The organism is Pseudoalteromonas apostichopi, from assembly GCF_030297135.1.
Classification (GTDB): Bacteria; Pseudomonadota; Gammaproteobacteria; order Enterobacterales; family Alteromonadaceae; genus Pseudoalteromonas; species Pseudoalteromonas apostichopi.
This window is the reverse complement of sequence record NZ_AP028066.1, coordinates 57,672-115,342: the sequence shown is the minus strand read 5'-3', so window position 1 is coordinate 115,342 and position 57,671 is coordinate 57,672. Positions and strand designations below refer to the sequence as shown.

Sequence of the window (57,671 nt, the reverse complement as noted above, 5' to 3'; positions counted from 1 at the left end):
AACCCAACGCCACTGTTGGCACCTGTAATAAACACTCTTCTTAACATGCATGACCAATAATTAGCGAAACTAGCTAGTCAATATATATAAGTTGTTAACAGAAAACTTAGCTTTAAACGACTTGTTTTTAACTTTTTACGCCATTAACAGGAATGAGACTTACGATAATTTTTTGGTGGAATACCATACCAACGCTTGAAAGCTCGAGTAAATTCGCTGTAATTAGAAAAGCTTAATATATCTGAGATGTTTGATAAGCTGAGGCTAGATTCAGTTAAATACTGATGTGCTAAATTACAACGCACGTCATCGACTAATTCACGAAAGGTTGTTTCATGCTTTGTTAAGTGCCGCTGCAAGCTACGTGCACTCATTGATAGCTTTTCGGCGATCAGATTTACACCAAACTCTTCATGAAGTAGATATTGTTTGATCAGAACTTCAACGTGATCAGAGATGTTTTCTCGTTTCGTGTCTTGAAGGTGTCCGAGCTGTTGGCTAAGTATAGAAAATAACTGTTTATCTGAATTTTTAATAGTGAGCTTGAGATATTTTTTATCAAATACAACTGCGGTGTGTGCGCAGTTGAATGTTGGAATTTGCCCAAGGGCTTGACGATAAACACTAGGATTTTCATCGCAACTGTGGGGAAGCTCCAAACGATGCAGTTTTATTTGATCATCGGTTAATTGCTTTAACAAATTGACCCCAACACTTAAAGCTAAGTCGGCACCATGGTAAACACTCAATTTTAAGCTACTGCGCACTAAAAACGACAGTTTTACATAGTCTTGGTCTACTTCAAGGAGTAAGTCAGCGCTATTTTGATGCACATGATAGTACTTAGTTAAATTTTTTAACGCCATTTCAAGGGTGTCGCAATTCCCCATCAAATAACCCACTGACCCCAAAATGTTCAAGCTTTGCCAACGGCCTAACTCTAACCCGAAATAGGGCAGGTTTAATTCTTTCGCTGTGATTTCTAACAACTGGATGAGTTGCTGATACTGCACAAAGTTATTGGCATCTTGTAATTGCTTTCTGTCTAAACCAACGCGCGATAGTAGTGCGTCAGGATTCACCAATTTACTTTCAATCAGTTCAATATATCCGTGTAGAGCAGATGCTCTAATTAGATCAGGTGCTTGTGTTAATCGGGGCATAGTGTGCTCTTTTCGAATGTGCTGGCGTAAAAAGTAAAAACAATTGCGCGAAAAGTAAAGTAATAGAGGTCATTAAAGTTTAACAATGTATTAACTGATTGGTCTGAGAACGGTGAATAGGGCCGCAATATACTTAAGAGGAACACACAATGCATTACTCAAAAGTTTTTATAAGTGGCGGCAATGGTTTCATTGGTCGAACACTTGCGCGCTACTTTAAAGCGCATGGAATCGATGTATGTGGGGTTGATTTAATTCCCTGTGAAGAGCTCAATATTATTGCAGGTAATTTAAATGAGCCAGCTAGCTGGCGCTCATTAATGAATGACTGCGATTTAGTTATTCATACAGCGGCAATTGTTTCAAACGCGTTTAGTTACAAGCAAACCTGGCAGGCGAATGTCGGTTGGACGAAAAATTTGCTTGATGCAGCTGTGGCAGCAAACACCGTAAAACGTTTTATTCATATTTCGTCGACCGCAGTCTATGGCAGTGATTTGCAAACTGACATTAAAGAAGATGCACCTTTGTTTCCTGATGGTCGAGCCTATAACGACTCGAAAATGATGAGCGAGCATTTATCGCTAAGCTATCACGCCAGTAAAAAACTCAATGTCACGATTATTCGTCCTGGCGATGTATACGGACCAGGATCACGACCTTGGATAGCCTACCCTTTACAAGAAATCGCAAAGGGGACATTTATGGTGCCCGAGGGCATGTTTGGACCTATTTATATTGATGATCTAGTCAAAGGCATTTACTTAAGCGCCATGAGCGATGATGCAAGCGGTGAGATTTTTAATCTATCAGGACCTGAGCAAGTGACTAATCAAACTTATTTTAATTACTTGGCTCAGGCGCAAAAGAAAAAGCAGGTCAAGGTTGTGAACTACGCCTTAGCAATAAAGTTAACAGGGTTTATCGAGTGGTGTTATCACTTGGTCGGTAAAACTACCGATATCAACCCATCAACAATGCGTATGCTAAGCCGTAAAAGTGCGGCATATAGTAATGAAAAAGCACATCGTATTTTGGGTTATAAGCCTGAATTTACCTTACAGCAAGGTATGCAACATGCATTGCAGTGGGCGTATGAGCAAGGGCTTTGCAAAGAAGAACTGCGGATAGATACCGCTCCAGTAAATTAAAGAAATATTAATAGTAAGTGAAAAGAGGGCACACTCATGGCATTACCAGATATTATTAACCATCAAGATTTTTTACTGACAATACATACCAACGATGAAAAGCTAATTAAAAACGCCTTACCTGGCGTACACATTTACCCATTGATGCTAGATTCTGAGAATGGGGTATGGGTACTACGTGTTTTATTTGAACCAGGCACGGTTTTACCAAGACATTTCCATACTGGAGTCGTGCACTTCTATACGCTTGCAGGGAGTTGGCACTACACAGAATATCCAGATGATTTACAAGTGCCGGGTAGCTATTTGTTTGAGCCAGGCGGTTCGATTCATCAATTTCAAGTTCCAAAAGATAATACTGAAATGACCGATACCTTTATGGTGGTTATGGGCTCTAACATTAACTTTGACCCTGATGGTAACTATATGAATATTATGGATGCCGGTTGGATTGAGCAAGTGATGTTAGCTGCCGCAAAAGAGCAAGGAATTGAGCCTAACTATATTAAACCAAAGAGCTTATACGGCTTTAGTAAGTAATTTTATTCCTTTATGTGAAAGCCCTTTATCATGTAACTGGTTGAGGGCTTTATAGTTTTTATTACTTTTAGCTGTTTAATCTAAAAAACAGATCAATTTAATCTAAACAATCAATTTTATTTTAATCGCTCACACCTCTATTGTATTAATCAAGCAGACGCAAGACTGCGTTAATTAAACATTTTTAAAACATCAATGAGGAATACTATGAGCACTTCATTAATTAACACAAAACTACAACCATTCAATGCAACAGCTTACCACAACGGTGACTTTGTAGAGCTAACAGAAAAAGACGTGCTAGGTAAGTGGTCAATCTTCTTCTTTTACCCAGCAGATTTCACTTTTGTATGTCCTACAGAGCTTGGTGATGTTGCAGATTACTATGAGCAACTTCAAGAAATGGGAGTTGAAGTTTACTCAGTATCAACTGACACTCACTTCACTCACAAAGCATGGCACGATACGTCAGACACAATTAGTAAAATCAAATTTCCAATGATTGGTGACCCTACAGGTCGTATCACACGTAACTTCGGTGTGATGATCGAAGACGAAGGTCTTGCTCTTCGCGGTACATTCGTAATGAACCCTGAAGGCGAAATCAAAGTAATCGAAACTCATGACCTAGGCATCGGCCGTAGCGCGAAAGAGTTAGTACGTAAAGTACAAGCTGCTCAGTACATTGCTAACCACGACGGTGAAGTATGTCCTGCATCATGGCAGCCAGGTGAAGAGACACTTGCTCCTTCACTAGACCTAGTTGGCAAAATCTAATTTGCCATAGCATTAAACGATAGCAAAGCCTCGCTTTGCTATCCAAATGTAACTTTAACTGCCCATCACAACTCACATTAAGCACATTAGCGGGTGGTGGGTAGTTTCCTAAAATTTTTCTAGCTTATTTATTCTGAACTCAAGGGCTAAGCCATGTTAGATACGAATATCAAAAACCAATTAACAAGCCACTTTGCTTCTATTACCAGCCCTGTTGAGCTGCTTATCGCCTTGGATGACAGCAATAAATCAACAGAACTTAAAAACTTAGCAAACGATTTAGCATCGTTAAGCGATAAATTCTCGGTGCGAGATAACCCAAACCAAGACGTACGTCGTCCGTCTATGGTGGTATCTTCACCTATTAACAATACGCAAATCACATTTGCGGGTGTGCCTATGGGCCACGAATTCACCAGCTTGATCCTTGCACTCCTTCATACAGGTGGTCATCCAAGTAAGGCATCAGAGAGTGAAATTGAACAAATTAAATCATTACCTGGGCCGCTTAACTTTGAAGTGTATATTTCATTAAGTTGTCAAACATGTCCACAAGTAGTGCAAGCACTAAACTTAATGGCAGCACACAACGAAAACATTACGGCCACTATGATTGATGGTGCTTTGTTCCAAGACGAAGTGAATGAGCGTAATGTTTTAGCAGTACCGGCTGTATATTTAAATGGTGAGCTATTTAGCCAAGGCGCAGTTAACCTTACCGACATACTAAACAAAGTAGATACTAAAGCAGCAGCACGCCAAGCTGAAGCATTAAGTGCTAAAGAGTTGTTTGATGTACTTGTTGTTGGAGGGGGGCCAGCTGGGGCTTCTGCGGCAATCTATTCGGCACGCAAAGGCTTGAACACGGGCGTGGTTGCAGAGCGTTTTGGTGGTCAGGTTTCAGATACTTTAGCAATTGAAAACTTTATCTCAGTTAAAGCGACCGAAGGCCCTAAATTAGTTGCTCAACTAGAAGAGCACGTAAAAGAATACGATGTTGATGTTATGCAAAACCAACGTGCAGCATCACTTACTAAGCAAGGTAATTATCAAATCACACTAGAAAATGGCGCGGTTTTGAATGCTAAATCAGTGGTATTAGCAACCGGTGCACGTTGGCGTGAAATGAACGTACCAGGTGAGAAAGAGTATCGCGGTCATGGCGTTGCTTACTGTCCTCACTGTGATGGTCCGTTATTTAAAGGTAAAGCCGTTGCGGTTATCGGTGGTGGTAATTCAGGTATTGAAGCTGCAATCGACCTTGCTAACATTGTTGAGCACGTCACCGTGCTTGAATTTGCTGATACCCTACGTGCTGACGAAGTCCTTATTCGTAAAGCAAATAGCTTAAACAACATTACGATTATCAAAAACGCGCAAACGACAGAAGTTGTTGGTGATGGTAAGCGAGTAACAGGCTTAAACTATATTGATCGTATCTCTGGCGATGAAAAATCACTTGAGCTTGCAGGTATCTTTGTGCAAATCGGCTTGGTGCCAAACACTGAATGGTTAAAAGATTCTGGGTTATCACTAACTCGCTTTGGTGAAATCGAAATTGATAGCAAAGGTGCAACATCATTACCGGGTGTTTACGCGGCAGGTGATGCAACAACAACGCCGTTCAAGCAAATCATTATTGCAATGGGCAGTGGTGCAACGGCCAGTTTAGGCGCATTTGATTACTTAATTCGCCACAGCGATGAGACTCAAAGCACTGAGGATGCTGCTTAATTAGCGACTCTTGATTAGGCAGCTCACACCCATAGCTGCCGCTTTAAAGCCGCCCTCTCCAAAGGCGGCTTTGTTTTTATTAATCCAGCTATTGATACTGTGCTGCAGTAATAAACTCCTCAAAACTTTCACACCAAATAACCACTGTATTGTAATCGCTGACATCAATACCTTGTGGCACAACTAATTTAAAACCATTGAATGAACGCACCCCTGCAACACGTTGCATTGTGCCTTTTTGTGCTAAAAAATCGGCTTCGTTATCGACAAAGTTGCGTGATAGGTAAAGTTGATAGTCAGGACCAGGAGATAAAGTGCCTTGCATAGAAATAGCATCATTTGTTAGGTACACCATGCCATCACCATAATGCAAGCGGTCTGAACCTTTAAGATTTGGTTTAAACTCAGCACTAAACTGAGCTCGACCTTGATGCTGCTTCAATATGCCAGCCTCAGGAGCAGGTTGCTCAGTTAAAATTGGTAAACTGTAAACCCCAGCCATAAAACCCGCAGCGAAAATTGCTGATGCCACGATAATGATGAGCAGTGCTTTTAGCATGATTACTCCTTATTATTTAGCGTTATTCTATGACGTTGCTTTAAAGAAAAATGTTTTTCAACATCACCAAAGTATTGCAAATAAAGTTGATCAAGCTCACCAGATTGCTGTAGCTTTTGCATGCCTTGTTCTAACATGTCTCTAATGTGTTGATTTTCTCTACTTAAATAAAAGTAATATTCACTGGGGTATTGCAACATGATGTTTGGTGCAATGACAAAATTGAACTGTTTTAGTCTATTTAGTTCACTGTCAATTGCTAGTACTGAGCGTGGAAAGTAATCACCAAGCCCTGTTTTGAGGGCTTTGATCATACCTGGATAATCAAGCTCTCCATTAACGGTTAAACCATTATTTTTCAGCACGGTATAATCAGACCAGCTCTGTTTTTGCAGGCCAACCAAGGGAGCTAATTCTGCAAGGGTTTTAATGGAGCTAAACTTTTCTTGGTCTTCGTCGCGGATAATCAGTAAACGCTGGCCATGTAAGCCTTTGTAGAGTGGAATAGTTGTTTTTACTAGAGAGTCAGTTTGCTGGAGAGGCAAAGATAACCAAGCTAGGGTAATTGTTTTATTCTGACTCAGCTGCTCTACAATACGTTTATTATTCATTGGCTTAACGTTGTAAAGCAACACAACATTCGCATCCATTGCAGCAAAGCTTTTGTTGAGAATATCGTGGATATATTGGTTTTTTACCGCTTCGATATAGTTTGGTTTTGCAAGCTGAATAACAATTTGCTCATGCGCAAAGCTTTGTAGACTCCACAGAACAAATGTTAATAGTAATATAAATGCTGCCCTGTTCATTAATGTAAGTCCCTGTTTTTTGAGCGCAGCTCTGCATTATACTTTGAAAACATGCACCTGCTGTTGTAATTTCGAAGCCAATGAAGCCAATTCTTGGCTGGCTTGCGCATTTTGTTGCGAGCTTTCGCTAACCAGTGAAATGCTACTACTAAATTCATTAATATTACAACTTAGTTCGTTGGCAACAGTGGTCTGCTCATCTGTTGCAGTGGATACTTGGTTGTTCATATCGGCAATAAGAGCTATTTCTTGAGTAATTTCAGAGAGTAATTGTGATGAGCGCTCGGCGTATTCAACACTTTGTTTAGCACTTTCGTCGGCATTGCCCATGGCGGTCACTGCTTGCTGCGCCATTGCTTGTAGTTTACTGATCATTTCGTTAATACTGGCTGTGGCTTTTTGCGTGTTGTGTGCAAGCTGCCTAACTTCATCAGCCACTACTGCGAAACCGCGACCTGACTCACCTGCACGGGCAGCTTCAATGGCGGCATTTAACGCAAGTAAGTTCGTTTGTTCTGCAATACCCTGGATCATCATCACCACTTGATTGATATCAGTTGATTGTGTGTTTAACTCATTGATTAGTTTTGTATTCGCATTAACGACATGTGATAAGCGGTTTATTGCATCAATATTTTCCTGCACAGATTGCTGACCCTGTTTGGCTGTTTTATCTGTGTGAGTTGCTTTTTCTGATGTTGATAATGCATTGGCAGCAACTTGCTCAATGGCACTACTCATTTGCGTAATGGCAGTAGCAATCATCGTCGATTGATGTTCTTGCTCTGTGGCTGTGCTGGCTACTTGGTCGCTAATTGAGTTCATTTGTTCAGCCGCAGATGAAAGTGTGAGTGTAGCGCTCGTTACATCATTTACTAAAGTATGAATGCGTTCCATCATGGCATTAAAGTGATGTGCTGCTTGGGCTATTTCGTCATTACCATGGGTTTTGGCGCGCAGACGTAAGTCGGCATTCTCAGAGATAGAACCTATCGTTTCACTCAGAGATAACAATGGGTTATGAATAGAGCGGTATATAATAAAGGCAATAGCCAGCAACAAAATAATTAAAACTGTGATAGATGCTGTCATAGCGATACTGACCTGAGCAAAATCTTTATCTGCGGCGTTTTTAAACTTGTTAGCCTCATTGATTTGTAAGTTTATAAGTCCTTGATAACTTTCACTGAGTGGGTCAAAAACATCATAAAGACTTTTTACGAACACCTTGTTAGGTACTGCTTTAAGTTGGTCACTTTTAACTTGGGTTAAAAACGTGCTGAGTTCGCTTTCGACCACACTGAGGTTCTTTTCAACTATATTTACTAGGCGCTGCTCTTCTGTGGTGAGCTTGGTTCCTAAGTAGCTTTTCCATTTGTTGTCAGCGACTTTTTTTGCATTTTCAACGGCGGCTAGAAAGTCAGTTTTTGAAATTTGCTCAGCGCGGTATTTATGAAATAAATCAACAATGCTAACCGCGTAATTGTCCGATACTGTTTTTATCTGCTCAAGAGGTATGACTCTATCGTCATACAAACTGTCGATGCCTTTTATCAAGTTCGACATAATAGACATTGTAAAAATAGATGTGATCACAAAAACTGTAACCGGTAACAAAGCCAATACGGCTAATCGCGTACGAACGGTATAGTTATTTAACATGAGCGTGCAAATTTTTGTAAGGACTTAGTATTAAAATTAATAGATAAATGGTTTTAAGCAAATTTTTGCAATTATTTTGAAGCTTTTTATCTAGGAAGGTATTTCATCTTTTAAATAGTTATGAAGCGTGCTTAACGCTAGTCAAGTTAACAAAGCCAGTATTTACACTGGCCTTGTTTTGTACCTACTTTTACATTAATGGCCTCGGTTAGGCAATTGTCTAGGCATTTGTCTTTGTGTATTGCGGCGCATTTGTTGGCGCTGCATACCTTGCTGACGTGCTCTATTTGCTTGATTTAATTGCTGCATACGATTTTGCTGTCTGTTTTGCGTATGCTGGCGTTGCTGCAATGTTTGCCTCGCTTTACTTTTATCTATGCTTTGTAATTTATTTTGCACTTGTTGGCGGTCAATGTTTTGTGACCGATCTTTGATTTGTTGCTGTTTATCTCTGGGTAATGTTTGCCATTTACCCTCTACACGTTGTTGCCATTTATCAGCATCATGTTTGAGCACGTTACCCTTTTGATCAGCGAAAACATTATTTGCCTTATCGCGTTGGCTAATAGCAGTTTTTAAATCGCGTTTAACCTGCTGTTTTGAGGCAAGACGAGATTTACTTTGATCGCGCTTATAAATATTAAGTCTTGGCTGTTTATTAAGATGCCCCGGTTTATGGCCGACATTAATTTTGTTGCCTATATTGATGTTGCCATTATTAATAATAACTGGGCCACGGTAACCACCACCATACCAGCCATTACAACAATGATAAGGTCGATAATGGGTTGGCCAACCTACATTCCAATTCATACCTAGATTTAAAAAACCATTGCTCCAACTTAAGCCAAAAGACCAGCCTGTCCAGTTGTTATAGCCAATATTAAAGCCCCAAGTCGGTGGGCGAGGGTAGTAGTAGCCACCGCCCCAGTATGGCGGGTAATACCAACCTGTTCCATACACTGGCACGCCATAATATGGGTATGACCACATGTAACCTGGGTAATAACCGACGTAAACTACTTCAGGGGTTGACTCGTAAATATCAACATATGTCACGTTGTATACAGGAGAACTTGGAGGAATTTTTGCTATGTCGTCTTTTGGAATGCTATCAGCAACAAGCCAAGGCCCTTGTGCGGAGTCTGCCTTAAACCACACCGCATTATCGACAGCATAATATTTGCCTTTAATTTGCAGCACTTGTGCATCGGTATTAATGGCATAAGAAACCTGCGTGCCTGGGATCCGTTCAAACTTAGGCTTGCCATCATAATACACAGTCAAACTGGTGTCTTTACGGCTGATAGCCGCTGTTTGAGGCACTTTAGCATCTAATACAGCCTCGTCAGCTTCTTCAGTACCAGCAACCGAAACTCTGAGGCCACCTAAATCTGATTCAGGTGGAATATTGGCAAAGCTCTCTGGTAACTCATCACCACGTACAAATGTCCATGGGCCTGTTTGCTGTTTAGAGCGATACCAGCGCCCAGATAACAATACGTACATATTGTTAGTTTGCATATCACGCAGCCATGGGGTTTCTGTATTAAACACATACATGAGCTCGCCACCGGTTAGGCTTTTCCATTTAGCTTCGCCATCTGTTGCAATGAGCTCGGTAGGTTTAGTTGCCACAACAATGGCTGGTGGCGCAATAAGACTTGATGTTTCCGTATCTTTAGGGAGCATTTTTACAAGTTCAGCCGGTGGCGACTGAGTATATTCATAAGGCCCTTTGGCTTGTTTTGCTTGATACCAAAATTGCCCATCGGTGAGATAACAAAGTTTGCTTTTGCTATCTTTAATCACTGTCATGGCGGTGTTTAAAGCGCGCTCATATTGGCTGTTTTCAATTTTACTAAACTTAGGTTCACCATCAAAACTAAGTAAAACTGACAATTGCTCTTTGAAAATAATCGCCGGAGGATCGGTTTTTAATTGCGTTAAACTTTGTTCTGCTGCTTCTGCACTTTCCAGGCTGGCGGTGAGTTGCGAAAGAGAGGTTTCGAATTGACTGGCTTTTATTGCTTCATTAACGACAGCAGTAAACTGTTGTTCTCCAGCATCTTTTGATTCAGGCCAGCGTACATCGGTGACAGTCATATTGCGAACGGTGACGGTATCATTTTCGCGGTCAGTATCTAATTTAGCGGTAAACCAAAATACGCCAAACACAGCGTCATTGCCTGAAACCGAAAATGACATTGCTGCACGGGCTGTTAAAGTATTACCGTTTAGTTTCTCGGGTTGTGGTTGATAAACTATAAGTGTGCCTTGTGATGTTTGCACTTGTTGCGGCCACTCAATAGCTTGGCTATAAAATGAAAATAAGCAGAAAAAAGAGAGTATTAAAACCCTGAGGGCAGTAATAAAAGGCAGGGGGAGTTTCATGGTCAATCCTTGGCTAACATAACTATTTAAAGTATAGCCAATGACATCGAAAACGCTTGAAGATTGTTCCTTTTTTAGTGTATTAGTTCATATAGGGTATTAGGCAATTTGAGTTAAAAAATGTGCACCCGCATTTAAGCCCATTTCATAACCCGCACTGAGTTTTTCAAATGATTTTGTTGTTCGACCAACAGCAAAGTTAGGTGGGGGTGCAATAATATTAATTTTACAATCGCTTGGCGGGTTGGTAATAAAATCAATACTTTGATTGTAATTTTCTGCGCGTCTGAGGGTTGCTTCAGCTAATGCTGGAGTTCTCTTATAAAGACGCTTTACAAGCCAAGGCGCTTTAGCTGGCTTTTTCTTATAGCCAAGAGGTTGAGATAAAATAACGGTGATTTCTTTATTACCCATCTCGTATGCTTTGCGAATTGGAATAGAATCAGCGACGCCGCCATCAGTGAGTTGTAAATTGTCGATAATGGGAAATTCTCGATAAGCAATAGGGAGAGCACATGAGGCTTTTAATTGCTCTTCAAGATGAGCTGCACTAGCTTTTAAGTACTCTGCTTGTCCAGTTTGTATATTGGTTGTAACAATGTAAAACTCACTGGCTTGCTTTTTGAAGGTGTCGAGATCAAGGCGAATATCACGGATGGTTTCTTGCCACAGCCAGTCTAAATCAAACAGGTGGCCACCTTTAATAAAACGAACAAAATCAATAAATTCAGGTCGGCAAGAGTAATCGGTAATCACCGCATGGTTACGTTTGTATTGGGCGCACAAATAGGCGGCAATGTTTGTGGCTCCGGCAGAAACACCATAGCATTGATTAAAAGGTTGGTAATTAGCCTTAATAAAAGCATCCAGAACGCCAGTGGCAAAAATACCACGCATTGCGCCACCTTCTACAACCAGTGCCTTGTTATTGTTCATTTTCGCAACCTTGCTTGTAACCGTGAGTGCTTCTAACCATAGCAAACACGGTTACAAAACTAAATAGAGTTTCAACTCTAATTAACTGTTTTTACGCATTGCTCTTATACCGCTTCTACCCAAAGTACGCCAACTTGTTTGTCGGTCACTTTTACAGTACTACCCGCAGCAATGGGAGACTGACTTTTTAATTGCCATGTAATACCCGAATACTGATGCGTGGTTAACCCTTTATCATCAACATCAGCGTTCACGATAAAGGTAAGCTCAGCAAAATCGCTATGTATTGGCTTAGTATCGGTTTTATCTTGCATGCGTTTGAGTGGTTTCCAAAGCACTACAGCAAAGCCTAGAGTAAACACTATATTGCTCCAAAGCGCGGTGGTGTAACTCGTATCAAGTAAGCCTATATTCATTAATAAGCCACTGGCAAATAAAGATAAGCCTAAAAACAGTAGTACATAGGTACTCATACCCAGTACAGCAACTTCAACAATTAGCGCGATAACACCTATAATCATCAATGCTTCGGCTAAATGGGTATCTAAAAATGCCATCAGTTCACCTAACTTTTTTGCTTTTTATTCAAAGAGTTAATAATAGACATCCCTTGAGCAACCAGTGAGCTTGCATCAGTACCACTTTCAGGAAGTAATACCACAGATGACTCACGAGCAATCGCTTCTTTAGCAGCAATAGCTTTAGTTGCTAAGTCGAGTTGAATTGCTTTTTGACCTTGCTCTGTATCCGCTGCTTCACCTACTTTACGCAGTGCATCTGCTTGCGCTTCAGCAACAGCGATAATCGCTTTTGCTTCACCTTCGGCGCGTAAAATTTGCTCTGCTTTTTCAGCTTCGGCAGCAAGGACTTGCGCTTGCTTTTTACCTTCTGCCACGTTGATGGCAGATTGACGGTCACCTTCAGACTCTAAAATCTGCGCACGTTTTACACGCTCAGCTTTCATTTGTGCTTCCATGGCTTCCATTACAGAGTTTGGTGGCACAATGTCTTTAATTTCGTAACGTAAAACCTGAATTCCCCAAGGCTCAGAAGCTTGGTTAATCGCGGTAACTATGTTGGTGTTTAACATGTCGCGCTCTTCAAAGGTTTTATCGAGTTCCATTTTACCAAGTTCAGAACGCATCGTCGTTTGCGATAGCTGAGTAACCGCAAACACATAGTCATCAACACCATATGTGGCTTTATACGGGTCAAGCACGCGGAAATACAGCACACCGTCGACGATAAGCGAGATATTATCTTTCGTGATAGCAGACTGAGAAGGCACATCTTGCGCTTGTTCTTTTAAGCTGCGATCAGCGGCAATACGGTCGATAAATGGCACAATAAAGTTTAAGCCCGCTTCTTTGGTTGAATGGTATTTACCGAAACGTTCGATTAACCAGGCACGATTTTGCGGCACAAATTTAACGCTACTTTTTAGTAGCACTAAAACAAAAATTAGAAGAAAGACTTCTACATTTAACAAAAGGTCTAAAATGCTAGAAATGGGATCCATGTACTTTCCTTAATACAGTTAATATTATTTTGCCACTCAGATTACCACCACAAAGCAAAGCAGGCTAATGATTTGTAATCGGTACTGGTTTTAGAGTTGCCTCATTTTGTTGAGTACAAACCTACGGCTCGTTTAATCGGTAAGTGTATGTTTTATCATATACATATGCTGATCAGCTTGCGCCACAATTTCATCGGCTGTTTCTTGTGTGCCTAAAAACATGGTGACGCCAACACTGGCAGAGCCTTTGTAGTTAATATCTTGATGAATAAATTTAATTTCGATAGCGGTTTGTAGTTTATCAGCAACGCGATGGGCGTTGTGTTTGGCTGTTTGCTCATCACGACCTAGGCCTTCAAGTAAGACTATAAATTCGTCGCCACCAATGCGGGCTAAACAGTCTTTCTCGCGCACAGTGGCTTTCATTCTATTGGCAATTTCAACAAGATAAGCGTCGCCTGTATTGTGGCCATATTGGTCGTTTAATTTTTTGAATTTATTGAGGTCAATAAATATTACAGCACCATAACTTTGGTCGCGCTTACTCATTTCTAACGCGAGTGATAAGCGAATATAAAAATAGCGGCGATTTAAAAGTTCAGTTAAGGGATCGGTAGAGGCAGCATAGAGGAGTTGTTGTTCATGGTATTTTCGTTCAGTAATGTCAGTTGCAATGCCTAAAATGCCAATTACTTTGTTTGGCTCTGAGTCACAAAAAATAGGGGTTTTTACTTCCCAAAAAATAAACGTGTGCCCACCTGGAAAAGTCAACTCAACTTCTTCTCGTGTTCGCTCTCCGCTGAGTACTCGTTTATCGATTTTGGCGAGTTTTTTGGCATCTGGGCGAGGGAAAAAGTCGGTATCGGTTTTATATTGTAATTCTTGAGCAGAACATGCAAATAAGTCTAGAGTCAGTTTATTTGCATAAACGTAATGTCCGAGTTCATTTTTTATATAAACGTATGCGGGTACGTTATCGAGTGCAAACTTTAACTCAGCAATATGCACAGGTAATTTAGTTGTATTAAATTCGGCCATAATATGTCCCTATATAACAAGCCATAAATTGATAGTGGACGAAAAAATCTTAATAAACAAGACTAACCACAAAGATAAAATTACAACTAATGATTTAGGTATGATTTTGAAAAGTAATTAAAAAAATAATAATGAAGATGGTTGATGAACTTTGTTATTAAGTTTGGTTAGCTATTTTTAAGTATCATTATTTTTTAAACTATTGTAGTGGTCACTTTTGGCTTTTTTACAGATGTTAGTAAGGCTGTTTTTGTATGCTGAGCGCTAAATAAATTACAAACATTGATAAATCGCTCCGGGAATTGCCATGGCAGCATTATTGATTATTGTGCTAGCAATTAAAGTAGCGAGAGTGTCATTATGTAAACCAGCCTCCACTTAAAAGTTCATTTTTTTTTGTCATATAAGCATGATTTTGGCAAAAGCAGCCCTATTATAGCCATGCTATTAATGTGTAGGGTGTTTCCTTACTCATCGTAACCGGGGCTTTTGCTATTTAATAAGCGTAACAAGGCAGGCCAAGCAATTGCTCCACCCAGTCCCTTAGTGGCAATTTCTGTTTGCCCTTTGATACCATCAATAATCGCGCTAGGTACTTGTACGAGTTGCTCGGTATTTTGTGAAGTACGAGTTTGTACAGCGCATGCAGCTTCAAAAACATACATAAACAAAAATGCATCAGCGACCGTTTTACCTACTGTTAATAGGCCATGATTACGTAGCATTAGAAAGTTATTCGTGCCTAGGTCATTCACTAAACGGTCTTGCTCAGCAGGGTTAAGGGCTATGCCTTCGTAGTCGTGATAACCCAAACCTGAGTGCACAACAACAGCTTGCTGAGAGATAGGCAATAAGCCGTCTTTGTTTGCAGACACCGCCGTGCCATTGAGTGAGTGGGTGTGAATAACGCAATGGGCATCATCACGCGCCATATGAATACAGCTATGGATATTAAACCCCGCAGGATTAACAGGGTATTCACTGTCATGCAGCTTATTACATTGCTGATCTACCTTGATGAGACTTGATGCAGTAATTTCGTGAAACATCATGCCATATGGATTTATCAAAAATTCGTTGTCTGTGCCGGGAACACGCATTGAAATATGGGTAAAAATTAAATCATCCCAGCCACATAAAGCAACTAGGCGATACGCGGCAGCTAGCTCAACACGAGCTTTCCATTCTTGCTCTGATACAGTGTGTTTTATAGTCATGGTTTTTTCTAAAATGGTACTTTGCGAACAATAATGTCTTTAAACATTACCCAATCACCAATAAAGCTATAAAAAGGGTGGGTAAACGTTGCTGGACGATTTTTCTCAAAGAAGAAATGACCAACCCAAGCAAAGCCATAGCCCACCACCGGGCATAAAATTATCCAGCTATATTGCTGCTGATAAATAGCGGCAAACAAAATTGCCAAAACAAACCAACTGCCAATGAAATGTAAGCGCCGACAGACTTTATTTTTGTGTTCTTGTAAGTAATAAGGGTAAAACTCTTTAAAACTCGCGAACTCGCGTTTACTTGCTACAGTGCCCATATTGCTGTCTCCGTTGATAATAACATGTTAACAATAGGCTTTTATTATTTTGTTTACTTGATAATATAGGTCATTAAATTGTTTATTTGGGACGCGAATGAGAACCTTATCAAGTTGGTGGCTACGCGCTATGGCTGAATCGTTTAAATGGCAGGGCTTACCAATCAATGAGTTGTTTGCAGGAGCAAATATTCCTTTAGCAGAATTAAGCAGTCAAACAGCCCGATACCCACAAGCCAGTGTTAGTTCGCTTTGGAAGCAGGCGCAAGCGATGTTACCAAACACTCATTTAGGTCTTTATGTTGGCAGTAACATGAATGTGCGCGCTATTCCGGTGGTTGGTATGGCTATTGTTCAAGCAACACAGTTACTGAGTGCTTTTCGGCTTATATTGCGTTATCAAAAATTAATGGGCGACACACATAATGTGTCACTCATTGATCATGGAAGTGAGTATGAACTTCGCTTTAACTTTAGTGATGGTGAGCGCGATATGTCGCTGCTAAGCTACGAAGCACCGATGGCGTTTTGTTTAAAAATAGCGCGTACTGTAAAGGGAAAAGAGTGGCACCCAACGCGAATTTGCCTAAAGCGTAAAGAGCCACACAGTGAAATTAATGAGCACTTTAACTGCAAAGTTGAATACGGCTCGCATACCCATAGCCTATTTTTTAGTGAAGAAACCGATAGTAAACCTGTGTTATCAGGTCAGATGAAACTGGTGACGCAAACCAATGTAACGCAGGTGCTGAGAATTTTAATCGAAGAGCATTTAATTCAAGGGCAAACCAACAGTAAAGCAATGGCAAAAGCACTTAATATGAGTGAAAAAACGTTGCAACGCCGACTTGCAAAAGAGGGCACAAGTTTTAGTAAAGAACTAGCAAGTTTAAGGCAGCAAAAAAGTGTTTCATTATTAAACGAAACTGATCTGTCAGTAACAGAAATTGCCTTTTTATGTGGCTATTCAGAGATTAGTGCATTTCATCATGCCTTTAATCGCTGGTATGGTATGTCGCCAAAAGTGTACAAGCAAAAAATGGCAATAATAGCTGAATCATAGTTAGTGCTACTTTGATCTAGTTGATGCCTGTCAGGTATTACTTTAATTATTAAATCGGTACAAATTGGTGTTTGTTCCGATAATATTTGAGTTTGATAACTATTTACCAAAAAACAATAATAAAAGCTTAACTAGCAATTGCTTAACACGAATTTGTTAACTAAAATTTCAAATAGGACGCAAGGATGATCTGAAACTAAAACCCCCCATTAAGTATGAGGCTGCTGAATGCGAAACTTATCGCTGCGTACTATTTTTATTAGTTTTGTGTTAATTGCATTGTTTGTTGTCACTGTGGTTAGCGCTTTAATCAATACCAGCCAATTTTCTCGGCTTTATTACCAACAAACAGAAAAGCAATTATTGCCTGACGCTGTGGGTAAAGTGGCTGCGGAAGTTGATGCTCAAATGCGTTACCCCATCTCTGTGTCACAGTCGTTAGCCGAAAATCAAATTTTGCATACTTGGATGACCGAAGGCGAAAAAAGCTCGCCTATTCATCAACGTGTAATGGCGTATTTTGCAGACTTACAAAGAAAAAGCGGTGCCTCATCGGTGTTTTGGGTGAGTAAAAACTCAATGAGTTATTACACGCAAGAAGGCTTTTTTAAGTCTATCTCTAAAAATGAACCAAGAGACAGTTGGTTTTTTGACTTTATCAGTTCAGATAAACGCCAAGCGCTCGCATTAGATGTTAGTGAGCAGGGCGGACACCTCACTTTATACGTGAATACTTTAGTTGAAATAGCTGGGCAACGCCTAGGTGTTGCAGGGCTTGGTTATGATATTTCAGATATTTCTAGCATTGTCACGTCGCGTAAAATTGGCGAGCAAGGTTATTTATTTTTAATTGATGATAGCAAGCGAATTATTGCACACGCAAATGATGCTTATATTGGTAAACAAGTTACCAGTGTGGCTTCATTAAGCACATTACAAGATTTTCTGAGTAGTAAACACACTGGCTTTACACTATCGCAAGTCGAGCTCGCAGACGAAGATGTTTACGCTGGTGTTATGCCGATTGAAGGTACTGGTCTTACTCTTGTGGCGATTCAGCCACGCCAAGAGATATCAAGTGCAATTAATACTGTCGTTTGGATGTCGATTATTGTGAGTGTCGTGCTTGCAGGCATCTTCTTAGTGCTGACGCTTTATTTTGCGAATTGGCTCAGTAAGAAAATACGCAGTGTTGGTGACGAGCTACTTGGTATGGCGGGCCACGGTGGTGACTTAACAAAACGCTTAGATGACAGTGTTGATAATGAGTTAGGGCATCTTGCTAAGGGCTTTAATGCAATTATAGGTAAAGTAGCCGAGTTGGTAGATGAAATCAGTGTCACTGAGCAAGCAATGCGAGAGGGTATTGACGACCTTGCGAACTTTGCCAATAAAACGTTTGTTGCCACTGAAGATCAACGCGCGCAAACAGACCAAGTTGCAACTGCTATTACACAGATGGGACAAACAATTAATGAGGTGTCTGATATTGCTCATCGCACAGCAAGCGACACAGAAGAAGCGGTAAGAGAAACCGTACAAACCAATCAGAGTATGGCTGCCACAGCACAAACTATGAATGAACTAAATGATATTTTGAGTACGGTTGATCAAAGTATCGGTGAATTTGCAAATCAAGCTGCAGAGATCAACTCGGTTGTTGAAGTGATCAATGCGATTTCTGAGCAAACTAATTTATTGGCACTCAATGCTGCAATTGAAGCTGCTCGTGCTGGCGAGCAAGGCCGTGGTTTTGCGGTGGTAGCAGATGAAGTGCGCTCACTTGCGCAGCGCACGCAAACATCAACTTCTGAAATTAGAGAGCAAATTTCGCGCTTACAAAGCTCGTCATTGCAATCACAAGAAGCGATTGCCGAAGGTACGCAAAGTAGCCAAAAAGTCACTGAACTTACGCATGTTGCGGTGTCTGCACTTCAGTCTATACAGCAGAAGTTTGAAATTATCAGTCAAGGTAATCATCAGGTTGCTGCAGCCACAGAAGAGCAAGGTACGGTTGTTGAACATATTAATCAGTCAGCACATGATATTTCAGACAGTGCCATGCAAATCCATAATAATGCAGAACAGCAACAACGCGGTACGCAAAGTTTATTGTCCCGTGCCCAGCACCTTAAAGACTTAGTAAGTCAGTTTAAAGTTTAATTGACTGCTCTTTAAATCAGCCTCGATTAAAAGACGTTAACAACATGTGTTGTTAACGTCTTAATGTTTTTTAGCTTACAAGTGAGTTTTTAGTTTACTTGTTAACTGCTAATTCCTTTCTTTTTACTAACAAATTGCGCAAAAAACTTTCATAGAGAGACTATTAACTAAGTTTTTAGTGCGTTTAAGAGCGCTGCGTATTACAATTGAGACTTTATATCATTACCGCATTTCCAGCTAATAGGTATTTCACTTCTTCATGACAGATATTACAACACACCAAGCATCTAGACGCCGCTTGTTGATTGCTTTAGCTATAACGTGTTCGTTTATGGTTATACAGATTATTGGCGCCTATTATTCAAATTCGCTTGCTGTACTTGCTGATGCTGGGCATTTGTTTGTTCATAACAGTTCTTTATTTATTGCACTTATCGCTTCAAGCATGGCGATTTATTTTGCGAAAAACTTTAACGATGGCTACCAGCGGGCTGAACTTACCGGCGGTTTGATCAATGGTATTTTATATTTAAGTATTAGCTTAATTATTTTGTATGAGGGTGGTGAACGTTACCTTCATCATAACGATGGTCACGATTTACAAATTAATAGTTATTTGATGTCGGTAATTTCTGCTATCGGCTTTCTTTTTCATGGTGCTGCTGCATGGGTTTTATATAAGGGACGTAAAGCTAGTATCAATGTATATGCCGTCTTTTTACACTCATTTTTTGATTTAATTTCAACTGTTTCAACCTTCTTTGCTGGTATTTTAATTTATCTTACTGGGTGGGCTGAAGTCGATATTATATCGAGTATGTTGATTGCGACCTTTGTGTTGTTTACAGGGGCTAAAGTAATTATTCGTTGCATTCAAGGTTTACTTGAAAACAGAAGTAAATTACCAGATGTGGCTGATATTGAGCAAAGCATAGCCTCTATTGAGCACGTTCAGAATGTACACAATGTAACTGTAATGCGCCAAGATAAAGACATCGTTGTTGGGGCTCATGTCGTGCTAAAACAGCATTGTACCGTTGAAAAGCACGATGAAGCGTGTCGCTTAAAAGTAGAAAAGCTATTACTTTCACGCTTTAAAATCAAAAAAAGTGTTCTGCAAATAGAAAGTCATGAGTGCCATTATGTTAATTAAAGTGGCAAAAAGTTTAATTTTCTTTTAATTTAAAGGTATCACTATGAAGTTAGGATACCTTTTTTGCTTCAAAATAAGTCTTCATATTTTAACTTTTTAGCTGCACTACTGCTTGGTTGTATTGCTGGAGTTGTTAATTTACTGCCAATTTGGTTTCTAGATAGCTCAGAATTTATTCTTGGCCAGTTTTTTGTGATCTTAAGCTTACTGCTGCTTGGGTGGCGGTTTGCAATAATCACTTTCATTTTAAGTACAGGGTTTATTTTTTACCGTTGGGGGCATGCGTGGCCTTCCATTGTATTTGCCTTAGAACTGATATGTTTGCAGTGGTTTTGCTTATCAAAATCGCGCCCAGTTTTTTTAAGGGGCATGCTGTTTTGGTTTGTGATTGGTCTGCCGCTACTTTGGAGCTTTGGGCATTTCTTTTTAGGTTTACCAATCCTAACTATTGCCATTGCGCTTGCTAAATACTGTTTAAATGCGGCTATCTACTTATCTGTTATTGATTTATTGAGCTTCTTTTTTAGCCGCTATTCATGGCACAAACACTATTCGTCTTTATACAAAATTCTTAACTATGTTGTGACCTTATTGGTAGTGTTGGTGGTTATTTTAACCTCAATAGTACTAACCAATAACCATTATTCACGTATTGAGTACGAGATAAATGAGCAGTTAAAAGAGAAAGCGAAGGAAATTGCACGGATGATTGATGCTCACCTCGATCATCATAAAAAAGGCTTGGTATTAACGGCTCGAAGTATTGCCAATGGTGTTCCTCGGCAGATTGCGCTTGAAAATATGGCTAACTTGTATCCTGACTTTCGAACGCAGATCATTGCTGATGCACTGGCCAATGTTACTCATTTTTACCCACAATCGTTAGCGATTAGTTTGCAGCAATCAAACATACGCCCCAATGTGGCTGATCGTGACTATTTTATAAATGCACCGAATAATAAACTTGGTTATATCTCAACAATTTTTAAAGGCCGTGGCTTTGGCTCTTTACCGATTGTTGCAGTATCAGCTCCGATTTATATTGAAGACACCTTTACAGGGGTTGTTGAAGGCTCACTGATGTTTGATTATTTTGCAGGCCTCAGACCAAGCCTATTTAGTTACCAGGGGGAGCTATTGATTTTAGATCCCACCAATAAAGTAGTATTTAGCACCCTGGATGATTTTAGAGAGTTACAACAATTAACTGACGATGAGATAGACTCGTTTGCTGATGAAGCGCGTTTTAAAATGTTTGATGCGGAAGATGAGCAACAGTATTACGCTAGGGAAGCTCGCTCTACTGAACATAATTGGATTGTGATGACCATGCTTAATCGCAAACACGCAAACAATGTTGCTGTGAGTGCATGGGGTCAGTCTTTAGTAATGGTTTTGTTCATTATTTTATTAACTAGTGTGTTTATCACTCAGTTAAGCCGCTGGTTAATTGCTCCAATTGAAAAGCTGGCTGAACAAATCGATAAATTTGAACCTGAACGTGCAATCACTGATACTGACTTACCAGAAACCTGGCTCGAGGTAAGTCGTTTGCAGTCTCAGTTTTCGAGTTTAGCAAACAAGCTTGTGCTTAATTTTAATCGCTTACATCAAGCGAACCATGAAAACGAATTATTAAATAATAAATTGACAGATTTTAATTCTCAGCTCGAGCAGCAGGTTAATGATAAAACAAACGAATTAGTCGAAGCTGTGCGTTTAGCGAATCAGGCTAACCGCACTAAATCTCAGTTTTTAGCAAATATGAGTCACGAAATTCGTACTCCACTAAATGGTATTTTGGGGATGACTCAACTATTGTTAGAAAATCCTAATCTGCCAGAAAGTGAGCGCGATGAGCTGGCAATGATACACCAAAGTGCAAATAACTTACTGTTGATTTTAAACGATATTTTAGATTTCTCTAAAATTGAAGCTGGTGCACTTAAACTTGAAAATCGCGCTGTTGAGGTTAAATCGTTACTTGCTCAGTTAGCTAAAATCTTTAGCACTACCAGCGTTAAGCCAGGGGTTCAATTTAACCTTAGTATTGCGGATGATATCCCTGATTATATCCGTTTAGATCCACTCAGATTTAGCCAAGTCGTCAACAATATCTTGAGTAACGCTGGCAAATTTACTGAGTTAGGTGAAATAAACATGCACTGCCAAATGGCAAATAATGCACTAGAAATAAAAATTCGCGATACAGGTATAGGTATTTCAGCGGATCAGCAAGTAAAATTATTTACTGAATTTACCCAAGCCGATATATCCACCACCCGTAAATATGGAGGTACTGGGTTAGGACTAACCATTAGTAAGCGCATTATTGAGCTTATGGATGGAGAACTCTCTTTAGTGAGTCATGAAGGTGAGGGAAGTGAATTCACTATTGTCGTGCCTGTGACTGAAAGTGGTGCAGAGGAAAAGGCAGAGCAAAGTATAGACAAGCCAATTCTAAGTGGCATTAACGTATTAATTGTTGAAGATAACCCTGTAAATCAAATTGTGCTGGAAAAGATGATGCAGGACACCCAGTGTACTATTAAAAAGGCCAATGATGGTTTAGAGGCGCTTAAAGAGCTTAAAAGCTTTACAGCAGACATTATTTTGATGGACTGCCAAATGCCGCACATGGATGGCTATCAATGTACACACGAAATCAAACAAAACCCTGCGCTTTATGGCGAAGCAATCATTATCGCTATTACGGCGAACGCCTTTGAAGATGATCAGAAACGTTGCCTTATGGCGGGCATGGATGACTTTATCTCTAAACCAATTAACAAAGATGAGCTATACCGATGCCTAAATAAATGGCTTAAAGCGCGTTTAGTCGATCAATAACTGCCTGAATCGTGCTTTCTGCTATTAGGTCATCGGCCAACATGGGTTTGGCAAAATAATAACCTTGTAAATCTTCGCAGCCCATTTCGGTTAAGAAGCTGATTTGCTCACTGGTCTCAACCCCTTCAGCTATACAATATAAACCTAAATTTGATGACAGCGCATGAATGGTTTTAATAATTGATTCATTACTCTTATCTTGGCCGATATTGCGCACAAAGCTTTGATCAATTTTGATCACATCAATCGGGAATTGGCTAAGGTATGTTAGTGACGAGTAACCTGTACCAAAGTCATCAAGTAAAAGTTTGAAACCAGCATTTTTAAGTTTTTGTAGTTGCTTTGATGCTTTCTCTTTATCTTCTAAAAGCGTGTTTTCTGTAATTTCAAGGCGCAGCTGAACAGGTTTAACCATATGATTATTTAAAATCAGTAGTAAGCGCTCAGTTAAGTTCGATTTTAAAATATGCGTTGGCGACAGGTTTAATGACAAATAAAACTGTGGATTAGCACGAAGCATTGGTAGCAGCTCTGTTAGTGCTCTATCAAGTGCTTGCTCAGTCAGCGCATCAATTAAGCCAATCTCCTCGGCAATAGGGATAAACTCTGCTGGTGATACAAAACCTTGTTCGTTCTTCCAGCGCATTAAAAGCTCTACGCCGTTTATTTTTTTAGTTTTGGCATTAACGATAGGTTGATAATTATTAAATAACTCATCATCTTTAAAGGCATCTTTTAAGGCATTTTCAAGTAATAGCTTTTTGGTTAGCTGGTTATTCATTTGCTCCGTGAAATATTTAAAATTGTTCCGGCCAGATTGCTTTGCGTGCATCATGGCTATATCAGAATTTTTAATTAAATCATCTGCAGTTTTTGCATCAAATGGGTAAAGAGCCACACCAACACTTGCAGAAATATTAATTGAAAAATCGTCGATAATGACTTTGCTTGCTAGCTCGTCAGTTAACTTTTTAACCAGCTCACTGAGAGTTTGTGGCGAATGTAAGTCTTTAATAAGGACTAAGAATTCATCACCACTTTGGCGGCCTATAACCGCGTTTTCGGGTAAGATCAGGCTTACTCTTTGTGTTATATCACACAGTAATTGGTCGCCTACAGCATGACCGAATGAGTCATTAACCGGTTTGAATTTATCTAAATCTATAAACAGCAATGCTGCGAGTTTATTGTGCTTTTTAGCATTACTTATGCATTGACTAATTTTTGAATGCATCAGAGTTCGATTTGGCAGCCCTGTGAGTGGGTCATAATTCGCTAAATAGCGTAAATCGTCTTCAGCGCGTTTTTGCTCTGTTAAGTCAGAAATAACAATCACATAATAGCTAATTGTGTGGTTTTCTTTGGCCACGGCAGTAACACTTATATGAACGGGATGTGCTGGGCTTTTTAGAGTGCGAATAACAGCTTCTGTTTTCCAGTTCTGTTTTGGTTTAAGTGTTTTTAATACATTGATATATTCAATATATTTGCTTCGACCAATTGCAGCAATAAAGTCGCTGCTAGTTAGCTCTGCAATATTGTTTGGCGTAGCGAATGCTTCACCAAAGCTGGCATTAGCAGAAAATGGTTTAAGTTGATTGTCTAAAATTAATAACCAGTCATTTATTTGTCCGAACGCTTCTCCGAGCACACTCGCCTGCTGTGCATTAGCGCGCTGTTCAGTAATATTGGTATAGATACCGGTAATTTTTAGAGGACGATTAGTTTCATCAGTTGCAACAATGCGGCCAATATCTTCGTACCAAAGCCAACCCCCATTTTTATGTTTTAACCGGTAAGTAATGTTCCATTGTTCATTATTAGTTTGTTTACAAAAGATTTGCCACTGGTTAGTAACATAATTGTGATCATGTGGGTGAACTAAGTTTATAAATTCTTTAAGGTTTATACCATCTTTGTACTCATCATAACCAAGTTCAGCAGAAAAACGTGTCGTTCTTAAAAATTGTTCTGCAAGGTTTATTTCCCAAACACCACTTTTGGTGCTACTCAAGGCAAGTTCAGTTTGCTGCTGTGATTTTACTACTTCTGCGTGAGCGCGTCCTATCATTTGTTGACGAGCACGATATTGCCAAAAGATGAAAAATAAAATAACTAAGACGATAATAACATAGCTTGTAACGGCAATAGGAGATGACCAAGGTGCATGTGCAACATTAAACCTTAGTTGTCTAGTTGAAGATATTGCATCGTTTAATTCTGTTGACGATGTTACCGATAAAACATAATCACCTGGTGGCAATTTAGTAAAGAAAACTTCGTTGGTCGTTAGCTTGTTGTATTCAAGTGACGTTGGTCCATCAAGGGTCACTTTATACGATGTTTTATCTTTATTAATAGTATCAAAATTAGAAAAGGTAACAGCCAAGCCCATATCTTCAGAAGTGATCTGAAGAGGCGTGTTTATATATTTGTAGGGGTGGTAGTTGAGCTCACGCGATAGTAACGACACATTGGTGATTTCGGTATTTATATTGCCAGCCTCAACAGGGGATGATAAAAAGTCCTCCGGTGAAAGTAAAAGTACGCCACGTGTTGTGCCAAATGCAAGTTGTCCATTATGTAATGTAGTGTCGGAATCAATGTTAAATTCATTTACGGTTAAACCATCACGAATAAAATAACTGTCAAGTTCTAAAGAGCTTAAATCAAGTCGGTAAAGGCCATTTTGTGTACCCAGCCATAAAAAGCCAAAACGATCTATTTGCAATCCAAAAACAGATTTAGCTTTCAACCCTGATTGCATATTAATGCGATGTTTAACCTCATAAGTTTTAGCATCAATGCCGATAAGCCCTTCATCTGATGAACCAAGCCAAAGAGTGTTATTATAATCTATCACCCAGTCATCAATAGTATAGAACGCTAATGGGTTATAGTTTTCTGTTTGGTATATAAGTGTCAACTTTTCAGTCTGCTCATTGTAGCGATACAACTTGCCCGACATACTGAGTACATACTCGTCGGGGTAATCGGGAAGTGGCTTTAAAAAACCATGAGCATTAACTATGTCGACTTGTTCTTTTAATCCTTTAATTGTGACAAGTTCACCTGTTTTTCCGTTATATTTATAAAAGTTTTGTTCATCCAAAAATGCAAATTGATCATTGCCCATTGCACTAAAGCCCCAGTTAGGGCCGTATTCTATAAGGTGTATGGTTTCTGCATTGCCTTTTAAGGGCGCTAATTTGCCAGTTTGTTTATCAAAAAGTACAAGGCCAATATATTTCATTAGCCATAAATAGCGGTCACTATCGTCAATATTTGCTTCAGCAATACCATAAATACCGTGTTGGCCGTGAAATGCTTTCTCATCGTTGCTCACTAAGAATGGTGTAATCTTTTTAGTTGGCTGGTTGTACTTCATTAGGCCATTATCAGTGCCAATCCAAATCGTATTTTTTTGATCTTGTAATACCGTCCAGATATTATTATTGAAGCTAACTTGGTTGTTTTTTAATTCAATATGCTTGAAACGCCTTGCCAGTGTTGACCATGTAAATACCCCTTGAGAGCGCGATGCAAGCCAAAGCAGCCCAGTTTTATCAACCATCACATCTTGGATTGTATTGTCAGTCATTAAGTACTTACTCTGTTCAAAGTTTAAGATGAACTCAATAGACATAGTTTCGCGATTAAATTCGAACAAGCCTTTTTCAGTGACGATATACTCACCGAACGAGCTAACAGAATAGTCCCAAATATTTAAGTTAGGGATTAATAGTTTTACCTTATCAAACGTCAAACGATTGGCCTTTAGTGGGATATTGAACATTCCCTCTACTGTGCCTACAAGTAAGCCGAGCTCAGTATCGACCTTTAAAAATTTAACGTTTTTATTATCTTCTGTGGTATGTGTTTTATCTGTCAGTGGAATATGCGAGATATGTTCATCAGCAAGATTTTTTGAAAAAAGCCCATCCGAAGTGCCTATATATAAAAAGTTGTCGTGTAAGGTGAGAGCTCGCACGATATGCTCTTCCTTATTGATTGAAAATTCATGCAAAAACTTTTTAGATAGTTTGTTGTATGAATAAACATGCTGAGCAATTGCGAAGTAAAAAAAGTTGTCATCTTCAGTAACAGCTAAAATGGGCGAGAAGAAAACATCTTCTGGATCGAGTTTGCCAGAGTAAATTTTTTCAACTTTCAGGGTTTTAGGATCAATAAAAAAAGCACCTGAGAATTCGGTACTGACAAAAATGTTTCCGTCTTCAGTTTTGTGCATTGCGGTAATTTGCCGCTGATCAAGAATGAACTCTCCAGCAAAAGGCGATACCTGATAACCATCGTATCGATTTAACCCTTGGTAGGTGCCTATCCAAATGAAGCCTAAATCATCTTGTATAATTTTAGTTACACTGCCTTGTGTAAGGCCTTCATCAGTCGAAATTCGCTGCATTTGCAAAGCGTAATTTTGCGCAAACACAGTTGAAGTTAGCGTGAAGAAAAGCAGACTGAGAATCAAAAGAAAAAGTTTAGGCACTGACTGATTAACCCTAAATTATTATTTACGCATAATTTTTAACAAAATATAGCACAATTATGACCGTAAATAACGGTTCTGAAAAGTTAAATTAGTAATAAGGTCTACTTGGTATTGAAATTAAAACCTATGCTATAACTAGTTCAATTGTTATTTATCAGAGAAAGTGATGCGCCATTCATTTATAAGTCAAAAAAATCATGCTTTGTTATTGATTATTGACCTACAAGCAGGGCTTGAGCCGGTTATAAACGATTTTAATCAAGCTGTTAATTACACAGAAAAGTTGATTAAAGCAGCTAAGGCATTAGATATTCCCTATTTATTTACCGAACAAAATCCAACCAAGTTAGGTAAAAGTAGTGAACAGCTTTTACCCTTTATAAATGACAACAATTGCTATCACAAAATACATTTTAGCGCATGCCAAGAAGCGCAATTTAACAATCAATTGGCTGGCTTTGACCGTAAACAAGTGGTGGTAACGGGTACGGAGTCACATGTTTGTGTACTGCAAACTTGTTTAGACTTAATTGCCAATGGTTATCAAGTGTTTGTAGTGGAAGATGCCATCGCATCACGTAATGAAAAACATAAAGAGCTGGCGATTAAGCAACTATTGGCAGCAGGTGCTATTATTACATGTACAGAAAGTGTGATATTTCAATGGCTAGAAAAAGCAGGGACAGATCAATTTAGAGCACTATTGCAATTAATAAAGTGAACCATGATTCGCATCAAACCGTATTGGCTCGATTAATTGTGTTTTTGTAAATTATCTAATAATTAAGGCTTTATCTATGACGAGCGTGCGCCGCCTTTTTACTTATTTGTTCCTTCTCTTATTTATTGAGTCTTTGGTTTTAGGCTTCATCTATTCGACTTTGATAACGGGTGTGGTAACCGGTTTATTACTGCTGTCTTTACCGCTTTGGATGCTCCATAAATACCCAACGAGCAAATTAACAGCTCATGTTGTTGCTGCCGGTTGCATGATGTTTTCGTTTTTACACATCCAACAAAGCTACGGCCTCATTGAAGTTCACTTTGAAATTTTTATTTTAATGGCCGTATTGATCATGTTTGTTGAATGGCGAGTGTTCATTACAGCACTTACTTTTGTGGCCGTTCACCATTTGAGCTTTTACTTTTTACAGATAAACGAAGTCGGTTTATACGTTTTTGACCCAGACAGATTGTATTTTAGCACCGTACTTATTCATGCCGTATATGCCATTGTTGAAGCAATTGTAGCGGGTTACATTGCTAAAACCCTCCATCTTGAACGCAGTTCAGGCTTATCGTTAAGTACAACGACAGAGCAGATAATGGCCGACGAAAACAGCATTAATATTAGTTTAAGAGCGGATGATAGACATAGTGAAGCTGTGGCGGGTTTTAACCGCTTACTGGGTTTTGTATCCACTGTGATAGGTGATGTTCAAAGTCAAAGTAGTGTTTTAAAAAATCAGTCTAAACAATTACTTGAAGTACATGACGAATTACATGAGCAAGCTGTTAAGCGTGAGCAGTTATCGACGGATATAGCGCAGTCGGGTGAACGAGTTTCTGAAGGCTTTGCTCATGTTGAACATGAAAGTAATGAGCTGCAAACACAGTTTGAGCAGCTCCATTTAAGTGCAACAGAAGCACTAAATGAAGTAGCGAATACAGACAGTAAAACAGCTGAACTTGCCAATAACCTTCAAGAAGCAGACCAAAACATTAGCCAACTTGTAAGTGCATGTTCGCATATCTCTGAATTACTTAATGAGATTTCGTCAATTGCTGAGCAAACGAATTTACTTGCGCTAAACGCCGCAATTGAAGCTGCTCGAGCTGGTGAGCAAGGCCGTGGCTTTGCGGTTGTTGCTGATGAAGTAAGAAATTTGGCAACACGAAGTAAAAATACTACAGATAAAATAACCAATACACTCGAAAGCTTGATGCAAAATAGCGCATCATCAACCAAGTCGATGCAAGGTAGTGTCGCACTTATCGAACAGTTATCAGCAATTAGCTCACAGATGAAGCTGCAAATTACAGAGATGACAGAGCAGGTTAATGTTGCCGCAAGTAGTTCACAATCGGTTGCACATGTAGTGCAAAATCAAGCGGGGAATACACGTGCCATTGCCGAGAATTCACAAGCCTTAATTGCTAACCAAGCCAACGACAACCTGATGATTGAAAAACTCACCGATCGCGTCCAGTTAATTGATGTAAGTATCGATGTGCTGGAGCAAGGTATTGCTAAATTCAAATAGTAAATGGGTAATAGTGGCAACCCTGGTTTGGGTTGCCTCTGTGGCATTGGCCTTGGTGTTTGCTTACTCTCAACAAGCTAGCACCTTTGATCCAGATAAAAAGCTAGCCACAGCCAACTGGCTACCTGCTTTTCAACAAAGAATGGGGCTTGGCATCACCAATACAGATACCTTGTACATTATTGATGAAAATACCTGTGTATGCTCAACGCGTTCACAACCGCACATAACAAGCCTTAGCAGCTATGCAGCAGAACAAGGTGTTAAAGTAATAAAACTTAAACCAACATCTGCGGTTGCTGAAATTTTACCCGCTCAACCTGCCGCAGTACTTGTTTCAGAAAATCAACAGCTTGTATATGCAGGGCCATTATCAAAAGGACTCGCGTGTTCAAGTCAGAATGGCTTTGTTGAGTTAGTAATCGCAAACTTACGAGCAGGTTTTAATAGTCGGTTTATTAATTCAGATGCTGAGGGGTGTTATTGTAAAATTAATTGAGCTAGAAAGGTAAGTTAAAGAGGCCAAGTATTTTGGCCTCTGACTCTATAAAATTATTGAATTTGGCCGCGTATCTCACCGTTTGGGTTGGCAGGCGTATGGACATTTACATAATGACCGCCTGAAGCTAAAACTGAGAAAATCTCAGCATTGATCATTAAGCCAGTGCTACTCATCCAGCGATTCATATCATCACTGTCTTGAACAAGAGGAGCTAACACAGGGCCATTTTCACCTGCTACGCCGGTATGAATATGGGCTGCACTTGCATCGCTTACACCCGATGTAAGTACTTGCAGCTCAACGCTATAATCGTTTGTATTAACAAGTGCATAACCATCGCCAGATGCATCCGTTGTAACCGCGGGTACTTCTTGTTCACCACTTAACGGGAAGGTTACAAACACATAGTTATCAGTAAGGATTTGACCGCGTAGTTCACCACTTGGGTTAGCAGGAGTATGCACATTTACGTAGTGGCCACCTGATGCAAGTACTGCAAAAATATCTGCATTAATCATAGTTTTTTCAGGTGTTTGCCATAGATTCATGTTATCGCTTGATTGTTCTAACGCGGCAAGTACGTCGCCATTGGTGCCTATACGACCTGTATGAATGTGCGCTGCAGTTGCATCACTCACACCCTCGGTTAAAGCTCTTAATTCTAGATGGTAATTATCCATATTAACTAATGCATAACCACTTCCTGATGCCATGGTATCGACCGCAGGTACTTCTTGCATACCACTAAGTGGGAAAGTAACAAGCTGATAGTTGTCTGTTAGTATCTGACCTCTAATTTCGCCACCAGTGTTAGCAGGTGTATGCACGTTAACGTAATGACCACCTGATGCAAGTACCTCAAAGATCTCAGCGTTGATCATGGTATTTGCTGGTGTCATCCACATGCCTGCGTTAGTTGTTGACTGCTCAAGTGCAACGAGCACATCGCCATTTGTGCCAATTCGGCCAGTGTGAATGTGCGCTCCTGTCGCGTCATCAACACCCATTGTGTTTACCACAAGTTCTAAAGCATAGTTATCCATGTTAATTAATGCATAACCTTCACCGCTTGCATCAGTTTCGACAGCAGGAACTTCTTGCTCGCCGCTTAGTTTAAAGCTCGTAAAGCCATAGTTACTAGTTAGGATTTGCCCGCGAAGCTCGCCGCCAGCATTATCAGGTGTATGAACATTGACATAGTGACCGCCAGAAGCAAGCACTGCAAAAATATCAGCATTGATTTGTGTATTACTTGGTGTCATCCAGACATTGCTATCATCCATTGATTGTTCAAGCGCCACTAATACATCGCCATTAGTCCCGATACGACCTGTGTGAATATGCGCAGCGCTCGCATCGTCCAAGCCTGACGTTACAACAGTAAGCTCTACGCTGTAGTCAGTAGTATCAACTAGGGCATAACCATCACCATCAGCCATGGTGCTCACCATGGGTACTTCTTGATTACCACTCAAGTCAAAGGTCGCAACTGCGTAGTTGTCTGTTAAGATTTGGCCGCGAATTTCGCCACCGGCAAATTCAGGCGTATGAACATTAACATAATGACCGCCGTCTAAAAGTACTGCCAGAGTGTCGCTGTCAATCATGGTGCCTTCTGGCACTACCCAGTCGGTCATTACTTCATCGTCTTGCTCTAAAGTCACGAATACATCACCATTTGAGCCTAATTTGCCGGTGTGGATGTGAGCAGCTGTTGCGTCATCAACACCCATTGTCACTGCGCGAAGTCGTAATTCTGTTGTGGCACTGTCATAAGATGCGTAGCCATAACCCATAGCATCACTGTCATTCATAGGAACTTGCTGATCGCCGTTTAAAACAAACGTGATGATGCTGGTTGTATCAGGCACAATTTGCGCACGAAGCTCACCGTTTGCATACTGTTCAGTATGAAGGTTAATGTACCAATCACCATCCATTAAATCAGCGATTAAACTTTCATCAAGGTCGGTGATTGCGACTTCATACATACCATCGGTAGTGGCTTCAAATGCAAAAGCAACATCGCCATTAGCGCCTAAATCGCCGTCGTGTATGTGTGCTGCGCTAAAACCTTCGACTGAGCTTGCATCAAGCGTTGCACGAAATTGCATTAAACTTTCGTCAAGCTCTACTGTTGCAGTCGCTGTTTGCATTGAGTCATTCATTGGCACTTCTTGTTTGCCACTTAAAGTTACAGAATAGGTTTTGCTTGGAGTGAATTCTTGAACTGGAGGAGGTGGCGGTGGTGTGATGACTTCTTTGTTATCATCGTCATCGCTACAAGCAGTTACCAGGAGTAGGCTGCTTAATAAGAGTATGTATTTCATCGTTCTTCCTTATATCTTTGTATGTTCGGACGTTACGACGTGTCCATTTCAATAAGGCTTACGGAAGATGTTTAAAATGCGATCAAAAAAGGTTGCATAAAAGTTAATTTTTAATTCTTTAGTATTGGTTTTTGGTGAAATTAAGAATTTAAACTTTTTAGCAATTATTTGAAACTGAATATTTCTAGCAGTTTGAATTAGAGATGTTTGGCTTATTAATGGGTACGAATTATGCATTAGATTTCTTTTCGAAAATTTCTTTGTTAAACGCCAATAAATAAACGATAGGAAAACTATGCAGCTAACTTCGTACACATCCTCATTTCTAAAAGAGCCATTATTAGATCAGCAAAATAAAAATGAGCTAAACCCAGCAAGTGAAAAAGCAACAAACCTTCAAGGCTCAAAACGTCAAGAAACTGATGTCGACTCTGATCCTGAAGTAGAGACTAAATCGAAAACATCACAAACACAACAAGAGCTAGTAGCTAAAATAAAGGAGTTACAAAATAAGATTAATAGTTTAAAAAGTAACGAAGAGCTAGCTCCAGAACAACGAGAAAGTGAGTTACTAGAGCTTAATAAACAACTTGATGAAGAAATAAATACAGTCCAGCTTGCCGTAAAAAGTAATGTTTCTACGATGATAAACTCTTTGTTTGCTCCTACTTCTAGTAATCACTCTGGTATGCTGTTTAACAATAAAGCGTAAGTTCAAGGCAAAGCGCTTGTTCGCAGTGACTTTGCCAATTGCATATTTATAAGTCCGCTAAATTACATATTTTATAAGTGAGTAGATGAAAATACACATAAAAGTAAATAGGAAGAACCATTTTATGTGAACTGTTATTGGTGACCCGCGTTTGGCTGTTCTTATCATAGTGACTGGGTAATCATACTCAACAAGTGTCTTGAAGAGTTCAGGATGTTCTAAGCTCCAGTCATTTAAAGGAATTGAATCACCATAGCGAGTTTTAAAAATCACAGAAAATAGATAGGCACGCCTAGGTTGTGGATCGTTAATATCGTAGCCGCTTTTGGTGCGTGTAAAATTCCATACGGCCTCAACATTTAGTAAATCTTCTCTTTTAATTGTTCGTGGTTTTCTGTCATCGAATAAAAGTGCGGGCAGGTAAACCTGTTCTTGGTTTATTTTTATTTCGCACAAGGGGGATTCACGGATGAAGTAACGCTTATTGGCGATAAACATCTGAATTAAATAGTAACTGAGGTAAGTAATGATCACAGCGGCAATTGCACCTGCACCGGATTGTGTTTTCCAAACAAGGAGGCATGCAATGATGAATATAGCACCAGTGATTAACTTTGCTTTGAATTTCTGCGCTTTAGGTAAAGGGACTGCGCATCTCAAGATAGGTATTTCAGGTTGCACTTTCGTTTTTATGAAAGTCTGAAAAAAGATGGAGTTAAAGTTCTCACGAGTTAATTCAACTGTAGGCGCTTCCATGTGTCCTCGGTTAAAGATTAAGTGTTGGATAAAAATAGTAAAAGCAGTGCTTTATTACCAACTAAAGGGTTCGTTTTGTTGTTTTATTAAAAATGACTTATTTATCAAAACTAATTAGATGAAATCTAGCATGCATTTCAATCTAAAGAATAGCTTATAGCTAGAGCGAAACAATACCTAAAAAGTTAAAAATTTTTTCTTTACTCGCCTTGATCTAACTGCCCAAATCATAAGGGAAAATTTTTAGCTGTGTGCCATTTTGGAAATTTCGGTATAAAAGTTATGCAAATATTGCCTATAACACTATTGCGAACTATTACTGTTTAGATTAATATACTGACCATCAAGAGAAATGAGAGTGGTTTGCATTCATGTATATCTGTTTATGTCATGGTGTGACTGATAAAAAAATCGAACAAACAATTGATGATGGCGCAATGACAATGCGTGAGTTATCAAAAGAACTGCAAGTGGGTAGCCAGTGCGGCAAGTGTTGTGGTTGTTGTAAAAAAATTCTTAATCGCAAACTGATCGAGATTGCAGATATTACTGAGCAAGTAGCGTAATTACTTGCTCTTAAGCTTGCTTGCTTAACTATTTTTCCTTCGTTTAATTCTTCTAATTTATCCGCTTACTTACGAGTTTTTATTTGCTTTTAACCCCTTCATTTATTAGGGTTATAACAAAGCAGATACGTGTATCACACGGTCATTGGTAGGAAGCCATGATAATAGACTCTTCAAAATCACTTTTTTGTGTAGTACTTATTTTAATCACTGCGGGCTGTGCGCAGCTACCTTCACGAGAGTCCATTCAACCTAGCTATGCCATTGCAGCAGATACACCCAGCACCATAGGAGATGCAGTGGGTAATAATCATCCTGGGTTATCAGGGTTTTATCCTTTAGCAGATGGGGTCGATGCCTTTGTAGCTAGGTTAGCACTCATTGATTCTGCCGAGCACACCATTGATGTGCAGTACTATTTATATCACAGGCAGCAAACTACCATTTTATTTACGGCCTTTTTGTTAAAAGCCGCAGATAGAGGGGTAAGAATTCGCTTGCTGCTCGATGACTTGTCACAAGCTGACAGTGAGCTTGATTTAGCTGCACTGGCTGTTCACCCTAATATTGAAGTTCGATTATTTAATCCATTTCCTAACCGTCGTTTTAGAGCGCTTGGTTTTGTTACCAACTTTAGCCAGCTTTCTAGACGTATGCATAACAAGAGTTTTATTGTTGATAATCGAATTTTTATCACCGGTGGGCGCAACATAGGTAATGCGTATTTCTCGGCTGAAGATCACTCTGAATTTATTGATTTAGATGTGATGAGTGTTGGCGAAATAGTGCCTGAGGCATCAAAGGCATTTGATTTATATTGGAATCATCAGCTGTCTTTCCCTGTTGAAGACTTGCACGGTGAGCGTGATGAGCAATCACTTATTGATATCACTAAAACCTTATCGACCTATGTTGAGCAAAATCAGCAGAGTAATTACGTTGAGCAATTACGCGAAAGCGCCTTTGTAAAACGCTTATTGCACGATGAAATAGAATTCGATTGGCAAAAGTCTGTGTTGTTTTATGATCATCCCGATAAGGTGATGAACGACGTCAGTGAAAAATCGGTCAATATGTCGCCAATGTTATTTAAAGAAATGGGCGAGCCAAAACAAAAAGCAATTATTGTGTCGCCGTATTTTATTCCCCGTGAGCAGGGCGTTAAATTGCTAACAAACTGGGCTCAGCAGGGCGTTGATGTCACTGTACTCACTAATTCTTTAGCTGCTACCGATGTATCTGCGGTGCATGCTGGTTACAAAAAGTACCGAGAAGATCTTATAAAGGGTGGGGTTAAGCTGTGGGAGTTAAAACCCAGTGACTTAATGGCCATTAAGCGCAAAGCGGGACGTAAAGTAACCGGGTCATCACAGGCAAGTTTGCACGCAAAAACCATGACCTTTGATGATGAAAAGATTTTTGTGGGTACCATGAACCTCGACCCCCGCTCAATTGATTTAAATACCGAGATGGGTGTATTAATCGAAAGCAAAAAGCTTAGCCGCTTTTTGGCCCATTGGGTTGATAATCAAATGCCCGAATATGCTTGGAAAGTCGAGCTTAAAGAGGATGATTTAGTTTGGCTCGACACAGTGAGTAATGAGCAGTTTGATGAAGAACCACAAACTTCTTCTTGGCGACGTTTTCAAGTGTGGTTTATTTCGTTATTCCCCATCGAAGATGAGCTCTAAGCCATTCCTTCAGCATTTATACCTAAGCCCAACTTTTTAGTTGGGCTTTTTGTTATCAGCCTTTAGTTGTTAACCATTTCGGGATAAAAAAAGTATTTGAGCGTACACGTGTAAACCCAATATATTCAAGTGCTTAGCATGCAAAGAAAAAATAAATATAAAAAAATGTTAAAAAAACTGGTTGGACCAATTGATCTATTGTTCATTTTATGACGTAATGTAGGTATTACTATCTGGTCGGATGAGTTTATTATGAGCTTACGTACAAAATTAAAAAAAGTATTACCTAGTATTTCAATTACAGAACAAGAAGCGTTAGATGCGGGTGATGTTTGGTTAGAAGGTTCAATCTACCAAGGTAAACCTGATTTCGATGCACTTCGTGACGTGCCAGCAGCTAAGCTGAGCGCTGAAGAGCAAGCATTCTTAGATGGCCCAGTGAAAGAATTATTATCAATGATTGATGATTCTGAAATTCAAAATGGTGTTCATCTTCCTGACTACATTCTTGATTTCTTGAAAAAAGAGCGTTTTTTCTCGCTTATCATTCCTAAATCATTCGGCGGTTTAGAATTCAGCCCTTATGCAAACTCTACAATCGTTGCGACTATCGCGACGAAGAGTTCTGCGGTTGCGGTAACCGTGATGGTTCCTAACTCATTAGGCCCAGGTGAGTTATTGCTTCACTTTGGTACAAAAGAGCAACAAGATCACTACTTACCACGTCTTGCAAATGGTCGTGATATTCCTTGTTTCGCACTAACTAGCCCAGAAGCGGGTTCGGATGCGGGTGGCATTCCAGATATTGGTGTTGTTAAACGTGGTCAGTTCAATGGCGAAGAAGTGTTAGGTTTAGAAATTACCTGGGACAAACGTTACATCACACTTGCGCCAATTGCGACAGTGTTAGGTTTAGCATTTAAAGTTGTTGACCCTGATGGTTTACTAGGTGGCAAAGAAAACCTAGGTATTACCTGTGCGCTTATCCCTAAAGATCACCCAGGTGTTGAACTTGGTAATCGTCATGATCCTATGGGTATCCGTTTTTATAATGGTACGACACGCGGCGAAAAAGTATTTGTACCAATGGATTTCATCATTGGTGGTCAAAAGAACATCGGTCGTGGCTGGCAAATGCTGGTTAGCTGTTTAGGCGCAGGTCGTGGTATTTCGTTACCGGCGCTTGGTGTTAGTTCATCACAAGTAGCATTTAAAGGTGCTTCAGAGTACGCAGCAGTTCGTGAGCAGTTTGGTCTTGCGATTGGTCAATTCGAAGGCATCCAAGAAAAGCTTGCTGATATCGCAGGTAAAACTTACCTTCAAGAAGCGATGCGTGTATTAACAACAGAAGGTTTAGGCATGGGCTTAAAACCATCTGTAGTCACTGCAATTGCTAAATACCATATGACAGAAATTGGTCGTAACGTGCTTGATTCAGCAATGGATATACAAGCAGGTAAAGCGATTCAAAATGGTCCACAAAACACATTAGCAAGTGGTTATGTTGCACAACCAATCGCAATCACGGTTGAAGGTGCAAACATTCTTACTCGTAACTTAATGATTTTTGGTCAAGGTGTAATGCGTTGTCATCCTTACCTGCAATCTATGGTTGAGTCTATCCACAGCGAAGACAAAAATGCAGATAAAGAATTCAATAGCATTTTACGTAAAACAGTAGGCTACAGTGTAGCTAACAGCTTACGTGCTTTCCGTTTAGGTGTATTACCGTTTACTGCGGGTGCTAAATCGTCACTACCCGAAGTACGTGAATACGAAAAAGCAGCGCACAAACTATCTGCAAAACTTGCAGTTTACGCTGACTTCTCGTTATTGGTACTGGGTGGCAAACTTAAACAAGCAGAAATGTTATCTGCACGTTTAGGCGACGTAATGAGCTTCTTATATGCTGCCATGGCATCGATTAAATACTACGAGCAAAAAGTAGCAAGCAGTGAACGTGAGCAAGCTGCGCCTTACTTCCACTATGCGACTCGCTTTGCACTACAAAGCGCTGAAGAAGCATTGCATAAGTTCTTAGATAACTTCCCTGCAAGTGGTACTCGTAAGTTTATGCGTTTCATTACTATGAACTATTCAATGAAGATGCCTAAGATCAGCGATGATTTAATTCGTGAACTTGCGACTCAAGCGCAAATGGATACCGCATTTAAAGCGCAAATCACTCACTTGGTTAACCCAATTGAAGGTGATGGTCATTACATCAATGAGCAAGCGTACAAAGCAAAAATGGCGTGCCTTGATTTACTTAAGAAAGTTAAAAAAGCACTGCGTGCTAAAACTATTAAGCCGGGCGTTCGTTTTGCAGAAACGCTTGATAATGCACTAGTTGCAAGTGTTATCAACGAAGAAGAGTACGCAAAACTGATTGATTACAACAAGAAACGTGAAAAAGCGATTCGTGTTGATGAGTTTGACTTTGATATGAACTTACTGGATGACAATGCAAAGCCAGTAAACCCACTTAAAAGTGTGGTAAACGAGTAATTCAACAATGCAAGTCCTGAGCAGTATTAGGACTTTATCTTCGAAAACCCGTGTTTAGCACGGGTTTTTTATTGCCTATAGGCCGTTGTGCCAGTAGCTAATTTCACCTACCATTGCCATCAGTTTATATAAATTACAGAGCGTTATGGATCTTAGGCAATTTGTTACATCTCACTTTTCAAACATTACAGGTTTGCAGCAAGCGGCATCAGTATGGAGCGGTTGCGGTGAGATTATTCGTTGCCAAATGGATGGTACTGCTGCGGTAATTAAAGCGATTGAAGTGCCTAGCCAGATCAATCATAGTCGTATAAAACAAAGTGATTTTGCGCTTGCCAGAAAGCGCCAATCTTACTTAGTCGAATTTAATTGGTATCGGCGTTACGCTAAGCAATTACCCCATGAAGCTGCGGCTATCCACTGCATTGAGGCAATACAAGAGGGCAGTAAGCAAGCGCTGTTATTTAGTGATTTCAGTGCACTTGGCTACCAGCAAGCAAGTGCTACACACAGCGACATTCAAGCAATTATAAACTGGCTTGCACATTTTCATGCTTTTCATTTAGCAAGCTCTGCTGGTGGACTTTGGCCGCGAGGTAGTTACTGGCATTTAGCAACGCGGCCTGATGAGCTACAGCGTATGAGCGATTTAAGCTTAAAAGCGCAGGCACACGCTATTGATACTGCGTTGAGTGAGTCACCTTACCAAACGTTAATTCATGGCGATGCTAAGCTTGCCAATTTTGCTATTTTGCCACAAAACCAGCACGTTCTTGGCTATGATTTTCAATACGTTGGCAAGGGAATTGGGGTGATTGATGTGATGTACTTTTTAGGTAGTTGTTTAGATGATGCAGCATTAAAATCAGTTGCAGATGACTATTTAAATCGCTATTTTGATACCTTCACACAAGCACTAAAGCGCTATCAACCGAGTGTCAATCCTGCGCATGTCGTTAGCAGTTGGCAAGCGCTTTGGTGTTACGCATGGAGCGATTTTTATCGCTTTTTAGCAGGTTGGAGCCCTGATCATGCAAAAATAAACGGCTACATGCAGCAGCAATTTGTAACGTATTTAGAAATAAAGGATTAACAATGAATAAGCCAATGCGATTTGCCATTATCGGCTGTGGTGCAGTAACCGAACTGAAAAGCGGCCCTGCTTATCAACAAGCAGAAGGTATTGCGCTTATTGGGGTGACACGCCGCGACCTTGAAAAAGCCCATGATTACGCTAAACGCCATAATGTTGCAAAGGTGTTCGCATCGCCAAGCGAACTAATTAACGATAACAGTGTTGATGCAGTATATATTGCCACGCCGCCAGATAGCCATAAAGCGTATGCTCTTGAGGTTGCAGCGGCAGGTAAACCTTGCTGTATTGAAAAGCCGCTGGCACCGAGTTATCAAGATAGCCTTGACATTGTCGCAGCGTTTAAAGAGGCTAAACAGCCGCTATTTGTGGCTTATTATCGCCGTTCGTTACCGCGCTTTAATCAAGTTAAACAGTTACTAGAACAAGGTGTTATTGGTAAGCCTCGTCATGTTAGTTGGCATTTAAGTAAAGCTCCTAACGCCCTTGATTTATCGGGTGAGTATAACTGGCGCACAGATCAAAACGTGGCACGAGGTGGTTACTTTGACGATTTAGCCAGCCATGGCCTTGATTTACTTGCCTACCTTTTAGGTGATTTTAATAAGGTGCATGGTTTATGTGCCAATCAACGAGGCTTATATTCTGCATTTGATGCTATTACTGCGCACTGGCAGCATCATTCTGGCGTTACCGGCACTGGGAGCTGGAACTTTGCTTCAGCGAATCGTTTTGATGATGTGATGATTTATGGCAGTGAAGGCGAGCTTAGCTTTAGTGTTTTTGATGAAAAGCCGATTGTGCTTAACAACGCACAGGGCAAACAACAGTTCATAGTTGATAACCCTGCACATATTCAACAATATCATGTTGAAAACATTGCAAACTATTTTCATGCTCAGCAGCCACACCCATCCACCGGTGAAACCGCACTACATACAAGCTGGGTTATGGAACAGATTTTATCGGCTTAGTGCTCAAACGCTGCATTGAAGGCATTTACAATTTGGGTGTTTTCACCTTCATGAAATAGTGCCATTAGCCGCTCACTAATTAAAGTGCGTATCTTTTCGGTTTTAAGCGCCTTGTCGAACAGCGCGACTGCTTGTTTGCCGACCTCTGTTGGTGAACAAGCAATATAACCAAACACCGCGACTTTTTCTGGCTTAAGGCTGATATAGCGAATACTACTTAGATCCTGTGCTCGTTTATAACGGTTACTAAATATAGTTTGATATTCTAAAACGGCATCAATTTTATTTTGAAATAACATTTGTCCGAGCCTTGGTGCATTTCTTGCCCCATCGAGTATGAAAAAATGCTCATCATTTAAACGTACAAACTGATCAATCTCTTCTGAGTATGACCGACCTTTAACTATGCCTATTGTTAAATCGTATTGAAAAATAGCTTGCACTAGTGTGATTGAGTCTGGAATGGTGGGCTTATTAAATACCACTAGCTTATTAGGGGGAAAAGCCATTATTGGGTATTGGCTGAACACAGCATGGGCCTCGCGCTCAGGGGTTTTTAATTTATTGTACAAGCAAGCATTATTCATTTTGCTTAATTGCTGCCATTCTCTTAACCGGCTTGCAGGTATAAAGCGCAGGCTGATTTCATCGCCTAGCTCAGTTGCAACAGCAAGTAAGAACTTGGTGGCTTCATTTTTTGGATTACCACCATCTTGCGGAACAAAATCAGCCATAACTTGAATATTGAGTGTTTCACTGTGGGTAGGTAGGCAAAAGCTACAAAGTAGTATCGAAGTAAGGATAAACGTTTTCATTACTGCAGGGCCAAAAATAAATAAAGTGTTAAAGATTGCCGATACGTGTTGTTGCAAAAAAATTAATATTTGCAATGTCCTGTATGATTTTAGACCAGAACAAGAAATTAATGCAGTGAGTGTGCATTTTTTGCAGTCGAGAAGACTATTTTGCGCTAAAATAGGCGTAATTTATTTCATTTAGGTTCTACTTATGTCTATCCATGTAATTACTCATCCGTTAGTTCAACACAAACTTGGCCTTATGCGCGCACAAGGTATTAGCACAAAAAGTTTCCGTGAGCTTTCGTCTGAAGTAGGTACCTTGCTTACTTACGAAGCAACAAAAAACCTACCATTAGAAAGCGTGCAAATCACAGGGTGGGATGGTTCAACTTTAGATGTAGAGCATATTAAAGGAAAAAAAATTACTGTTGTGCCTATTCTTCGCGCCGGTCTTGGCATGATGGATGGCGTAATGCAATTATTACCTGCTGCAAAAGTAAGTGTGGTAGGTCTTCAGCGCAATGAAGAAACACTTGAACCAGTGCCTTATTTTGAAAAACTAGTTGGCAAAATTGATGAGCGTTTAAGTCTTGTTATTGACCCAATGCTGGCAACGGGCGGCTCAATGATCGCAACTATCGATATGCTGAAAAAAGCAGGCTGTAAAGATATTAAAGTGATTGTATTAGTGGCTGCACCAGAAGGCGTAGAAAAAACCCTTGCAGCGCACCCAGATGTTGAAATTTTCACAGCATCTTTAGACAGTCACTTAAACGAAAAAGGATATATTATTCCAGGCTTAGGAGATGCCGGTGATAAGATTTTTGGCACAGTGTAAGGCGCTCACGTGGAAAATCATCAAACATTTTCGTTAAAAACCATTCTAACAGGCGCGCAAATGCTGTTTGTAGCATTTGGTGCATTGGTACTTGTGCCGTTACTGACAGGCCTTGACCCAAATGTGGCTTTATTTACCGCAGGCTTAGGAACGTTACTGTTTCATGTGGTTACCAAAGGCCAAGTTCCTATCTTTTTAGCATCGTCTTTTGCTTTTATTGCACCCATTATCGCCTCAGTACAAATGTGGGGCATTCCTGCAACAATGGGCGGTTTAATGGTGGCAGGCTTTTGCTATTTTGCGCTTAGCTTGATTGTAAAGTTTAAAGGCGTAAATGCTCTGCATAAAGTGTTACCGCCTGTGGTTGTTGGCCCAGTTATTATGGTGATAGGTTTAGCCTTAGCGCCGGTTGCCGTGAATATGGCAATGGGTAAAGCTGGTGATGGCAGTGCGCAATTAGTTCCTTATGCGCAAGCTATTTGGGTTTCAGGTTTATCATTACTGGTTACGTTAATTTTTGCTGTTTGGGGCAAAGGTGTATTTAAACTTATCCCTATTCTCGCTGGCGTTATTGCAGGTTACCTTGCTTCGTTATTTATAGGTATTGTTGAATTTAGTGCGGTTACTCAAGCAAACTGGTTTGCTGTGCCGGCATTTACTTATCCTGAGTTTAAGTGGCAAGCTATTTTGTTTATGGTACCTGTGGCAATTGCTCCGGCCATTGAACATATTGGTGACATGATGGCAATTAGCCAAGTAACAGGTAAAGACTATTTAAAGAAACCGGGTTTACATCGCACTTTACTCGGTGATGGCTTAGCAACCTCTGCGGCATCGGTTTTTGGTGGTCCACCTAATACTACTTACTCTGAAGTAACAGGTGCGGTTATGCTTACGCGTAACTTCAACCCTCGAGTGATGCTTTGGACTGCAATCATCGCAATTGTGCTCGCGTTTGTGGCAAAAATGGGCGCGGGATTACAAACTATTCCGGTTCCTGTGATGGGTGGCATCATGATTTTACTATTTGGTTCTATTGCTGTTGTTGGTTTAAATACCTTAGTAAAATCAGGTGAGGACCTTACTGCGCCTCGTAACCTGACTATCATCGCACTGATTTTAGTGTTTGGAATCGGTGGTATGCATATTGGTGGTGACGAGTTTAGTTTGCAGGGTGTGAGCTTATGCGCAATTTTGGGGATTATCTTAAATGCTGTCCTCCCCAAAGCAGTGCAACAAGCTGATTAGAACTGAATAACTGCTGGAATATTGCACCAAAAAAGCGCATTAAATATGCGCTTTTTTTGTAACTATATAAAAAATAAGGAATTATAAAACTGGTCTACTAACTGCATTTATCTCTATGTCATACTGGTAGGAGCGATTATGCAAGAGGCAAATGTTGTGGATATTACCCCGTTTTTAGCGAAGCATCAGTTACCACTCAAGTATCAATACTTAAGTGAGCAGTTTTTTATACCCCTCGCGCACGATATCTTGAGCGCAAAAATGACCGGCCAACCTATGTTGGTGGCTATCAACGGCTGCCAAGGTTCAGGTAAAACAACTCTCGCTGATTTTTTAGTGACTTGGGTTAATAGTAATACCGAATTTAATAGCGTGTCATTATCAATCGATGACTTTTATTTAAGCCGTGATGCACGCAATGAGCTTGCTAAAGATGTTCATCCTTTGTTTGCGAGTCGTGGGGTACCGGGTACGCATGATACGCAATTAATGGAACAAACCTTATCGGCTTTGTTGGCAGGTAAAATGGATGTGCCACTACCTCAATTTGACAAGCTAACCGATGATCCTGTGCCACAATCGCAATGGCCTAGTAACCAAAAACCGATTGATATCGTGTTTTTTGAAGGCTGGTGTGTAGCCAGTACACCGCAGCAACCTTATCAACTACAAACTCCAGTTAATGAATTAGAGCAACTAGAAGATGCCGACGGCATTTGGCGTCGCTGCGTAAATAGTTGCTTAGCGAATGAATATCAAAATGTATTCGCAATGGCTGATTACACCATTATGTTAAAAGCGCCTTCATTTGAAGATGTGTATGCTTGGCGGTTAGAGCAGGAGCATAAGTTAATCGCCAAAAAAGGCGAAGGGCAGGGTACTTTTGATGAACAGAGTTTAAAACGTTTTATCTCTCATTTTGAGCGTATTACGCGTGAAAATTTAGCAACCCTCGCGCAGAGTGTAGATGCTTTATTATTGCTCGACACAGAGCGTGACATCACTAAGATGGAACTACTCGCTGACCAAATTGCTCAGCCACTTATTTTTACTGACTTAGACGGCACATTGCTCGATCACGATAGCTACGAATGTGAGGTGATCAAACCATTTTTGGCAAAGTTGAATGATACCGGTGTCAATGTCATTTTTAATACCAGCAAAACCTTTGCTGAAGTCACTGATATTCAAAACGGTTTGGCTCATCATCAACCTTTTATTGTTGAAAATGGCGCGGCTGTTTACATCCCGAAAGACTATTTTAAAGTAAAGCCGATTGGCTGTGATGAATATCAAGGTTATTGGCGCTTCGCTATGACACAAAGTACCGATAAATTGCATGAAGATCTTAAACGATATGCGAGTGATTATAGTCATTGTGTACGCTTATTTAGTCAATTTAGTGCACAAGAAATAGCCGAATTAACAGGGCTACCCGTCGATAAAAGTGAACTGGCTTTACAAAGACAGTACTCAGATCCGGTTTGTTTCTCGGGCAGCGATGAAGAAAAACAAGGCCTGATAGATGCAATGAGCCAAGCTGGCTACGAAGTGCTTGTTGGCGGGCGTTTTATCCATTTAACCAAAGGTAACAACAAAGGGCTTGCACAAAAGTGGCTGTTAAATCAGTTTAAAAAAGCCTATCGCAATCCATTTACTGTGATTGCCCTTGGCGACAGTCAAAACGATGTAGCCATGCTAAAGGCGGCCGATACCGCCATATTAATCAATAACCCTGGCAGCCAAGTTCAATCACAAATACTACAAAAAGCCTGGCAGCTCAGCGAAAAACCAGCCCCTGCGGGTTGGGTTCAAGAAGTTTCTGCGTTAACTATCATCAAAGCGCGTTTTGCAGCAAAACAGGAGCAATCTCATGGCTGATTTCTATCAAAATGGCATTATCACTACGCTACACAATATTGCTGATCGCCCAGTAGAAGAACTAGAAAAAGAGTTGTTGGGCTTTTCTAAACAACGCCCAATGGGCCTTATATTACCCTCGCTTTACAGTGAGTTAGAAGGGCCAGCTTTGCAAAATATTATTGCTGAGCTGAAACATGTGCCTTACTTATCGCAAATAACCATTGGCCTTGATCGCGCCGACGAAAGCCAATATCGCCATGCACTGCAGTTTTTTGCAGAGCTTGATCAACACCATAAGGTACTTTGGAATGATGGCCCGCGTCTACAAGCCCTTGATAAAGAACTTCAAAAGTTAGGTGTTGCGCCACGAGAATTAGGTAAAGGCCGTAATGTTTGGTATTGCATGGGTTATAAACTCGCCACCTCAAAAGTGGAATCAATTGCATTACATGACTGTGATATATTGACATACGATAGAGCACTTTTAGCTCGCTTGATTTACCCTGTTGCTCATCCTCGTTTTAACTATGAGTTTTGTAAAGGGTTTTACCCTCGCACTGCAGAAGGCAAAATCAATGGCCGTGTATCTCGTTTATTAGTTACGCCATTACTGCGTTCATTTAAAACGATCTTGGGCAGTAGTGATTATCTAGAGTATATGGATTCGTTTCGATATCCATTAGCTGGAGAGTTTTCATTCCGTCGCGATGTACTCAACGATATCCGTATTCCAAGTGACTGGGGCTTAGAAATTGGCGTGTTATCAGAGATGTATCGCAATTACTCGCATAATCGTTTATGTCAGGTTGATATTGCTGATAACTATGACCATAAACATCAAGACTTATCACTAGGCAATCAAGCTGCGGGCTTGTCGAAAATGTCGATTGATATAACTAAAGCTCTATTCAGAAAGCTGGCTACTCAAGGGGTTACTTTTACGAGCGAAACAATTCGTTCATTAAAAGCAACGTATTATCGTATCGCCCTCGACTTTATTGAAACATATCACAATGATGCGCTTATGAATGGTTTAACATTGGATATTCACCAAGAAGAGAAAGCCGTTGAAATGTTTGCACAAAATATTATGAATGCGGGTCAGCATTTTCTAGAAAACCCAATGGAAGCACCATTTGTGCCGAGTTGGAACAGAGTAGCCTCGGCAATGCCAGATGTATTTGCTCGCTTAGAAGAAGCCGTAGAGCTTGATAACAAAGAATATATTTAACGGGGAAGGCACGTGACTTTAGAGCTACTCCAACAAAGGGTTATTCAGCATTTAACCTGCATCTACGGCGAGGTTGAACTATCAACAACGCTTGAACAACTCGCAGACAGATTAATCGATACCATGTTAGGTGATGATCCTGTCCGTGACCCAACGCCGCATAAAAACCGTTGGGATGAGCAAGATATGATTTTAATCGCCTATGGTGATTCGATTATTCGCCATGCTAACACGGATGAAGCGGTTGCTAAGCCTGAAGAGCCGCCTTTGCATACCTTACATCGCTTTGTAAAAAACCAATGCTTGCCTGAACTTAATGCATTACACATTTTGCCATTTTACCCGTATAGTTCAGATGAAGGCTTCGCGGTAATGAACTATGTGCAAGTGAATGAAGCGTTAGGCAGTTGGCAGCATATCCGCGATATTTCGAAGGATGTCAGGTTGATGGCTGATTTAGTGATCAATCATTGCTCTAGCAGAAGTGTTTGGTTTGAAAACTTTATTCAAGGCAAAGAGCCTGGTAAGAGTTATTTTAAAACAGCAAGCCCGAGTGACGATCTTGTTCAAGTTGTTCGCCCGCGAACATCGCCTCTTTTACAAGCGGTTGAAACAAAAAACGGTTTGCGACATGTATGGTGTACGTTTAGCCACGATCAAGTCGACTTTGATTTTGCCAACCCAGATGTGCTCAATGAGTTTGTCAGCATTATTCGTCATTATTTAGATAATGGTGTACGAATTTTCCGCCTCGATGCGGTGGCATTTTTATGGAAAAAGCTGAATACCCGCTGCATTAACCTACCAGAAACTCACGAAGTGATCAGATTACTTCGCACCCTGATAGAGCATTTTGAGCCTAACGTGATTATTATCACTGAAACCAATATTCCAAACCGCGAAAACCTCTCTTATTTTGGTAATGCCAACGAAGCACATTGTATTTACAATTTCTCATTACCGCCTTTGCTATTACATACCTTACTGAGTGGCGATAGCACCGCATTAAAGCACTGGATGATGAGCATGCCACCCCCTCAAGAAGGGACTGCATACTTTAACTTTATAGCATCACATGATGGTATAGGTTTAAGGCCTGTCGAAGGGTTATTGGAGCAAAGTGAAATTGCCGAAATGGTCAGTACCACGGCTAAATATGGCGGTAAAGTATCATTACGTACCGCACCAGATGGCACCAACACCCCTTATGAGTTAAACATCGCATTGTTTGATGCGCTGCAAGGTACCCATAAAGGCCCAGATAAATGGGGGGTTGCACGCTTTTTATGTGCGCATGCCATTATGTTTGCACTTGAAGGTATTCCAGGTTTGTATATTCATAGCTTACTCGGTACTACCAATGATTATGAACGCTTTGAAAACAGCCAACATAACCGAGCGATTAACCGTCACCGCTGGCAAGAGTCAGATTTACTTGCCAAGTTGAGTAACGAAAATGCTCATCATCGTACTGTGTTTAAAGCGATGAAAAACCTAATGGCTATTCGTAAGGCACAAAGCGCTTTTCACCCTAATGCAACGCAATATACATTACATTTAAGCGAGGGGTTATTTGGTTTTTGGCGACAAAGTATCAACCGTTCGCAAAGTATGTTTTGTGTTTATAACATTAGTGACGAGACGCAAACTCTTACTCTTGCCGACTTAAATTTGATTGGTACTGAGCAGTGGCGTGATTTAATCAGCGGTGAGCAAATTACCGAGCAGACAAAAACCATGTCGCTAACCCCATACCAAGCTGTATGGCTCAGCAATAAATGAAGGCAGGCACTGTAAATGCCCTTTACAGTGCGCTTTTTGTTGCCTCTAAGAGAAGAGATTCAACACTAAAAGGAAGAGGTGTTATATGTGCTTTACTGAAAACGCGAAAGTTAATTGCCAAGTTATCACTGTGAATTTGTTCAACGAGTTTAAGCGTTTGTTCGTTATGTTGACTGAAAATGGCCACTTTTTGATGAATAGGTCCAGAGGAGTGTTTATTCAGTAAGTCATGGATATTCACCACTGCTAAAGCCCCCAGCGTAACATGACCACCGATAGTGACGTCTATTTTTTCTGCTACAGCTCGAAGCGGCCAGTTAATTGCACCAACTAATACTTCTTTGCGTTTGTTTAATTCATCAAGCGCAGCAATCGCTCCTAAGGCCATAGCATCGTTGGCTGCCCAAACAATATTAATGGTTGGTTGATGGCTAAAAAAGCCAAGGCTATGACGATACGCTTGTGTTGCTGACCAGTTGGCAACTGTTTTCGCCGTGATGTGTGTATTATCATGCGTTAATACACTTTGTTTTAAACCTTGCTCCCTATCAAGTGCTGCATGAGTCGTGTAATCGCCATTAATCGCAAAAACACTAGCAGCTTGTTGACTATTTTCAATCAGCTTATTGGCAAGAAGTTGCCCCGCTTGTTTATTATCGGGTACCACGCTACCTGTGATATTAATACCATGATCAATCAATCTTTTTAGTTCTTTTTCAGATGGGCGGTTAAGTAAAAAGTAGATCGGCGTAGAAGTGTGTTCTATGCTCAAAAGATGTTGGGTTAGCACGCTTTTCTCATCAACTAAAATCAGCATATCTGGCTTTGCTTTAATCGCTTTAGCCACTAATGACTTCATTTCAATATGATTTCGGTTGGCATAATGGATGGTTAAATCGAGATCAAAGTCTTTGGCAGCGTCACGCATCATCTGCGACACTTCAAACCAAAACGGGCCCGTGACATTAGTATCGGCATGGCCAGGATTTATAAAAATAACACTTTGCTTGGCAAATACACTCGGTAAGCAAAATAGGCAGATAGTGAAAAATACCGTTTTTAGCATGGGTAAGTTAAGTTAATTGACTGATTTGCCCTAGTATATAACTTGAATTGATAGGTTTTAAGTAATGGATTGGAATAAGATCGTTTTTGACTTCTTAAATGAAAAAGGGCTGCATAAAAGTGCAGCCCTAAGAGAATCAAATTTTTTACGATTAGAAGTCGTAAGAAAGTCTTAAGTAGCCGAAGCGGCCAATGTTGTCATAACTCGCACTTCCTGAGCCAGTACCTATCGTACCGAATGGAAGTTTGCGGTTAAAGATGTTATCAACTCCTAGCTTAACGCCAAAACCGTTTTCGAAGTTATACCCAACTGTTGCATCAGAGATAACATAGGTACCAAATTTAGTTAAGCTATTTGGATTCGGGTTATCTTCTAGATCTTGGTCTGTATAAAGGCTTACCTCATCAATATAACGAGTATCAAGCGTAGTGAAGAAACCATCACGCTTATATGAGATTGAAAGGTTTGCCTGCCACTTCGCTTCGCCAGTTGTACCTGCATATTCGATATAATCTTCAGGTTGATCTTGGAAAGGATAGTCTTTACGTTCAATTAAGTACGTACCAATTAAACGTGTAGAGAAGTTACCTTCTAATGCATCAAAGTCATAACCTAACTCAAAGTCAACACCCGATGCTTCTTGACCAGAAACGTTTAATACCGAGTTTTGAATCAATGTAATTTCACTTGATGCGCTATCACGTGTAATTAAATTACAGTATTGGTTATTGATACCGCCTTCAGCGTCAACACAGCGATCAAGAATTTCTTGAGATGCAATTGTTGAGATTGCGTCTTCAAGTTCAATTTTCCAATAGTCGATTGTAACAACTGAGTTTTCTAGGAATGAAGGTTGGTAAACTAAACCAATAGTCGTACTAGTTGACTCTTCACCTTTCACATCTCGGTTACCACTTACTAAACCTTCAAGGGTTTGTGCATCGTAATCTGATTCAAAATCTGCAGGCACACCAAGGGCTGCACAGTTCGCGCGGCGTACTTCTGAATTTTGTAAATCATTTAAGTTATCAGCTAAACAAGGATCGTCAACACTGTAGAAGGTTTGGCTAGGTGCACCGAAGATTTCGCCAATGTTTGGTGCACGAAGAGCTTCAGATTGTGTTGCACGAACACGTAATTGGTCGTTAACAGTCCAATCTAAGCCCACTTTCCAGCTTGTTGCATCGCCAATTGTGCTGTAGTCAGCGTAACGTACCGCTGTATCTAGGACTAAGTCTTGTACAAGAGGTAAGTCGGCAAGAAGTGGGATTGATGCTTCGAAGTAAATTTCATTTACGTCAAACTCACCTTTGTCTTCACCCAGCGCGTTAAAGAACGTACCTACTGCGTTGTCTGGCTCTTCAGTTTCACTTTCTTCTTTACGGTATTCAACACCGGCAGCAAAACCAACATAGCCAGCTGGTAATTCATAAATTGCAGAGTTTGCAAGTGATGCTGTTACAACAGTTTGGGTGATTGTTGACGTACCTGTTGATACGGTATTGATATAGTCAATTGCTTCTTGGCTAGGTGCACCAAAGCCCATGATATTTACTGGTACACAGCCATCAGCACGTGCTTCTTCACTACGACAAACAATGTTGCCTGAACCATCATCAATAGCATCCAGGGCATTGTAATAGTTCGCCATGATCATATTTGCGCCATTAACGCGCTCTAGATCTGTTTGACCGTAAACAACCGATGCATCTAATTCCCAATCTGTAAATACAGTGCCTTTTAAGCCTGTAACAAAACGGGTTGTTTCACGTGTGTTGTTTTCTATACGACGACCTAAATCAGTCATCATACGGTTAACCATAATAGAGCTAACACCTTCTTGTTCCATTAGATTTTTAACACTAGAGTCAAGATAAGGGTTGTCAATCTTAATGCTGTTATTTGGATTAAAGAAGAAGAATGCTGGCTGACCTATGCTTTGGCCTTCGCTGTTAACGTATTTTGCTTCAAAGTAAGCATTCATATCTTCAGCAACGTCATAGTTAACTTTAAAGTTTACGTTGTAACGTTCAAATTCAGGTTGAATCTCATTGAATTGTGCAAGGTTAAACGAATCACAATTAGCACAAGATAAGCCGTCGACTTGGTCGCCAATATTGAGTTCGCGATAAGTGCCATCTGGGTTGAATGAGTTCACATAGCCATTACTTAACGCGAAAACACCTGCATTATTGATTGCATAGTAGCCGGCATTTGGTGTGTAGATAAAATCAGGGAAATTTGGATCGTCTTTGTTTTCTTCAGTTTGCGCAGTGTTACGCATGCTACGATAAGAGCCGTCAGTCCATGGGTGATCAAGCGCATTGAGCGTATCTTGTGCTGAATACTCAACAGCAAAGGCTACATTACCACGGTCATTATCGAAGTTTGTGCCATATGAGAATGTCGCTTTTTCGTTATTGTAATCGCTAAGGTCAGACTCACCGCGAGTTACACTTGCACTAAAGCCTTCAATGTTCTTTTTCAGAATAAAGTTAACTACGCCTGTTACAGCGTCGGCACCATATACTGCAGATGCACCACCTGTGATGATCTCAACACGCTCTACCCATACACTAGGAATTGTATTGGTATCAACTGATTGAGAGCCCGCAGAGCTAGATACATGGCGTTTACCATTGACGAGTACTAGCGTACGGTCAGTACCCATGTTGCGTAAATCAAGAATGTTTAGGCCTGCAGTACCGATAAAGCGACCTGAGTTTGAAAGGGAAAAAGTATTACCAAGAGCTGGTAATTTATTTAGTGCCTCACCGATATTAACAGCGCCGGTATTAACTAAGTCATCACCACTGATAACCGTTACTGGAGCTGGAGCTATAGCACCTTCGCGTAAAATACGAGAACCTGTTACTTCGATTCGGTCGATTGATTTAGCACCTTGATCTTCAGCAGCCATCGATTGGCTAGAAATGGCAAGCGCCGATGAGCAAAGAGCGAGCTTGATGCTGGCACCTAAATAATTATTTTTTATCATTGTTTCACCTGTTATTTTATTGTTCTTTCCCTGGAAGGGTTTTGTTAAATGTTGTTTCCAACATGTTAACGGTTGTTACTCTATCATTGTCCCTGTTTATTTCAAATAAAAAATACGTAGCAAAATGTATTTAGTTTAACTCTTCTTTTTCAGTCACTTATATGGAGGGTTTGTTTTTTATTTCAAAACTTAATGTTGGATTGTTTTTGTTTCTATAATTATGGCGGGATTATTGATGCGTTTATTTGTATAAAGGTGATGTGTTATGAACTTAATCTAAATGTCAGAATTAGGCTGTGCCTGAGTTTCGGTTTATAATGCTGCAATAGTTATATATATGAGAGTGTTATGAAAATTTTTATCGTTAGCTTATTGTTGTTTTATTCGAGTGTTGGTTCGGCTACCAGTATAGATCTTGAGGCCAATATGAAAAATATGGGACTTGCTTATAAAAACTCTGTACGTGCTAATGATCTTGCCACCTTTAATACAGCTATTGATGAATTTATTGAATTATTAGAGACAGCTAAAACAGCTGATTTTAAACAGCATAAAACGGCGTCTTTAGAAGGGCTGAATAAAGTAATAAAGCAAGCAAAACAAGCTAAGCAGCTTGCAAGTACTCATGGCCTTGAAGCTGCTAAGGCGCCGCTTAAATCTATTGATGAGCTCAGAAAAAAATATCATGAGCTACATGAGCCACCAGGCTTTTGGGAGTTGTTATTTGGTAAGTAAGTTAGATTTACTTTAATTTTAAAAAGGTGCCGAGGCACCTTTTTTAACGCTTTTTCTTTTTACCTTGAACTGCTTTAAAACGCGGATTGTCTTTATTAATAACATAGACACGACCCTTACGTTTTACGATTTGGCAGCCCGGGCGGTTCTTAGCACTTTTTAATGAACTTAATACTTTCATGTTCTTTCCTTATAGTAACTATTTGCTCGCTAAGTTTTTGAAACGACGATTAAATGCTGCTACACGTCCATCGCTTGCTAGGGCTTTTTGTTTACCAGTATAAAACGGATGGGAGTCGCTTGAGATATCAATTGGTACATAAGGGTAAGTTTTTCCCTCAAGTTCAATCGTACGCGAAGTTTTGATAGTAGAACCAATAATAAAGTAGCTGTCTGCTGCTGTATCATGAAAAGCGACTTGCTGGTAATCAGGGTGGATATTGGGCTTCATAATTCAACTCTATCTTATGTGATAATGTATCAACTATATAGTGGTTGTGTATTGATATCAAGATGAAAATAATTCTTATTTATTGTGTTCTGTTTTAAATTTATACAAGCTGAGCAATCAATAAGCAGTTAGCTTTAAAAAGCTGGATATTGTCGATAAGGCTGTTATAACTAGGTATGCGTGCTTATTTTAAAGAAGGATATGGAAGTGAATGATAAAACTAGCCGTGAAGAACTAGATCAAAATGTAATGAACATGCTTCGCGATAAAGACCATTCTATTTTAGCTAATCATGTAGATATTTTGTCTTGTAGTCACAACGATATTATTGAGCTGTTAGCACAATATTTAGCACTAAGTGAACAAGATGATGATGAACGTTTTGATACTTGGTTTGATAATCTAAGTAAAGAGCAACATACCGTCGTTAAAACTTTTGAAGTTTATCGCGGGCAGTATGAGCATTTAGATTCTTAATACCTATTCATGCTTGAATATATTGTGTTTAAGCATCATGTTTTATATGAAAAAAGCCACCCGAAGGCGGCTTTGCTGATTAGCGCTAACTAATTATTTGAGCATATAAGCACGTAATGTAAATTGCTCAGCTGTGCTTGTGCCATAATCACTTACAACAGTACGAATGTGGACAAAATCACCTGAGTTGCCATCATTTGGAATTGTCGCAATCCATTCACCATCAATATTTTGTATCTGTGCATCAACCCAGTTTTCTGGGGAGAACTTGTCTGATACAGGGCAGTAGATATATGCAGGAATTGAGGTAATTGCACACTCTTGACCATAGGCATATTGGAACTGTACGTCTGCTAATGGAACTTCGCCAACACCATCAAGTAAGCCTGATAACTTAACCTGTGCAGCTTCGCCTACATTCATCGTGTTTTCGATGTCTACAGGTAAATCAATCATAGGTATCAGTACTGGTTGTATACCTTGATGCTGCTCATTGGCAGTAAAAGTATAGAAGCCTTGGTATAGTGATCCTAGGTTGTCTTTAACAGGAGAGCGCTCACCAACACTACGTGCGTATGAACGCACCTCGAGTGTAATTTGGTGGTCGCCAGGTTCAAGAGTTAGGGTGCCTTGATAAGGGGATACAGGCTTACCATCTAAAGTTAAACCGAAAGCCGAACTACCCATATAGCCAAACATCCCGTCGTGATTAGAGGCATCGCCAAAGGCTGCAATATTGAAGTGGAGTAAGTTAGTATCTCGGCGGATAATTGGCGAACCACTGCTGCCTAAGCTACCAGCACGAGGGCCTTTGAACCATGTTGTTGTTTCTTCTTCTGCGGGTGTCATTGTACGTGGACCATCAAAGTAAGCGCCAGAACTTTGCATTTGATAATTTGGCATGACGATATTCGTCCACGCATTCTTCGTTGTGGCTGTGTAATACTCTTCACGTACATGAGGTAGCATGATCATCTGTGTACTACCTGTAGAGTAAAACTCACCTGTACTGTTGGTCATTGCCATCGCATCAGTCCAAGACGGACGTTCATCATTTTGTGAATGATAAGAAGCGGTGATCTTATGCATCTTATGTTCAGTGATATTGATTTGACCTGATTGAATACGACCATCAGTAATATGATTGATAGAGTAGGCATAAGGTGAGCGTTCGGCTGCAATCCCTGACCAACTTACCATATTATTACCTGCTTCGATCTCAGTCATAAGCGTTTTACCTTGCTCAGAACTAATACCAATTACAGGTATTTTAGGTGTGCCTGTAATGGTTCCTTTATAGCGACCTGCACGAGATGGACGATAGAAGATTACGCCAATGGCGCCATTCTTCATCGCGTTACCAACCATGTAAGAAGTCAGATAATAAGGGTTAGTAATAAGGGCTATTTTACCTTCTAACTGAAATTGACTCCAGTCAGTGCTATAACCTGCATCACCTACTGGTACTACTTCAGCAGAGCCTTCGCCATGAAAAGAAAGTGCTAAGCCTTGCTTAATATAGTCAAGCTCAACGCCATTTTGCATTTTTACCGTTGTTTCTGGTGCAAGTGCGCGTGTAGTGACAAATGAGCGGAAACGATCATCATGACCTTGAGACCATGCAAACATATCACTTACATAATCTGGAGCCATTTCAATGCCGGCTAGTTTCGCTACTTTTTCATCGTCTAGGGCATAGGTGAAACCAAAAGAATAACCTTGAGGAGCAAGAGGTTGTTCAGCTTTGAAGGTTACTTGTTGAGCTGTTCGAGCATCTAAATCAATTACTGTAGTACTATCAATTTTTCTATTTAGAACGGCCATTTGCGCTGCTGAATCAACGAGACCTGAATTTGAGTCAGGGTTATCGTAAGTCATGATATTAGCCACAATAGTATAGTAACCAGCAGGTACTTCAGCTTCTGCTTTCCCACCATTTAGTCGGACAAGTGAACCCCAATCATCTTCTTCATTAATTAGATACACCTTTGAAGGAGCACTTGCACGATTACCCCAACGGTCAGTTAAGTTGACTGTGAGAGAAACTTTTGGTTGATCTATCCAAAAAGAGACGGGAACAATAAGTTGCTCATTGCTTTGGCTTGTTGAAGTACCTGTAATACGACCAGTAATCGCTCCGTATGCACCGTTTCTCAATGCAACAGACGGGTCGATCCACATTGGTACTTGCGCTTCGCCATTGGCTGGTATTGTAATTGATTTAGCAGCTAGTCCTGCCAGTGTCGCTGGTAATTGTGTTTTACCATCTTCACCAATTAAATCGAGTTTTAATTTTAGGGTGATATCTTTATGCGAGATATTTTTTAAGGTTACTGATGTTTCAGTAAAAGCATCGTTTTCAGTATGCTTAAAAAAGCCAAGTTCTCTGTTAGGTGGGGCAATGATGGCTTGATCAATCGCGCGATTGATATCCATCGGGCCTGCGCCTTGCTCAAGTACATGTGAATCGGTTATTTTTACAGATGAAGTCAGTACATCTTTTATTTGTTGTGGTGTTAAATCATGGCGGGCCTGCATGACAATAGCTGCTCCTCCAGCTACGTGGGGGGCTGACATCGATGTACCAGAGTAAACTCGGTATGCAGTATCACCTAAGCCACCCGATGCAGCTGCTACAACTGACACACCTTGTGAGGTAATATCTGGTTTTGCTGAGTGACCATCTGGTGATGGACCGCGCGAAGAGAACGAAGCTGTATTACCGTCACGATCTATAGCACCAACGGTTAGTGCACTTGGCGCACAGCCCGGTGAACCAATAGTTTCACGGGTAAAACTATTACCTGCCGAGATAATAAATAATGCCTTCTCGCTAAGAGCTTCAACCATGTCAACGAGTGGGCCACTACAAGTTGTTGCCGTACCGCCGAGAGACATATTAACAATATCTGCTTGTTCATCCATGACAGCCCAATACATCCCATTTAGGATTCCTAGTGTTGAACCGCCGCCATTATTACCAAGTACCTTACCGATAATAAGCTCTGAGCCGGGTGCAACACCGACCCATTTACCATCAGATTCGTGGCCATTACCAGCCACGGTTGAAGCTGTGTGTGTACCGTGACCATTTATATCGTCAACACCGTTACTTGAATATGTAAAATCACGAGATGCAACTACACGTCCATGTAAATCAGGGTGTTCAGTGTCATAGCCTGTATCAAGAACGGCTACTTTAATACCTGCTCCATTGTA

The 57,671-nt window shown here is 40.3% G+C and carries 45 protein-coding genes (2 of these 45 cut by a window edge); 24 read left to right on the top strand and 21 right to left on the bottom strand.

Annotation, left to right across the window (positions count from 1 at the left end; all coding sequences use genetic code 11):
* Positions 1-47 carry the beginning of an SDR family NAD(P)-dependent oxidoreductase gene (locus tag QUE86_RS16635; RefSeq protein WP_286260674.1) on the bottom strand. Its footprint begins 646 nt before the window's first position, so only the first 47 of its 693 coding nucleotides appear in the window; it begins with the start codon at positions 45-47; its stop codon lies beyond the left edge, outside the window.
* 96 nt (positions 48-143) lie between these two features.
* A complete protein-coding gene (locus QUE86_RS16630) occupies positions 144-1,163 on the bottom strand; it encodes an AraC family transcriptional regulator (RefSeq protein WP_286260673.1) in 1,020 nt (339 codons plus the stop codon).
* 149 nt (positions 1,164-1,312) lie between these two features.
* On the opposite strand from QUE86_RS16630, the gene QUE86_RS16625 reads away from it, so the two are divergent.
* From QUE86_RS16625 to ahpF, 4 genes are all read left to right on the top strand, one after another.
* On the top strand, positions 1,313-2,314 hold the full coding sequence (locus tag QUE86_RS16625) for an NAD-dependent epimerase/dehydratase family protein (RefSeq protein ID WP_130052763.1): 1,002 nt from the start codon (positions 1,313-1,315) through the stop codon (positions 2,312-2,314).
* 36 nt (positions 2,315-2,350) lie between these two features.
* Positions 2,351-2,854, top strand: coding sequence for a 2,4'-dihydroxyacetophenone dioxygenase family protein (locus QUE86_RS16620; protein ID WP_286260672.1), 504 nt, complete (start codon positions 2,351-2,353; stop codon positions 2,852-2,854).
* Positions 2,855-3,061: 207 nt separating this feature from the next.
* Positions 3,062-3,631 carry an alkyl hydroperoxide reductase subunit C gene (ahpC, locus tag QUE86_RS16615; protein WP_130052761.1) on the top strand — a complete coding sequence of 190 codons (570 nt, stop codon included), beginning with the start codon at positions 3,062-3,064 and terminating at the stop codon, positions 3,629-3,631.
* A 153-nt stretch (positions 3,632-3,784) separates the two neighbouring features.
* Complete coding sequence (ahpF, locus tag QUE86_RS16610) at positions 3,785-5,365, top strand: alkyl hydroperoxide reductase subunit F (protein WP_286260671.1); 1,581 nt, start codon at positions 3,785-3,787, stop codon at positions 5,363-5,365.
* Between the two features lie 88 nt (positions 5,366-5,453).
* Here ahpF and QUE86_RS16605 read toward each other — a convergent pair whose 3' ends face one another.
* From QUE86_RS16605 to QUE86_RS16560, 10 genes are all read right to left on the bottom strand, one after another.
* On the bottom strand, positions 5,454-5,924 hold the full coding sequence (locus QUE86_RS16605; RefSeq protein WP_256853939.1) for a DM13 domain-containing protein: 471 nt from the start codon (positions 5,922-5,924) through the stop codon (positions 5,454-5,456).
* A 2-nt stretch (positions 5,925-5,926) separates the two neighbouring features.
* A complete protein-coding gene (locus QUE86_RS16600; RefSeq protein ID WP_130052758.1) occupies positions 5,927-6,733 on the bottom strand; it encodes a substrate-binding periplasmic protein in 807 nt (268 codons plus the stop codon).
* 36 nt (positions 6,734-6,769) lie between these two features.
* The gene (locus QUE86_RS16595; protein ID WP_250662246.1) at positions 6,770-8,395 is read right to left on the bottom strand and encodes a methyl-accepting chemotaxis protein; all 1,626 of its coding nucleotides are present in this window, start codon (positions 8,393-8,395) and stop codon (positions 6,770-6,772) included.
* Positions 8,396-8,590: 195 nt separating this feature from the next.
* A complete protein-coding gene (locus QUE86_RS16590) occupies positions 8,591-10,789 on the bottom strand; it encodes a carbohydrate-binding family V/XII (RefSeq protein WP_130052756.1) in 2,199 nt (732 codons plus the stop codon).
* 99 nt (positions 10,790-10,888) lie between these two features.
* Positions 10,889-11,725, bottom strand: a complete 837-nt coding sequence (locus tag QUE86_RS16585; protein ID WP_286260670.1) for a patatin-like phospholipase family protein — start codon at positions 11,723-11,725, stop codon at positions 10,889-10,891.
* A gap of 104 nt (positions 11,726-11,829) precedes the next feature.
* Positions 11,830-12,282: an NfeD family protein gene (locus tag QUE86_RS16580; RefSeq protein WP_130052754.1), complete on the bottom strand. Its 453-nt coding sequence runs from the start codon at positions 12,280-12,282 to the stop codon at positions 11,830-11,832.
* Between the two features lie 8 nt (positions 12,283-12,290).
* Positions 12,291-13,244 (bottom strand): SPFH domain-containing protein, encoded by a 954-nt coding sequence (locus QUE86_RS16575; RefSeq protein WP_256853935.1) that lies wholly within the window; start codon positions 13,242-13,244, stop codon positions 12,291-12,293.
* Between the two features lie 132 nt (positions 13,245-13,376).
* Positions 13,377-14,282, bottom strand: a complete 906-nt coding sequence (locus QUE86_RS16570) for a sensor domain-containing diguanylate cyclase (RefSeq protein ID WP_250662243.1) — start codon at positions 14,280-14,282, stop codon at positions 13,377-13,379.
* Positions 14,283-14,749: 467 nt separating this feature from the next.
* Entirely contained in the window at positions 14,750-15,499 is a 750-nt protein-coding gene (locus QUE86_RS16565; RefSeq protein ID WP_286260669.1) for a class II aldolase/adducin family protein, read from the bottom strand.
* Positions 15,500-15,507: 8 nt separating this feature from the next.
* Entirely contained in the window at positions 15,508-15,828 is a 321-nt protein-coding gene (locus tag QUE86_RS16560) for an Mpo1-like protein (protein ID WP_130052750.1), read from the bottom strand.
* Positions 15,829-15,925: 97 nt separating this feature from the next.
* On the opposite strand from QUE86_RS16560, the gene QUE86_RS16555 reads away from it, so the two are divergent.
* From QUE86_RS16555 to QUE86_RS16540, 4 genes are all read left to right on the top strand, one after another.
* On the top strand, positions 15,926-16,891 hold the full coding sequence (locus QUE86_RS16555) for an AraC family transcriptional regulator (RefSeq protein ID WP_250662240.1): 966 nt from the start codon (positions 15,926-15,928) through the stop codon (positions 16,889-16,891).
* 228 nt (positions 16,892-17,119) lie between these two features.
* Positions 17,120-19,054, top strand: a complete 1,935-nt coding sequence (locus tag QUE86_RS16550; protein WP_130052748.1) for a methyl-accepting chemotaxis protein — start codon at positions 17,120-17,122, stop codon at positions 19,052-19,054.
* A 259-nt stretch (positions 19,055-19,313) separates the two neighbouring features.
* Positions 19,314-20,207, top strand: coding sequence for a cation diffusion facilitator family transporter (locus QUE86_RS16545; RefSeq protein ID WP_130052747.1), 894 nt, complete (start codon positions 19,314-19,316; stop codon positions 20,205-20,207).
* 63 nt (positions 20,208-20,270) lie between these two features.
* Positions 20,271-23,057, top strand: coding sequence for a response regulator (locus QUE86_RS16540; RefSeq protein ID WP_286260668.1), 2,787 nt, complete (start codon positions 20,271-20,273; stop codon positions 23,055-23,057).
* Here QUE86_RS16540 and QUE86_RS16535 read toward each other — a convergent pair.
* Entirely contained in the window at positions 23,032-27,480 is a 4,449-nt protein-coding gene (locus QUE86_RS16535; RefSeq protein WP_130052745.1) for an EAL domain-containing protein, read from the bottom strand. The two genes, QUE86_RS16540 and QUE86_RS16535, sit on opposite strands and share 26 nt — an antisense overlap.
* Before the next feature lie 253 nt (positions 27,481-27,733).
* Between QUE86_RS16535 and QUE86_RS16530 the strand changes: the two genes are divergently transcribed.
* From QUE86_RS16530 to QUE86_RS16520, 3 genes are all read left to right on the top strand, one after another.
* Positions 27,734-28,288 (top strand): isochorismatase family protein, encoded by a 555-nt coding sequence (locus QUE86_RS16530; RefSeq protein WP_286260667.1) that lies wholly within the window; start codon positions 27,734-27,736, stop codon positions 28,286-28,288.
* 76 nt (positions 28,289-28,364) lie between these two features.
* On the top strand, positions 28,365-29,831 hold the full coding sequence (locus QUE86_RS16525) for a methyl-accepting chemotaxis protein (protein ID WP_130052743.1): 1,467 nt from the start codon (positions 28,365-28,367) through the stop codon (positions 29,829-29,831).
* A gap of 13 nt (positions 29,832-29,844) precedes the next feature.
* Positions 29,845-30,330, top strand: coding sequence for a DUF6436 domain-containing protein (locus QUE86_RS16520; protein WP_130052742.1), 486 nt, complete (start codon positions 29,845-29,847; stop codon positions 30,328-30,330).
* Between the two features lie 53 nt (positions 30,331-30,383).
* Here the strand turns inward: QUE86_RS16520 and QUE86_RS16515 are convergent, their stop codons facing one another.
* Positions 30,384-32,663 (bottom strand): CHRD domain-containing protein, encoded by a 2,280-nt coding sequence (locus tag QUE86_RS16515; RefSeq protein ID WP_286260666.1) that lies wholly within the window; start codon positions 32,661-32,663, stop codon positions 30,384-30,386.
* Positions 32,664-32,958: 295 nt separating this feature from the next.
* On the opposite strand from QUE86_RS16515, the gene QUE86_RS16510 reads away from it, so the two are divergent.
* Positions 32,959-33,375 carry a hypothetical protein gene (locus QUE86_RS16510; RefSeq protein ID WP_167657498.1) on the top strand — a complete coding sequence of 139 codons (417 nt, stop codon included), beginning with the start codon at positions 32,959-32,961 and terminating at the stop codon, positions 33,373-33,375.
* Between the two features lie 57 nt (positions 33,376-33,432).
* Here QUE86_RS16510 and QUE86_RS16505 read toward each other — a convergent pair whose 3' ends face one another.
* Positions 33,433-34,131: a hypothetical protein gene (locus tag QUE86_RS16505; protein ID WP_167657499.1), complete on the bottom strand. Its 699-nt coding sequence runs from the start codon at positions 34,129-34,131 to the stop codon at positions 33,433-33,435.
* A gap of 371 nt (positions 34,132-34,502) precedes the next feature.
* On the opposite strand from QUE86_RS16505, the gene QUE86_RS16500 reads away from it, so the two are divergent.
* The 5 genes from QUE86_RS16500 to QUE86_RS16480 all read left to right on the top strand — a co-directional run bounded on the left by QUE86_RS16500 (position 34,503) and on the right by QUE86_RS16480 (position 40,963).
* Complete coding sequence (locus QUE86_RS16500; RefSeq protein ID WP_105181791.1) at positions 34,503-34,697, top strand: (2Fe-2S)-binding protein; 195 nt, start codon at positions 34,503-34,505, stop codon at positions 34,695-34,697.
* Between the two features lie 158 nt (positions 34,698-34,855).
* The gene (locus tag QUE86_RS16495) at positions 34,856-36,388 is read left to right on the top strand and encodes a phospholipase D family protein (protein ID WP_286260665.1); all 1,533 of its coding nucleotides are present in this window, start codon (positions 34,856-34,858) and stop codon (positions 36,386-36,388) included.
* A gap of 252 nt (positions 36,389-36,640) precedes the next feature.
* A complete protein-coding gene (locus QUE86_RS16490) occupies positions 36,641-38,896 on the top strand; it encodes an acyl-CoA dehydrogenase (protein WP_286260664.1) in 2,256 nt (751 codons plus the stop codon).
* Between the two features lie 145 nt (positions 38,897-39,041).
* Positions 39,042-39,989: a phosphotransferase gene (locus tag QUE86_RS16485; RefSeq protein WP_250662232.1), complete on the top strand. Its 948-nt coding sequence runs from the start codon at positions 39,042-39,044 to the stop codon at positions 39,987-39,989.
* Positions 39,990-39,991: 2 nt separating this feature from the next.
* Positions 39,992-40,963, top strand: coding sequence for a Gfo/Idh/MocA family protein (locus tag QUE86_RS16480; protein WP_286260663.1), 972 nt, complete (start codon positions 39,992-39,994; stop codon positions 40,961-40,963).
* Here QUE86_RS16480 and QUE86_RS16475 read toward each other — a convergent pair.
* Positions 40,960-41,778 carry a hypothetical protein gene (locus QUE86_RS16475; RefSeq protein WP_286260662.1) on the bottom strand — a complete coding sequence of 273 codons (819 nt, stop codon included), beginning with the start codon at positions 41,776-41,778 and terminating at the stop codon, positions 40,960-40,962. The two genes, QUE86_RS16480 and QUE86_RS16475, sit on opposite strands and share 4 nt — an antisense overlap.
* 193 nt (positions 41,779-41,971) lie before the next feature.
* Here QUE86_RS16475 and upp point away from each other — a divergent pair, with 193 nt between their 5' ends.
* The 5 genes from upp (at position 41,972) to QUE86_RS16450 (ending at position 48,725) form a co-directional block, all read left to right on the top strand.
* Positions 41,972-42,601, top strand: coding sequence for a uracil phosphoribosyltransferase (gene upp / locus QUE86_RS16470; protein WP_130052733.1), 630 nt, complete (start codon positions 41,972-41,974; stop codon positions 42,599-42,601).
* Positions 42,602-42,610: 9 nt separating this feature from the next.
* Complete coding sequence (locus QUE86_RS16465) at positions 42,611-43,849, top strand: uracil-xanthine permease family protein (protein ID WP_130052732.1); 1,239 nt, start codon at positions 42,611-42,613, stop codon at positions 43,847-43,849.
* Positions 43,850-43,987: 138 nt separating this feature from the next.
* On the top strand, positions 43,988-45,730 hold the full coding sequence (locus tag QUE86_RS16460; protein ID WP_130052731.1) for an HAD-IIB family hydrolase: 1,743 nt from the start codon (positions 43,988-43,990) through the stop codon (positions 45,728-45,730).
* Complete coding sequence (locus QUE86_RS16455; RefSeq protein WP_130052730.1) at positions 45,723-46,943, top strand: glycosyltransferase family protein; 1,221 nt, start codon at positions 45,723-45,725, stop codon at positions 46,941-46,943. The genes QUE86_RS16460 and QUE86_RS16455 overlap by 8 nt, the downstream gene beginning before the upstream one ends.
* A gap of 12 nt (positions 46,944-46,955) precedes the next feature.
* Entirely contained in the window at positions 46,956-48,725 is a 1,770-nt protein-coding gene (locus tag QUE86_RS16450) for a sugar phosphorylase (RefSeq protein ID WP_286260661.1), read from the top strand.
* 22 nt (positions 48,726-48,747) lie between these two features.
* On the opposite strand, the gene QUE86_RS16445 is transcribed toward QUE86_RS16450, so the two are convergent.
* On the bottom strand, positions 48,748-49,791 hold the full coding sequence (locus QUE86_RS16445) for an ABC transporter substrate-binding protein (RefSeq protein ID WP_250662225.1): 1,044 nt from the start codon (positions 49,789-49,791) through the stop codon (positions 48,748-48,750).
* A 151-nt stretch (positions 49,792-49,942) separates the two neighbouring features.
* Positions 49,943-52,789 carry a TonB-dependent receptor plug domain-containing protein gene (locus QUE86_RS16440; protein ID WP_130052727.1) on the bottom strand — a complete coding sequence of 949 codons (2,847 nt, stop codon included), beginning with the start codon at positions 52,787-52,789 and terminating at the stop codon, positions 49,943-49,945.
* 348 nt (positions 52,790-53,137) lie between these two features.
* On the opposite strand from QUE86_RS16440, the gene QUE86_RS16435 reads away from it, so the two are divergent.
* Positions 53,138-53,524 carry a cytochrome b562 gene (locus QUE86_RS16435; protein WP_286260660.1) on the top strand — a complete coding sequence of 129 codons (387 nt, stop codon included), beginning with the start codon at positions 53,138-53,140 and terminating at the stop codon, positions 53,522-53,524.
* A 43-nt stretch (positions 53,525-53,567) separates the two neighbouring features.
* On the opposite strand, the gene ykgO is transcribed toward QUE86_RS16435, so the two are convergent.
* A complete protein-coding gene (gene ykgO, locus QUE86_RS16430; RefSeq protein WP_054554561.1) occupies positions 53,568-53,705 on the bottom strand; it encodes a type B 50S ribosomal protein L36 in 138 nt (45 codons plus the stop codon).
* 18 nt (positions 53,706-53,723) lie between these two features.
* Positions 53,724-53,975, bottom strand: coding sequence for a type B 50S ribosomal protein L31 (locus QUE86_RS16425; RefSeq protein ID WP_130052724.1), 252 nt, complete (start codon positions 53,973-53,975; stop codon positions 53,724-53,726).
* Positions 53,976-54,224: 249 nt separating this feature from the next.
* Between QUE86_RS16425 and QUE86_RS16420 the strand changes: the two genes are divergently transcribed.
* Positions 54,225-54,452 carry a hypothetical protein gene (locus tag QUE86_RS16420; protein WP_372799648.1) on the top strand — a complete coding sequence of 76 codons (228 nt, stop codon included), beginning with the start codon at positions 54,225-54,227 and terminating at the stop codon, positions 54,450-54,452.
* 93 nt (positions 54,453-54,545) lie between these two features.
* Here QUE86_RS16420 and QUE86_RS16415 read toward each other — a convergent pair whose 3' ends face one another.
* Positions 54,546-57,671: the 3' portion of a S8 family serine peptidase gene (locus QUE86_RS16415; RefSeq protein ID WP_286260659.1), read on the bottom strand. 651 nt of this gene lie beyond the right edge of the window; 3,126 of the gene's 3,777 nt are visible here — the last part of the coding sequence; its start codon lies beyond the right edge, outside the window; the stop codon is at positions 54,546-54,548.

Coding starts and splice junctions, on each gene's coding strand:
- QUE86_RS16515 (WP_286260666.1), bottom strand. CDS start 32,663: ATGAAATACATACTCTTATTAAGCAGCCTACTCCTGGTAACTGCTTGT.
- QUE86_RS16585 (WP_286260670.1), bottom strand. CDS start 11,725: ATGAACAATAACAAGGCACTGGTTGTAGAAGGTGGCGCAATGCGTGGT.
- QUE86_RS16620 (WP_286260672.1), top strand. CDS start 2,351: ATGGCATTACCAGATATTATTAACCATCAAGATTTTTTACTGACAATA.
- QUE86_RS16630 (WP_286260673.1), bottom strand. CDS start 1,163: ATGCCCCGATTAACACAAGCACCTGATCTAATTAGAGCATCTGCTCTA.
- QUE86_RS16440 (WP_130052727.1), bottom strand. CDS start 52,789: ATGATAAAAAATAATTATTTAGGTGCCAGCATCAAGCTCGCTCTTTGC.
- QUE86_RS16420 (WP_372799648.1), top strand. CDS start 54,225: ATGAACATGCTTCGCGATAAAGACCATTCTATTTTAGCTAATCATGTA.
- QUE86_RS16545 (WP_130052747.1), top strand. CDS start 19,314: ATGACAGATATTACAACACACCAAGCATCTAGACGCCGCTTGTTGATT.
- QUE86_RS16525 (WP_130052743.1), top strand. CDS start 28,365: ATGACGAGCGTGCGCCGCCTTTTTACTTATTTGTTCCTTCTCTTATTT.
- QUE86_RS16455 (WP_130052730.1), top strand. CDS start 45,723: ATGGCTGATTTCTATCAAAATGGCATTATCACTACGCTACACAATATT.
- ahpC (WP_130052761.1), top strand. CDS start 3,062: ATGAGCACTTCATTAATTAACACAAAACTACAACCATTCAATGCAACA.
- QUE86_RS16565 (WP_286260669.1), bottom strand. CDS start 15,499: ATGACTATAAAACACACTGTATCAGAGCAAGAATGGAAAGCTCGTGTT.
- upp (WP_130052733.1), top strand. CDS start 41,972: ATGTCTATCCATGTAATTACTCATCCGTTAGTTCAACACAAACTTGGC.
- ykgO (WP_054554561.1), bottom strand. CDS start 53,705: ATGAAAGTATTAAGTTCATTAAAAAGTGCTAAGAACCGCCCGGGCTGC.
- QUE86_RS16595 (WP_250662246.1), bottom strand. CDS start 8,395: ATGTTAAATAACTATACCGTTCGTACGCGATTAGCCGTATTGGCTTTG.
- QUE86_RS16460 (WP_130052731.1), top strand. CDS start 43,988: ATGCAAGAGGCAAATGTTGTGGATATTACCCCGTTTTTAGCGAAGCAT.
- QUE86_RS16560 (WP_130052750.1), bottom strand. CDS start 15,828: ATGGGCACTGTAGCAAGTAAACGCGAGTTCGCGAGTTTTAAAGAGTTT.
- QUE86_RS16580 (WP_130052754.1), bottom strand. CDS start 12,282: ATGGCATTTTTAGATACCCATTTAGCCGAAGCATTGATGATTATAGGT.
- QUE86_RS16475 (WP_286260662.1), bottom strand. CDS start 41,778: ATGAAAACGTTTATCCTTACTTCGATACTACTTTGTAGCTTTTGCCTA.
- QUE86_RS16535 (WP_130052745.1), bottom strand. CDS start 27,480: ATGCAGCGAATTTCGACTGATGAAGGCCTTACACAAGGCAGTGTAACT.
- QUE86_RS16625 (WP_130052763.1), top strand. CDS start 1,313: ATGCATTACTCAAAAGTTTTTATAAGTGGCGGCAATGGTTTCATTGGT.
- QUE86_RS16505 (WP_167657499.1), bottom strand. CDS start 34,131: ATGGAAGCGCCTACAGTTGAATTAACTCGTGAGAACTTTAACTCCATC.
- ahpF (WP_286260671.1), top strand. CDS start 3,785: ATGTTAGATACGAATATCAAAAACCAATTAACAAGCCACTTTGCTTCT.
- QUE86_RS16510 (WP_167657498.1), top strand. CDS start 32,959: ATGCAGCTAACTTCGTACACATCCTCATTTCTAAAAGAGCCATTATTA.
- QUE86_RS16550 (WP_130052748.1), top strand. CDS start 17,120: ATGCGAAACTTATCGCTGCGTACTATTTTTATTAGTTTTGTGTTAATT.
- QUE86_RS16605 (WP_256853939.1), bottom strand. CDS start 5,924: ATGCTAAAAGCACTGCTCATCATTATCGTGGCATCAGCAATTTTCGCT.
- QUE86_RS16485 (WP_250662232.1), top strand. CDS start 39,042: ATGGATCTTAGGCAATTTGTTACATCTCACTTTTCAAACATTACAGGT.
- QUE86_RS16495 (WP_286260665.1), top strand. CDS start 34,856: ATGATAATAGACTCTTCAAAATCACTTTTTTGTGTAGTACTTATTTTA.
- QUE86_RS16445 (WP_250662225.1), bottom strand. CDS start 49,791: ATGCTAAAAACGGTATTTTTCACTATCTGCCTATTTTGCTTACCGAGT.
- QUE86_RS16575 (WP_256853935.1), bottom strand. CDS start 13,244: ATGGATCCCATTTCTAGCATTTTAGACCTTTTGTTAAATGTAGAAGTC.
- QUE86_RS16570 (WP_250662243.1), bottom strand. CDS start 14,282: ATGGCCGAATTTAATACAACTAAATTACCTGTGCATATTGCTGAGTTA.
- QUE86_RS16530 (WP_286260667.1), top strand. CDS start 27,734: ATGCGCCATTCATTTATAAGTCAAAAAAATCATGCTTTGTTATTGATT.
- QUE86_RS16500 (WP_105181791.1), top strand. CDS start 34,503: ATGTATATCTGTTTATGTCATGGTGTGACTGATAAAAAAATCGAACAA.
- QUE86_RS16480 (WP_286260663.1), top strand. CDS start 39,992: ATGAATAAGCCAATGCGATTTGCCATTATCGGCTGTGGTGCAGTAACC.
- QUE86_RS16600 (WP_130052758.1), bottom strand. CDS start 6,733: ATGAACAGGGCAGCATTTATATTACTATTAACATTTGTTCTGTGGAGT.
- QUE86_RS16435 (WP_286260660.1), top strand. CDS start 53,138: ATGAAAATTTTTATCGTTAGCTTATTGTTGTTTTATTCGAGTGTTGGT.
- QUE86_RS16555 (WP_250662240.1), top strand. CDS start 15,926: ATGAGAACCTTATCAAGTTGGTGGCTACGCGCTATGGCTGAATCGTTT.
- QUE86_RS16490 (WP_286260664.1), top strand. CDS start 36,641: ATGAGCTTACGTACAAAATTAAAAAAAGTATTACCTAGTATTTCAATT.
- QUE86_RS16425 (WP_130052724.1), bottom strand. CDS start 53,975: ATGAAGCCCAATATCCACCCTGATTACCAGCAAGTCGCTTTTCATGAT.
- QUE86_RS16590 (WP_130052756.1), bottom strand. CDS start 10,789: ATGAAACTCCCCCTGCCTTTTATTACTGCCCTCAGGGTTTTAATACTC.